A 45,930-nucleotide genomic window follows, 5' to 3' on the forward strand; every position below is an offset into this window, starting at 1 on the left:
TATAGAGATTAAGCACCTGATCGAAGCCTGCATCCAAGATTCCGCCAACTCGGAATATAAACATAATCGCGATCGTCGGCAATAAACAAGGAAGTGTGATGTGAAGCGTCTGCTTCCAGCGATTGGCTCCATCCATAATGGCGGCTTCGTATAGTTGTGTATCAATGCTTACAAGTGCGGCCAAATAAATGATCGTTCCCCAACCAATTTCTTTCCAGATCGCAGAAATAACCAATGTAAATCGAAAATAGTTTTGGTCACCTAAGAAGTAAATAGGCTCGAGGCCGAATGCTGCCATAACATAATTCACGACTCCCGTGGTAGGAGACAGAATGATGAACATTATGCCTGAAAGAACGACCCAAGATAGAAAGTGCGGCAAATAGGTAAGCGCTTGAGCAATTCTTTTGAAAAGGTCATATCTGATTTCATTGAACAAAATAGCCAGTATGATTGGTGCCGGAAAACCAAATACGATATGATACAGGCTTAAGAGAACCGTATTTTTCATGACCAACCAGAAATCTGGAGATTGAAAAAACAAATACTTAAAGTTTTCCATTCCCACCCAAGGACTTCCATTAATTCCATCGAGAATATGAAATTCTTTGAAGGCAAGCTGTATCCCATAAATGGGTCCGTATGCGAAGATGGCATACCAGATTATTACGGGTAGTAACATAACGAATAAATAACGAGATTTAACGTATTCCCTCCAAACCGAGTGCGTTTTTTTAGTTTTCGCAGCAACGGATGGCAGGGGATCAGACAGTGTTGAAACTGTTACTGAGTGAACATGTTTTTTTGTCATTTTCTCTTCCCCCTCGCTTCCTTGTCTAAATACTACGGGTTTGAAAGCGCTTTTACTATTGCAAACTCATTGAATTAATTTCATTTTCATTCAAAAATGGATTATAAAATCATTGAAAATATTTAAAATCATTGGTTTATATCCATTGATTAGCTTCGCAATGAAGAAGCCCGTTAATTGGCTTTAGAGCCATTAACGGGCATTTTTGATACATCTTTATTGGCAACACCACGAAGAATGTATATCTACACGTAACCAAACCCAAGAAAAAAGAGGCTTCCCATAAGTTCAGTGAACTCATGAGAAACCTCTAATTTTAACTACTGATGTTACCCTTTAGTTACCCTCGCGACATCCCCATACCTCAAACCCCTTATAAATCAAGGGAATTGGGCACTTCTTACATCATGCCGCCCATTCCACCCATGCCGCCCATATCAGGCATGCCTGGTTTGTCTTTTTCTGGTTTGTCAGCGATAACCGCTTCAGTTGTCAAGAACATAGCTGCTACGGATGCTGCGTTTTGCAGTGCGGAACGAGTTACTTTAGCAGGGTCAACGATACCTGCTTCGAACATGTTCACCCATTGGCCAGTTGCTGCGTTGTAGCCGATGCCTACTTTTTCGTTCTTCAGGCGCTCAACGATAACGGAGCCTTCTTGACCAGCGTTAGCTGCGATTGTGCGAACTGGCTCTTCTAGGGAGCGCAGGATGATGTTAACGCCTGTTTGCTCGTCGCCAACAGCTACTACTTTAGCTACTGCGTTGTATACGTTAACGAGGGCAGTACCACCACCGGAAACGATACCTTCTTCAACAGCTGCACGAGTTGCGTTCAGAGCATCTTCGATGCGAAGTTTGCGCTCTTTCAGCTCAGTTTCAGTTGCTGCGCCAACTTTGATAACAGCTACGCCGCCAGAAAGTTTAGCCAAACGCTCCTGCAGTTTTTCTTTATCGAAATCGGAAGTTGTTTCTTCCAATTGTGCGCGAATTTGAGTAACACGTGCGCCGATGTCTTTTTTGTCGCCAGCGCCATCAACGATGATTGTGTTCTCTTTGGTTACGCGGATTTGACGCGCGCTACCCAATTGGTCAGGAGTCGTGGATTTCAGATCCAAACCAAGCTCTTCAGTAATCACTTGACCACCAGTTAGAGCAGCGATATCGCCAAGCATAGCTTTACGACGGTCACCGAAACCAGGAGCTTTAACAGCTACGCAAGTGAATGTTCCACGAAGTCTGTTCACAACAAGCGTTGCTTGTGCTTCGCCTTCAACATCTTCAGCAATGATCAGAAGTTGTTTACCGGATTGAACCACTTTTTCAAGAACAGGCAAGATTTCTTGGATGTTCGAGATTTTTTTGTCAGTGATCAGGATGTATGGGTTGTCAAGGACAGCTTCCATTTTATCCGTATCAGTGATCATGTATGGGGAAGTGTAACCACGGTCGAATTGCATACCTTCTACAACTTCAAGTTCAGTAAGGAATCCTTTGGATTCTTCAACAGTGATAACACCATCTTTACCTACTTTTTCCATAGCTTCAGCGATCAATTCGCCTACTTCTTCGTCAGCAGCAGAGATTGCCGCTACTTGTGCGATGGATTGTTTGCCTTCGATTGGCTTCGCGATAGCTTGAAGCTCTTCTACAGCCGCTTTAACAGCTTTCTCGATACCTTTGCGGATAACCATTGGGTTAGCGCCTGCAGTTACGTTTTTCAGACCTTCACGGATCATAGCTTGTGCTAGAACCGTTGCAGTTGTTGTACCGTCACCAGCAACATCGTTAGTTTTGGTAGCAACTTCTTTAACAAGTTGTGCTCCCATGTTTTCGAAAGCATCTTCAAGCTCGATTTCTTTCGCGATGGTAACACCGTCATTAGTGATCAACGGGCTGCCGAATTTTTTCTCAAGAACAACGTTACGGCCTTTAGGACCGAGGGTTACTTTTACAGCATTAGCTAAAGCATCTACCCCACGAAGCATCGCGCGGCGTGCGTCTTCACTGAACTTAATTTCTTTTGCCATGATAGGAAACCTCCTCTAATTTAGAACCTGTACATAGTAAGTAGTTTTACGGAAAAACTAAGTAAACGCAGTGCCGATCTATATCCTGCTAAATTAGGCTAATACAGCGAGAATGTCGCTTTCGCGCAAGATCAACAGTTCGCGGCCTTCGTATTTCACTTCAGTTCCAGCGTATTTGGAGAAAATGATGCGGTCGCCTTCGCTTACTTCAAGCGGAACACGTACGCCATCTTTCAACGCGCCTGCGCCTACGGCTACAACTTTACCTTCTTGTGGTTTTTCTTTAGCTGTATCTGGCAGCACGATGCCACTTGCTGTAGTCTCCTCTTTCGCAACGGCTTCAATGATTACTCGATCACCTAACGGTCTGATCATGGAAAAATAGCCTCCTTTAGAAAATTGGTAATGGTTTTGTCGATTATTAGCACTCGAATGTGTTTAGTGCTAACAACAATTCTTATGATACTCATTCTGGGAGTAATTTGCAAGTCCTTTTACACATTTTTCATACTTTTGGACACCCCCCTCATTCTACCCAAATGAAAAACAAATATTCCCTTTAAAAAAAGAAAAACAGCCTGCACATTACGCAGACTGTTTTATCATTTAGGACCGAACTCCCGCTCCCACTCAGCGTCCTTCGCCAACTGTTTGCGGTAGATGAACCCCGACATAAATACGCTAAATTCATATAAAACAATAAGCGGCAAAGCCACTAAGATAGCCGATATCGCATCCGGCGGCGTGATAACCGTAGATAGAATAACGAGCAGCATGTAGGCATATCTTCTGAACTTGTGCAGACGCTTAGGATTCAAAAGGCGAATCTTCGTGAGGAACATCACGACAATCGGCATTTCAAACGTAATGGCCAGCGGAAGAATAATATTGAACATGAATGTAAAATATTGCGCCGCGCCATACATCTCCGTGATATCGAGACTCCGGCTAATGGAGGAAGTAAAGTAAAAGGCCATCGGAAAAACAACCCAATACCCAAAGGAAAGACCTACCAAAAAGAGCAAAAACGCATAAGGAATATAAATAATCGAAGCCTTCTGCTCAGCCTCACGCAAGCCAGGCTTAACAAACGCCCATATATGATAAAGAATAACCGGCAGGGTAATCAAAATACCTACGGCCAAACCAAAATTCATATACAAACGCAGGGCATCCCAAGGGGAAAAAACGTTCCAACTGATGCTGTTAGCAGGCGGAATGTTTTTGAGGTAACGAATGATCGGCTTCGCGCTGATTAGTCCGCCTACCATCCCTATGACCAGGACAGCCAGTATCCACATGATTCGTTTGCGCAGCTCACCAAGGTGCTCTACGAGTGACATTTCTTCGTTCGTTGTCATATTTCACCAACCTGATCTAGTGGATCAAACCTGTACGGTTGAAGCACTTGTTATGCTGAAAAGAAAGCGGCTAGTCCGGCAGACGCCGCGTGTTGCTTGGCGGCGCGATAGGCGCTGCCTTGGAGGCAGCTGGTGCGGCCGTCCGAGCGGTTGCCGTCGGCACGATCGACGGTGCTTCTGCAGTGGGCGCTGCTGCTGAAGAGGCAGGTGGTGCTTCTGCAGCGGAGACCGCTGCTGGAGAGGCAGGTGGTGCGCTCGTTCGAGCGGGTGCCGTCGGATTGGCCCACAGATCTTCTACAGCGGGCACTGCTGCCGACGGAACGGATGCTGCTGTTGCAGCAGAAGAGCCCGATTGTGCAGAAGATGCGCCAACCGATGAGTCAAGTGCGGGTGCCGGTATCTTCTCGGTCTGGACGACCGCATGGACAGCTTCAGCAGTGGCGGAAGAGCCTGACTCCGCTGCTTCCGGTGAGGCTGGAACTGATTCGACAGCCGACTTGACTAATGAGGGAGCTGTCGTTATAAACTCCACTGCGGCTCTCTCGGAAGGAGCACCTGCTTCAACAGCGTTTGACGAAGCCGCTTCGACTTGAGTCGAAACCTGAGGAGCAGGTTTGACCTCGGCAGCCGGCTTTGGCGCCGCCTTTTCTTCAGGCTCATCGTTCAGCAGGGCGTGAGCGCCCTTCTTGAAATCCCTGATCGTACGCCCCAGCACGCGCCCAATTTCAGGCAGCTTTTGCGGTCCAAATAGTACAAGAGCAACGACCGCTATTAATAAGAGCTCGGTGAAACCGATATTTTGAAACATGGACTTCATCTCCATTATTTGTTGCGACTTCAACAAAACCATATAAACAAATTGGCAAACACACAAATCAGCAACGAAATCACCTAGTGGGTGGTAACTGCGGTCAATACCATCACTTCAGTCACCACACTTTTGCATTAGCTGCAAAAAGTGCAGTTATTTGGCTACTTTTCACCTCTACGGCCCACTTTACCTGCATTTTGTACATCAAAATCCGCTAAAAACAGCCAATATATCACCTAAGCTCCAAAAGAGATGTACTTTTTGCAGTAAATTGCTAGATACAAAACAAATTCAACCAATTACCTGCACAAAATGCAGCAAAATGTCTGAACGCATTCTCTTTAGCGCTAGCAGTAGCACTAGCTAGCACTGATAAAACCCACCGTACCCCATCTCCGTAATGTCGCTGCGCACGATGGTCTCGCCCGCGCATATCCGCGGGAGCAGCACATCAAAAGACGTGTACGGGTCATGCATCACGCAACCCGGCAAGCCCATGATCGGCACATCGCCCAGATAGGCGATCATCAGCATCGAGCCCGGCAGCATCGGCGTGCCGTAGCTGACCACGCGGGCGCCGGCCTGCCTGATCGCACCCGGTGTGCGATCGTCCGGGTCCACGGACATGCCGCCCGTGACCAAGACCAGATCCACGCCCAGCGCTAGCATCGCGCGGATCTCACCAACAATCGCTTCGCTGTCGTCGAGCGCGAAGCGTTGGTCTACTACCTCGGAGCCGAGCTGCGCGAGCTTCTCCTTCACAACCGGGCCGAATTTATCCTTGATTCGGCCCTTGAAGACCTCGCTGCCCGTCGTAATCACGCCCACGCGCAGCTTGCGAAACGGCTTCACCTCAAGCAAGGTGAAGCCCATCTCACGGCGAGCGGCGGCCAGACGCTCGACCTCCACAACCTTCGCTTCGTCCACAATCAGCGGGATCACCCGCGTGCCGACTAGCGAAGCGCCTGCCTGAACGACCGTGTTGCTGCGAATCGTTGACAACACGACCTCATCGATGGCGTTCACACTGTCGACGAACGCCTTATCGATCTTGACCAAGCCGTGAATCGCCGATTTCACGTTCACTTTGCCCTCATGCGGCTCCGACAGCGTGAGGTGATCTCCAGCTATCGCCTTCGCCATACGCTGCGCAGCTTCATCCTCATGCAGGTAGCCAGGCTGCAGCTCCATCACATAAATATGCTCTTTGCCGATGCTCAGAAGCGCAGGAATATCGGCCTCCGTGACCTGATGGCCTTTGCGAAACAGGCGCCCTTTGAACTCACCAGGCAAAATCTGAGTCAGATCATGCGGCAAAATCATGCCGATAGCATCTTCAACCTTAACCTCGCGCAGCATGGATTCATGTTTATTCATCCTTGATCACCTTCTTGCTTGACCCCAACGCACTTCATAAGCGATAATTCAACACTTGCATCTTCACCTAACAATGCTCTAGAATCGCTCACCCATGGTCACCTTCTTTGCCTGTCAGAATCCCCAGCGCATGCGGAAGCTGATCGATAATCGCCATCAGATTCTCCTGCACGCCCTTCGGGCTGCCCGGCAAATTAATGATCAGCGTGCGCCCGCGGATGCCGGATACCGCTCTGGAAAGCATGGCTTTCCGTGTTTTTTGCATCGAAATCATTCGCATAGCTTCTGCAAAACCAGGCGCAACCCGGTCAATCACATTGAGCGTTGCTTCCGGTGTCACATCTCGGGGGGCTAGCCCCGTTCCGCCAGTCGTTAAAATCAAATCTGCCTGATAATAATCCGTCATTTCTATTAATGAAGCCATGATTTCATCCATCTCATCCGGAACGACCCGGTATTCGATGATCTCGCCTTGAATTTCCTCTTCAATCAGCTCGCGGATTACCTGAGCGCTAGTGTCTTCTCGTTCTCCTCGGTAACCGCGGTCACTGGCTGTCAAAATCGCAACTTTCCAGTGCATCCTTCGTCACCTCTCCCTTGTTAACTGAATGAGATAACCCCACTAACCTGAGTGATCGTCGACTTTCATTTCTATGAAAAAACCTGCTTTATCTGTCTAGTCGCGTCACTGTCAACTATCTTGTCTGTGAAAATCCCCGTTTTTGCCGCCCGTTTTGAGGACAAGCAGCGTGGAGCTGATAATCATATCCTTCTCTACCGCTTTGCACATGTCGTAGACGGTTAACGCGGCGGCGGATACGGCCGTTAAAGCCTCCATCTCAACGCCAGTCGGGCCCGTCGTCCGGACAGTTGCTTCTATGTAAAGTTCATTGTTGCCATTATCAGCAAACTGAATATCAATGCCAGTCAGTGCTATCGGATGGCACATCGGAATCCAGTCTGACGTTTTTTTGGCGGCCATGATGCCAGCCACTTGCGCAACGGCGAGGACGTCGCCTTTTTTCATTTTACCCTGCTTAATTAAATCAAGTGTCTCACTCTTCATAATTAAAGTGGAACGCGCAGTAGCCGTACGCTTCGTCTCTGTTTTATCCGAAATGTCGACCATTCGTGCTCGTCCCTGCTCATTAAAATGGGTTAATGGGGAAAAATCGGGCAAAGCACTCACCTCTATTTTAGGATTCTGTTTTGAAGACCATTTTGCTCTCGGTGACGATCCCGTCAACTCGGAAATCATGCCAGGAAGAAGGAACCGCAGGAATCAATTGATTATCAAAAGCGGCCGCAACCGCAAATGGTCTCTTAAGCCCGCGCGCAGCAAATAGCTGCATGAAGCGATCATAAAAACCGCCCCCATAGCCCAGTCTTCCGAAATCCAAATCAAAAGCAAGCCCTGGCACTAAGATCATAGATAGGGTGGACAAATCGTGCTCAATCGACACCTCGCTGCGAGGTTCTCTGATGCCATATGCTCCGCTTTCCACATCTTCATAGCTGCTTATGACATGCAAATTCATTGTCTTCGTATCTGCTACAACCTTCGGCACAAGCACACGAATTCCCTGCTGCCAACACCATTCCATCAGAGGGGCAACATCCGGCTCAGACCGAAAAGGCATATAACTCATGATCGTAGGCGGAGCGGACGTTTCATTCTGTCCATGCCCAAGAAGCCTATCGCTGCATAGCTTTTTTAATCTTTCATTTATGCGCTGCTGCTTTTCTTCACGTTCTTCATTCATGATGGAGGCGCGCAGTCCTTCCATTTCTTTGCGTAATTCTATTTTCCGCTCTCGGATGTTCATACTAGCTTCAGCCCTTCCCTAACGAGGAGTGGTTTCCCCCATTTTAACATAAACAAGGAAAAAAACTATACTCGCACCGAAGACCCCAGTCGAATGAGCGTTATTACGGGAAAATGGTCCGAGAATATCGTCAGAATCGCCCATGAAGATTGGACATTCTTCCTAATTGTAAAGATGTGATCGATCCTTTTTCCATCCAGCCTATATGCTTAGCATGCCTCAAAAGTACCATTTACCCATCCTCCACCGACTCTGATCTATGCAAAATTAAGCATACGATGCCGCCTCGCATGGTGTATACTAATGAATTGATGGGATTTATAAGCGAACGACAGGCAGGCTTGGACGGGTCCTTTCATTAATAAGCAGGAGGTAGCAGCAGATGCTATTACAGGTTTCTAACATTTCCAAAAGCTATGGGGTACGTTCCGTACTCTCCAATATAACGCTTCAGATCGAAAACAGAGAACGGATCGGTTTAGTTGGCGTGAATGGCGCCGGTAAATCGACGCTGCTCCAAATTATTGCCGGCGAAATGTCCTATGACAGCGGCGACTTATTCAAGGCGAAAGAAACGAAAATCGGCTATTTGAAGCAAAATAGCGGTCTGCAAACGGACAAGTCGATCTGGAATGAGCTGCTCAGCGTGTTTAGTTCCTTGTTGGAAACGGAGCGGGAACTTCGTGAACTTGAAGCCTTAATGGCAGATCCTGAACTAATCTCAGACGAAAAAAAGTACGAAACCACGATGAATCGTTATGCTCTGCGCTCCGAATGGTTCCGTGAACATGGCGGCTATGAAATTGAAGCGAAAATCCGCGGCATTTTGCACGGGATGGGCTTCGGCCAGTTTCCTCCGGATACGTTAGTCCAAACGCTCAGCGGCGGTCAGAAAACAAGGCTTGCTCTTGCCAAAATGCTGCTCGAAGAACCTGATCTTCTCATGCTCGATGAGCCTACGAACCATCTGGACATTCCGACGCTAACTTGGTTGGAAGGGTATTTACGCGGCTATCCAGGCGCTATTCTGGTCGTATCACATGACCGGTTCTTCCTGGATGCTTTGGTGACTTCTATTTATGAGATTGAGCGAAATGCTTCCAAGCGATATACCGGGAATTACTCCCGATTCATAGAGATTAAAGAAGCTAATTATGAGATCGAAATGAAGCAGTTCGAAAAGCAGCAGGATGAAATTGCCAAGCTGGAGGATTTCGTTCAGCGCAATATTGTGCGAGCTTCCACGACGAAGAGAGCGCAAAGCCGCCGCAAACAGCTGGAAAAAATGGATCGACTCGATAAGCCGATGGGGGATTTGAAGCGGGCTTCGTTTTCTTTTGAAATCGAGCAAACTTCCGGCAAGGAAGTGCTGCAGGTTGACCGTTTGGCGCTTTCCTATGATGGAAAGAACCGATTGCTTGATGGCGTCACCTTCCAGCTTCGTCGTTCGGAAACCGCTGCACTCATTGGACCGAACGGTGTAGGTAAATCCACCTTGCTCAAAACATTAATTGGTCAGCACAAACAAGACGCAGGCACCTTCAAGTGGGGCGCTGGCGTCACGATTGGCTACTATGATCAGGAGCAAACCGGACTGACTCCGACCAACAACGTGCTTGAGGAAGTGTGGAATACTTATCCGCATCTGGAGGAAGCACGCATTCGGACGGTGCTTGGAAGCTTTCTTTTTAGCGGCGAAGACGTGTTCAAAAAGGTCGCTGCCTTAAGCGGCGGGGAAAAAGCCCGAGTGGCCTTAGCCAAGCTGATGCTGCAAAAAGCGAATGTTTTGATCCTCGATGAGCCTACCAACCATTTGGATTTGTACAGCAAAGAGGTTTTGGAGTCTGCCTTGATGGATTACGAGGGGACTCTTCTCTTCATCTCCCATGACCGTTACTTCCTGAACAAGATGGCTGAGAGCATGCTGGATCTGCAGAAGGATGGACTTACGAGCTATCTCGGCAATTACGATGATTATGTGGAGAAAAAGGCCGAGCTCGCTGAGATGGAAGCGAAGCGGCTGGCCAAAGAGGCGGAGAAGAAGGCTGCTGGAGGCAGCGGCGCTGGTGCTGGTGCTGGAAAGAGTGACACCGTCAGCGGCGGCGGGTATGAAGCGGATAAGCTGGCAAAGCGCGAAGAACGCAGCCGCCAGCGCAAGCTCGAGCAGCTCGAGCTCGACATCGCTCGGCTGGAAGACGAAGTGTCCGCCCTGGAGGCGGAGCTTGCAGACCCAGCAGTGTACAATGACTACGTGCTCGTTCAGGAGAAGACCGCTGCGGTCGATGAACGGAAGAGCTCGCTCGCTGCTTGTTATGGGGAGTGGGAGATACTCCTCGCGTAGCGATATTTATCGATTCATATAAGACATCACTATATTTTAGCGGAACGTAGATGCCTTATTTAGCTCAAAAACGAGTATTTCATGTTTTCGCGGAACGAGGATCCTCTATTTCCCGCTTTCGAGGTGTAAAAACCGGAAAAACGCCAAATAGCGCACCCACGTTCCGCGTACCGGTCCGGAATCGGCATAATTACCGAAATAGCGGCCCCTCGTTCCCTATGATCCGCAGATTAGCAGCTTATATGTCCGAAGTCACTCCACAGAGCTGAATTCGACCAGCTGTTTATCAGTATTTGAATAAAATACTTTTTTACCTGCCCTCGCACCAAACTTTTCTGCGGATACACTCCGATAACGGAGCACGTCATATGGTTACGGCAGGTCAAACAATTAATGTTCACCCGCCAGTGAACCTATTCTTAATTATCTACCTGCCCTCACACTCAACTTTACCAATAATCGCTCCAGAAAATACCCGAAGACACCAAAAAAAGGAGCTAAGCCTATATAAACGGCTTAACTCCTTTTTTATTGTTAGACAACCTACAGTACTTCAATCAGACATGGTTTAAAAACGATTTATGGAATTCCTCCCTTACACAACCAAACTAAGCAGCAAAACAATGCCAAAAGCAACGAAGGACAAGATAGTTTCCATAGCGGTCCACGTTTTTAGCGTCTGGGCCACCGACATATTAAAGAACTCTTTAATCAACCAGAACCCGGAGTCATTCACATGAGAAAGCATGATAGAACCTGCTCCTACTGCAAGCACTAACAGTTCTGGGCTTGTACCGGGAATTGTTGCAACAAGCGGGGCAACGATACCTGCTGATGTTGTCATAGCGACAGTAGCAGATCCAACCGCTGCTCGGATAATGCCGGCGATGACAAAGGCTAATACAAGAGGCGAGATATGTGCGCCTGTAGCCAGTTTAGCAATCGCTTCACTTACTCCGCTTGAAGTCAATATTTTATTGAAGCCGCCGCCTGCGCCAATAATCAAAATAATAGAAGCGACAGGTCCCAGACTCTCATTCGTAAACTTTAAAAGATCGTTTTTATCAAAGCCGCGGGCAAAGCCAAATGAATAAAAAGCAAATACCAGTGAAATGAGGAGTGCTACGACCGGACTTCCAATAAAATCAACAACGATGCGTAATCCACTAGTAGCAGGAAGCGTAACATCCACGAGAGTAGCAAGCAGCATCAAAATAACTGGAAGTAAAATAGTAAGCAGCGTAATGCCAAAACCAGGCAGCTCCTTTTGCTGAGCCTTCGTGAATTGCTCAACCAGTTCACCCGTTGGTTCTACAATAACTTTCTTAGCAATGTAAGAGCCATAGATCGGGCCCGCTACCGCAGCAGCAGGGATAGCTACTAAAATAGATAACAGGATCGTCTTACCCAAATCTGCGTGAAAAATACCAACCGCCAGCATAGCAGCAGGGTGCGGCGGAACAAGACTGTGAACAACGGCAAGACCGGCAACTAAAGAAAGACCGATTTTGACTAGCGAAGTGCCGGTATGCTTGGCAATCACGAATACAAGCGGAATTAACAAGACAACCCCAACCTGGAAAAATACAGGAATTCCGCAAATGACAGCCACTACCATCATCGCCCAGTGGACATTCTTCTCGCCAAAAGCACGTATAAGCGTTCGGGCGATACGTTCAGCTCCTCCTGACTCGGCCATCATTTTCCCGAGCATCGTTCCGAGTCCGATCACGATGGCAATAAAACCAAGCGTACTAGCTACCCCGTCTTGAAAGGATTTAACAATATCGGGCAGCTTCATTCCCGAAATCAATCCCATAAACAACGCAGCGACAATCAGTGCGATAAATGGGTTTGTTTTAAACTTTGCAATCAATACAATTAAACCTACAATGGAAATCAAAGCAAATAGCAATAAACTTATGTCATGGCTTAATCCAAATATAGAAACCATTCTTTTTGCCCCCTTTTTAGTTGTAAGCGATTACCAATTGAAGCATCTTAGTAAGCAAATAATTTGACGAATTTAGTCATCACAGGCTCCATTGAAGCTTGCATATCTGACATTATGGAAGAAAGATGCGGCATTGATTTGTTATCAGACTGATTTTGCAAATAGCTTACTGCTGCCATCGACACTTCCGTGTTGACATTAATTTTGCATATGCCGCGTTTAATCGTTTGCCTGATCATTTCATCAGGTGTTCCAGATCCCCCATGAAGGACAAGCGGAATATCAACAACATCACGTATTTTCTCCAAAAGCGGAAGGTTAATATTGGGCTCACCTTGATACATACCGTGTACCGTGCCAATCGCGGCTGCCAAGAAATCCACCCCTGTTGCTGCGACGAATTCTTTCGCGGATTGCGGATCTGTCAGAGTTCCATCCCCTTCTTCTTCGTCCGAAAAAGCACCTCTTGCTAATGATCCAATTTCAGCCTCTACCGATACGCCTGCCTGATGAGCAAGGTCTACGATTTCTTTTGTCCGTAAAATATTTTCATTAAGCTCGTATTTGGAGCCGTCATACATCACCGATGTAAAACCATTCTCAATCGCCCGGACGATAGATTCCTTTTCATAAGCGTGATCTAAATGAAGCGAAACAGGTACGCTAGCTTTGGAAGCTAATGCTCGAACCATCGCAGCAAATCCTTCCACATCTACCGTTGGAAAGTAGCGTTCTCCTAAGGCGATAATGACCGGCTGATGTTCATGTTCTGCTACCCTTACAGCCGCTTGAACGGTTTCTAGATTGAATACATTAAAAGCAGCCACAGCATAACTTTTTCTTTGAGCTTCTTTTAATACATCTTTGGTATTCACAAGCATCTTTATTAGCCCCTTCAATTTCAATATGGTTGAATTAGCCTTCGATTTTTAGAACAGTCTCAAGCAGCGTTGTATCGCTTCCTACGTTACCCGGAAACACGATATACGGAATGCCTGAGAATTTGGCCTCTTCACCTGTGAGCCAAACTGGAATACCCGCTGCAGCCTGTCCAATGACTCTCGCTTTGCGAATGCCCAGTCCTTTGGTGGCAACATCGCTTGAGGTGATTCCTCCTTTTGCAATGATGAATTTAGGTACAATATCCAAGGAGCTCACAATTTTAACCAGTGATTCCGATACGGTTTGGCTGATGTTTAAATTTCCATCGGAGGTTTGGACGGCAACTAGTTTGCGGCTGCTGAATACAACCACATTTTGTCCTCTGGCAATGTGTTCATTCACTTGGTTAATAAGCCGCTTCGATTCCTCAGCCTTTTCAGCTGGATTCAAAATTTTATTGACATCCATTTCCAAGGAAATGATGTTAGTGCCTGCAAGCAATTGTTCCAATTGGCGTGTCGTCTTTTGGACATGAGAGCCGACCACCACAAGCCCTCCGTGTGATTCTTGTCCTTTGGCCACTAGCTTTTCTTTCGGCAAAATATCTTGATCTGCGATGCCCCCGTATGATTTTACAAAAGAGGCTGCCGTACGAAAAATAAACTTCTTGCCTTTGTTCTCAGCTTGCAATAGCGCGAAGGATAGGACATCCAGATCTGCGTAGGATAAGCAATCCACAATAACCGGAACATTCCCCTTAACTTGCAGCAGCATTTCTTCCACTGCATCCGGCCCGCGGCGCACCTGTTCAAGCGTAATCACAACGCAATCTTCAGGCTTAATTCGTCCATCCGTTTTTTCTGCAACCCACTGCGTTAAATCACTATGCGCATAGCCAAAGACCTTATCTCTGGCAAACTCCGTCTCGTGAACAGGAAGCAGCGCGTCGCCTTCTTTGAGGTAGTGGGTACCGTGATAAGTCATACGGCCTGCTTCAAAAAAAGCCGGGATAATCAAATGCCCATCATATTCCAGTCCCGTCATTCGGCGAATCTCATCCGTTAGCGTATCGGTTTCCAATGGATAATACCCGCGCAATGTAGAATCGCCTCTGCTGACGAAGACGAAGCCGATTCCTGTTTCACTTGCTACAGCCTGTACATTTTGGGCAATTTCACGATTGATCCGTTCCGCTTCGGCCGCTTGATAAGCGCGTGTGTTGGTTAAAATATAGAAAACTTTTTCCGGATTATTGAAAGCTTCACGCAATAATTCCTTGTCCCACTGCGTCAATACATCGATATCGTGTACGGTTTGTACACCTGTCGGATCATCGTCCAGCACAATAATCTTCTTATTGCGGGATTGATTGATTTGATTGATTTGCCCACGAAGATCGCTGCCTTTCCATTCTGGGGGCAATTGCGATTCGAGGAATGAGACACTTATTGTGCTCGTACTCATTTGTTACGCCCTCCTTACTTCAACTTGTGCAAGTTTTTCATAGTACTGAACAATTCCGCCATGATCATGACTAGCTTTGCCATCGACTTTCAACGCGTGGAAAATTTCAAGCAATTGGCTTGATAGCGGCAGCGGAACTCCGATTGCGTGCGCTGTTTCCATGACATTGGTAATATCCTTAAGGTTAATATCAATTCTTCCTCCGGCAACGAAATTTCTATCGAGGATTAACGGAACTTTTGCATCAAGTACAGCGCTCCCAGCAAGCCCGCCTCTGATCGCCTGATACATTTTATCGATATCAATTCCGGCTTTTGCAGCCAAAACAAGCGCTTCCGACATAGCCGCAATATTGAGATTTACGATAATTTGATTGGCTAATTTAGCCGTAGAGCCGCATCCGTTTCCGCCTACTAAGGTAACAGCGCTTCCCATGCTGAAAAGCACATCTTTCACACTTTCATAAACTTCTTCCTTACCGCCTACCATAATGGCCAAGGTGCCATCTACAGCTTTGGGTTCCCCTCCGCTTACAGGGGCATCTAACATTTCAATCCCTTGTTTAGCTAGCTCATTAGCAATTTCATTGGAAACTACAGGTGAGATGGAACTCATATCAATCACTACCGTACCTTCTTTTGCACTTTTATAAATCCCGTTTTCTCCAAAAATAACACCTTTAACAATGTTCGCATTCGGAAGCATGGTGATAATAACGTCACTAGTCACTGCTACCTCTTGGGGAGATGCAGCAGCAAGGCCACCTGACTTAACTACTTGCTCCACAGCCTCTTTATTTAAATCGGTTACGGTTACATCATATCCGGCTTTCAAAAGATTGATAGCCATTGGTTTTCCCATGATGCCTAAGCCTATAAACCCAATTTTTTTACTCATTTCTATTCCTCCTATTGATTGCGCTTTCACATGTCAGCTGAATAGCCTCTAGCTTCTCATGAATGTTTTGGCAAACATGTGTTTATGATAAAAATCAAAGCTTGAACTCTTTAGCAGAATGCAACGGTTAACCTATTATGCCACACCGAAATGTATTCAATTCGATTTGTTTTTGTATACAATTTCATCAATTTCGGATACGATTATCTTAATATTAATTTTATTAAAGCGCTAGTCTATACTTTCATAAATAAAAGAAGTATAATTATTATTTTAGTTTAGATTTCGGACCTTCGAAGAGGTGGACAATTTGGCCAAGAACAATGAAAAATCTCGTCCTGCTTACAACCAATCCTATGAAATTATTCGTGATATGATCTTACAAGGCGAAATTCCTCGCGGATCCAAAATTGTTGAGGAAAAGCTTGCTTCTGAATTAGGAGTTAGCCGAACCCCGATTCGTGAATCCATACGTAAATTGGAACAAGAAGGACTTATAGCAAATAAAATGGTCATTAATCCTTCTGAGAAGGATTTGAGAAATACGTTTCAAGTACGTATGCTGTTAGAAGGATCCGCTGCTCGAAGTGCTGCAACTTATCTTCCCGAAAGCGAGTTACAGTCTCTTCTTGAGTGTGTGAGGATTGGCCGAACAGGGGCTGTGGAAGATATTATGAAGGCCAACGAGAAATTTCACGAGATCATCGTACAGGCAAGTAACAATCCGTTCATGATCGATATCATCGATCGTATGCAGTCCATCATCTATCTTTTTCGTCGTACCGTTGTTTACTACAACCGGCCCTTCTTAATTGATGAGCATGAGAATATCTATGAGGCCATTAAAGCAAGAGATGGCGACCAAGCAGAAGCTTTGATGAAACAACATCTACAAGCGGATTTAGATTTTTGTTTGCACTTAATTTGCTAGTCAATCATCAAGGATAAACGACTCCGTCGTCCTTCAGGGACGAGCGCGTTTGTCAAGACTGATGACGCGAAGTGTAATAAAACTTATACTTTCTGCCCTGAAAATTAAAAATTTTCATACATCAGTGGTGCCGCAACGCGGCATAGAAGTCTTATCTACTGTAAAAGACCTGAGGCTCTGCCTCAGGTCTTTTTGTCTAACATACTGACACCGCAAAGCGCCGCTTGTTCACCCATGCCAATCCCCTTTCTGCTCTGCTCTGTGCTAACTTCGACTTCTTTTTTCCGAGCAATTGTTAAATAAGAGTCTCTGGAGACTCTTATTGCCCATCATTAGCCTGAAATAGAAGCTTCTGGAGGCTCTTATTTCCACGGAATGCTCCGTATGCGCTGTGCTCGGCATCAAATAAGAGTCTCCGGAGACTCTTATTGCCCATCATTAGCCAGTTTTTGTTGAAATAGAATCTTCTGGAGGCTCTTATTTGCGCGGAATGCTCCATATGCGCTGTGATCGGCATCAAATAAGAGTCTCTGGAGACTCTTATTGTCCATCATTAGTTCGTTTTTGTTGAAATAGAAGCTTTTGGAGGCTCTTATTTCCACGGAAAGCTCTGTATGCGCTGTGTTCGGGATCAAATAAGAGTCTCTGGAGACTCTTATCGCCCATCATTAGCCAGTTTTTGTTGAAATAGAAGCTTCTGGAGGCTCTTATTTCCAAATATGTGAGCCTTACTCCAGCCGATCCAATGGGATTTTCCATGAAGACGTTAAGAAGCTTCCAGCTCCCCCAGTCGCAGCAGCAGCATCGGTACAGCTACGAAGACGATCATCGTAGCCGCTGCCACAATGCCGGAGTCATTAAGCAGCAGCGCTGCGATGGCTCCGATCATGTTGGCCGAGAACCCGTACATCCAGTACGGGTATTTGTGCTGCCACAAGCGAAGATGGCCGCGTGGACGGAGCACAAGAACAGCCATCACAATGAGGCTGGTGATGAGCACTTTGCTCCAAACGGATGCACGAAGCAAATGCACGTTCATCCGCAGCTTGCGCTCGATCAGCTGTCCGATCTGATCGAAGTGCCCGGCGTGCAGCGCGTGAAACGCACGCCCGACATGGCTCTCCCGCGCGAAGGCCGCCGCGGGAGAATCGGCGCTGTTGAGCAGCCACAGCGCCCCAAACCCCAGCGCGAGCAGCGCCGACAGCAGGGCTGCGCCCCTGCCTAGGCGCAGCTCGCGCCAGCCCTCGCCGGCGAAGCAATGCGCGCCGGCTACGCCGAAGGCGACCGCGGCGCTCAGTGCGCCGCCCGCGTTCGCGCCGAGTGACGGTGCCGCTAGGCAGGCCGTCACGAGCAAAAACGCCCCGCACACGAGCGGCGCCGCGGCAGGCGAAGCCCCATGACGGCGATGCATAGCCGCCGTCACGCCTAGAACTAGGGCGCCGATCAAGACGCCCATGTACTCATTCCCGATGCCGTAGTAGCGGGCGCCGATCATCGGATCATAACCCAGAATGGAATACTTCATGGCATGGGCCCCTGTACTGCCATCCAGCGTTATGATCAACGCGTTCCCAAGACCAAGCCAGATCATAGCTGTGGATAGGCGGCATTTTTCCATAACAACAGAAATAAGCAGCGTGCACATTATAAAAACGGCAATCAGCACACGCATCGTTCCTTCTACCCCTATTTTTGTTGTGAGAGGAACAACCAACCAGCCCGTCAACAGCATAACTCCAGGAGCCGTAAGCAACGAGAAGAGCAGCGTGCGCACACTCCTGTGCCAAGGCAAAGCCTTTCCTTCGAGATATTCACGGTCTGCCAGTCTTTTTTTAATCCACAGACCATACATCAAACTCAAGAGCAATATGAGCATTTCATAAGTAACAAAAGGATATAGAAGCAGCGGCCTACTGCGGTAAATCATCTGCATGCTGCTCTGTTCCCTGACCAGTCCAGCAAGAACATCACTTTTCCCCATATAGGATAAAGGAATGCCCATCAGCCCACTCGGCACCGGGATGTTGAACTCTTTTAGCAGCGAACTTGTGAAATCTTGCGCCGTGACCACACCCTGCCTGCGAGTAGATTCCGAAACCAGAATTGCCCCTCTGCTGTCGGTCGTGTAATGAAGGATAGGAGATAAATAGGCTTTTGCTCTAGCCGCCTCATTATTCACCTCCGGAGAGAAGATCCACAAGCTTTCCTCCTCCGTCATCCCTGCCATCACTTGCCCAATCCACTCGTCCATCTCCTTCAAGATTTGTCCTTTCAACTGTGTGAAACGTTCCTCCGTGTAATGCTCTTGATCCGAGTATAGTCTATACAAATCACCTAATTCGATTAGTGCAATGCCGGGCAGCTTCCTTTTTTCCCACAAAGAACGCAATTGTGCATAATTGGTTGTAACACCATAGGGTCTATCCACAACCACAGTTACAACGTCATCTCCGAGGGCACCTTTGTCCACAAAACCATTAGAATCCATCAGCATGAACGGACTGTACCGCCGCAATTTCTTTTCTTCGATGCCTGATCTCTTCCCTAAATCACTGCTTCCCAGCACAGAACGATAAACACCATACTCCTTCAACAGTTCCCCTAGGATGCCTGTTCCATACCCTTGTTTCTCATTAGCCCGCTGCAGCATCGTGATGTCAGGCACCAGCACAGAGTCAGGCTCAATCGGTTTATCTTCCCCATAGCGGCCTATGTAACGATTCATAAGTTCGGAAATTTGAATGCCTTGCCTGGTTTCTTTTGCTGCAAAAGCCTGCACTTCTGCAACTCCTATGGAAGGTGCTCCTGTTCCCAACGAGACATACACATCTCTCATCGTTCGGCTCGATGTGCGAATGTTCATAGCTCCAACTGCACTTAATTCCGTCAACCGCCGTAAATGGGGGAGCTCCACAAGTTGATCTGGTCTGAGCTCCATGAACGATAAACCCGGTATCGAAACCACCGTTACCTGTTTGGACTTTACGCCATTGTGGATGGATGTGCCGATACCAGCTTCTATTCCCTCCGCGCTTGTGGACAACTCCAACCATAAAGTCAAGATGCCCACAATAATGCCTGCTATTTTTAGTTTCAAATGCATTCACCAACTGTTTTTGCTTTTAGCATTTTCATCCAAGTGAAAAGCTATCCACTGCCGGATTGTTCCGATAATTTAAAGTAGAATGATTTTAGGCCCAATACTTATCCACATCGTTATCCACAAAAAAAGAGAGGCAAAATTCGCCTCTCTCTGCGCTATTCCTTCGTTTTCCACAATCTTATCCACATTATCCACAAAAAAATGATAAAAAGTTATTCTTCTCCATCTTCTTTTAAAATCGTTGGTAACCGTGGGTTTGCTCTAGTTATACACATTGTACACAGGGCATGTGAATAACTTTGCACACAAGCTGTGTATATATCTAAGTTTTCTTACAATTTGAGACCGTCTGCTTGTTTATGACGCTGTTGTGGCTTCTGTTGGAGCCGCTATACTATTTTGCATACGAATGGCTTGGTTGCAGGCTGAGATAAAAGCTTTCGCTACCGCCACAAGCACATCCTGGTCAATACCTGTGTTTTTATAAGTTTGGCCGCCCACTGAGATGGTGACTTCCGCTTCTCCAGTTGCCTTTTCACCTGTGGATAACGAGTGAAGCTCCAGATCGGAGAAATCTACAGCCATCGGAATCGCTTGTCTAAGGCACTGCACGATTGCCTCAATTGGGCCTTCACCTGTCCCCGAGTAAACATTTTCAACACCTGTTTGATTGTTCTTGACCGACACAGAGGCGACCCGATTGCGATCACTGCTAGAAACGACTTGCATATGCGTCAGTGTAAATGGCTCCATTTGCCCATTAACGGTAGATCCTACAAGCTCCATGAGTTGGTCGTCTGTCACCATTTTCTGGTCATCCGCTTTTTCCTTGAATCTGGTGTAAAGTGTATCCAGTTCTTCTCCCGTAAGCTCTATGCCAAATTGCCCTACGCGATGTTTCAGCGCATGACGACCCGAATGCTTGCCAAGGATGATCATGGACCGTGGAATGCCCAGCTTTTCCGGATCCATAATTTCGTACGTATTGCGATTTTTCAGCAGCCCATCCTGATGGATACCCGCTTCGTGCTGGAAGGCATTGCGGCCGACAATCGGCTTATTGTAAGCAATGGGGAAGCCCATGATGCGGCTGACCATTTTGGATGTGTTGAAAATTTCACTGGATACGATCCCTGTTTCCACACCCATGATTTGCTTGCGCGTCTCAATCGCCATAACGAGTTCTTCGAGCGAACAGTTGCCAGCGCGTTCCCCTACACCGTTAACGGTTACTTCCACATGAGTGACTCCTGCAGCAATAGCCGCAAGGCTGTTCGCGACAGCAAGACCCAGATCATTATGGCAATGCGCGCTGTACTCCACGGTGTCGCCGCCTCTTACACTTTGACGCACCCTGCGGAACATAGCCCCATATTCCTCTGGAAGCGCGTAGCCTACAGTGTCAGGGATGTTCAGTATAGTTGCTCCCTCTGCAATGACTGCCTCGAGAACTTCAAACAGGAATTCGTCCCCTGTTCGCGTTGCGTCCATCGGCGAGAATTCGATCCGATCCACGAATTGCTTCGTATAGGCAACCATGGAGCGAGCCATCTCTACCACCTGTTGACGGGATTTGCGAAGTTGAAAATCCAGATGGATATCCGATGAGGACAGGAACATGTGAATCCGTCTTGAAGCAGCATCCTGTGTGGCTTTTATCGCCGAGTCAATGTCCGCTTTAACAGCGCGGGCGAAGCCGCAAATCTCTATGTTCTGCAGTTCCCGTGAAATTTGCTGCACCGCCTGAAAATCGCCAGGACTTGAAATCGGGAAGCCCGGCTCGATCGTATCCACGCCCATTTTCGCAAGCTGCCTTGCGATACGGATCTTCTCTTCCGGATAAAGGGAGGCTCCTGGCGCCTGTTCGCCATCTCTAAGTGTCGTATCAAAAATGCGAATACGTCGATTGTTGTTAGTGTTGTTGATTTCCATGGTTATTCCTCCTCAAGGTTGGGCCAGACTTGCTGGCAATTATCTTTTATGGTTTGAATTAGTTTAAAGCTGAAAATAAAACGTGCTACGACTGATTTATGCGTCTCCACGTTACTTTAGTGATGTTTTTCATCTTTACAGAAGCTCACATCGGTGGAAGCAGGTCAGCTGGCTGATTTCAGTCGATTGAGAAGCCACCTCAAAACAACAAAAAGACCCGTCATCTCACATAAGAGACGACGGGTCTTCACCCAGCGCGGTACCACTCTTGTTGGCTCCAAGTCACGGAGTCCACCTCAGACATAGCGCAGCAAGAGCTGGCTATGTCACCCGATCACGGAGGTCATCCGTTCATCCCTAACAGCGTTTAACTGGCTGATCAAGATGACCGCTTCCAAGCGAGTTCGGGGCATTCACGGTCTGCGTCGCATCAACCCGCAGCTTTCTGTACCGTACAAGTGAGCCCTTACTACTCTTGTTCATCGCGTTTTTGTGTATGATTTCCTTACTACTCTTGTCCATCGCGTTTTGTGTATGTTTTCCTTACTTACTTCTCTTGCCCATCTGGTTTGTTATATTCGTATTCCTTCATCGCATTTGTTCATGTTCGCTTCAAGTTCCAGAACAACCAAAAAAGCCTGCCATCTCTATAAAAGAGACGACAGGCTTGAACCTTCCGCGGTACCACTCTAATTGATCCGAGCTGTTACACTCGAAACCACTCATGTACCTGATCACGGGGGTCAACCGTCAAGACCTACTTGGGTGCTGGATCCTTGGCATCCTTATCAGCCTTACCGCTCCCGGGCGAGTTCAGGTACCGTTTCGTCTGTGCTTTCACCAAGCGCACAGCTCTCTGAGCGAAACTGCTGTTCCTTACTAATCCCGTTCGTTGCGTTTGAAAGTATTGATTGTGATTATAATATGCAGTTTTAACAAAGTCAATACAGTTGTCAGAAAATTTATTTTATTGCCCTTACCACTCTTCCAGCTTGAGTTGAGGTTCTGCCTTCAGTTCCATGGAGTCGAATTCCTGCTTGTCCCACTTGAGAAAAGCGGCTGCACCTATCATCGCAGCGTTGTCTGTGCAGAGGCCGAGCGGCGGCACGAGCAGCGGCACATTCAGCTGCTCGCAGCGCTCGGCGAGCTTGCTGCGCAGGCCTTTGTTCGCGGCAACGCCGCCCGCGAGCAGCAGCTGTTTCGCGCCGTATTCACGTACGGCGCGGTCAGCCTTCTCCACAAGCACGTCGATGACGGAGGCTTGGAAGCCCTTGGCAATCTGCGCGACTTGAACGGCCTCGCCGCGCATCTTGCTCTGGTTGACGACGTTCAGCACAGCGGATTTCAATCCGCTGAAGCTGAAGTCGTAAGAGTCTGCCTCGAGCCACGAGCGAGGCATCTTGATCTCGGACTCGGCTTCCTGCGCAAGCCGATCCACATGCGGTCCGCCCGGGTAAGGCAGGCCCATCGCCCGCGCGATTTTGTCGTAGGCCTCGCCAGCCGCATCGTCGCGTGTTCGCCCGATGATACGGAACTGGCCCGGCTCCTCCATCAGAATCAACTCGGTGTGTCCGCCGGACACAACGAGCGAGATCAACGGATACTCGAGCTCATGCACAAGCTGATTCGCATAAATATGTCCCGCAATATGGTGAACACCAATCAGCGGCAGATCCAAGGCACAGGCTAGCGCTTTGCCCGCTACGACGCCAACTAACAGGGCCCCGATTAATCCAGGTCCCTCGGTTACGGCAATCGCGGACAGCTCCTGCAGCGATACGCCCGCTTTCTCTACGGCTTCCTCCAGCATCCATGTGATCGACTCCACATGCTTGCGGGAAGCCACCTCCGGCACCACACCGCCATAGCGTTGGTGGGTTTCGATCTGACTGGAAATCACATTGGAACGAATGATTTTACCATTTTCGACAATGGCTACGGAGGTTTCATCACAGCTCGTTTCGATGGCCAAAATATAAACCGGCTTCGTGACGGTAGCCTCCTTTTGCTGTTGGCCTGTTTTACTTTTTAGCACATCCTTATCTATCTGTTGCCTCGTTCCACTCATTTGCTCTTGACCTGTTTCACTCATCATTTGCTCTTGACCCGTTTCACTCATTTGCTGTTGTCCCGCTTCTCTCTCTAACTCTTGTCCTACTTCTCTAGTCAAATTCGTCACCTATCCGAAAGCCTCAATCCCCGAGACTATCCTTTCTTCTCTTAGGCAAGTCTGCCCACATAATGACAGCATCCTCGCGATTATCCGTGTAATACCCTCTACGTACGCCAACAGAGCGGAATCCGACTTTTTCATACAAATTTTGCGCAACGTAGTTCGAAGCTCGAACCTCAAGTGTCATTCGAATAGCCCCTAGGAAAGCAGCTGTTTTCATCAGCTCCCGAAGCAAACGTTCCCCTAATTTACGTCCTCTATACGTATCCCGAACTGCCACATTCGTGACATGCGCCTCTTCCATGATGAGCCACATGCCGCCATACCCGGCGACCTCACCTTCGATATCCATAATCATATAATGAGCAAATTGATTGTTCGTTAATTCATTCTCGAATGCACCTTTTGTCCAAGGTGTCGTGAACGCTTCTTGCTCGATTTCACAAATAAAAGGGATGTCTTCCATTCGCATGGAACGGAACACCAACGAATTTTCGGTTGTTTGCGGTTGCCGCTGCTCCATCATCAATGATCCCCCTTCTTCGTCTTAATTCCGGCCAGTAAATTGGCTTCAGCTTCCGGTAATCTGGTGTAATTAGGGACAAATGTATGCACATCTGCTTTCTCCCCTTTAGCCAGCCTCGGATAGGCTAGTCTCCCGATATATTCCGCTTCTATCCCATAGGAAAGGACACGAACGACTCCGTCCCAATCTCCGGCGAATTGTGCCAGTTCATCTTTAAACCCCTCGGTTTCACCTACAAACAGAATTGCTTGAGGCCTATGTTCTTGCGCAGATGAAGCTGCTAGCTTAATAATTTGCTCCGTCCAAGATCCAATAACACGAATGCCATCAGGCAGAACTTCTTGCCAATTCGCCCCGAGCTCACCATTAGCTAATATCGGAGTAGCCCCTTCATAGGCGTAGACTGCCGTGAAAGCCTGCTTACGTCTACCATCCATGAGCGGCACCACCCAAGTCGGCCCATTTCCGGTCGCGCTCTGCTCCTTCATAGCGCCACCAAGCGCCATGGCTTCTAAGCTGGACACACCAATAAGGTCCAGACCTAACGACCATGCGAACGTTTTGGCAACAGACACGGCAATACGAACCCCTGTATAGGAACCGGGGCCTTGGCCCACAGCGACCGATTGAAGGTCCTTGGGTTTGAGATGTAAACTCGCAAGCAAATCTTGAATATGGGGAAGAAGCCCGATCGAGTGATTCCGTTCAGCGTAGGAGCTGACCTCGCCAAGCATGTTTCCATTTTCCAAAATAGCAACTGTCATTGCAGATGTTGAGGTATCGATGGCTAAGCATCGTCCTAAATTCATTATCCGTTCTGTCATTGTAAATGTCCGTTCTCCTTCATTTGTACACACCAGCTCTGATACGGGTCTCCGTGCGGAGTCAGGTGAAATACTCTGGTTTGATCATCCTGATGGGCAATCGTGATGGCTAGCCGCTCTGGCGGCAGAAGGTCTTCAATTAAACTTGACCATTCGATCAGCGTAACGCCCGCTCCATAAAAATAATCTTCAAGCCCTAGTTCATCAGCTTCCTCTTGCGAAATGCGGTACATATCCATATGGTAGAAAGGAAGCTCAGCTCCCTCGTATTCTTTGATAATGGTAAATGTAGGCGAATTAACGATTTCTGTAATTCCCATCGCTCTGGCAAAGCCTTGCGAAAACCTCGTTTTTCCCGCACCCAGATCGCCATCTAGTGTAAAGACAGTGCCGGGCTGCAAATAGGCGGCCAGCAATCTTCCCAATTTATCGGTATCTTCCTCATGCCGGGAGTTGTACGTAAATATGGATTGAGGCAAGTAGATCTCATCCCTTTCTTTCCGTTTGCGCGTGCTGCTCCTATTATAGTCCTCGCTAGCAGGCAACATCAACTCTCTAATCTAAATAATCGACTTCGTCGTCCTTTAGGGACGAGCGCGTTTATCAAGATTGATGCGGAGCAAGAGTATAAAACCTAATTTTACTTAATCTACCAAGGATAAACGACTCCGTCGACCTCAGGGACGAGCGCGTTTGTCAAGGTAGATGCGAAGCAAAAGTATAAAGCTTATACTTCTTTATCTACTGAAAAAGCCTGCATAAGTGCAGTCTTTTCAATCGAGTCCAACGATTAGGGAGGAATTCCTGCAAATATACAGTATTATTGCAGCATTTCTGCTTGTATTTACCGAGCTAAATAAGAGGTAGAAAGGATGTATAAATGCAGCCATTCTACAAGAGCTGATTTGCGCTTCGTTGAAGTTCGTGTCGCACGACGTTTTTGCCTGCTGCCCCTTTGACAGCGGAAAACCAACCCTTCGTACAGAGCGACTGGCAAAAGTATAAAAGTTATACTTTTTTTATCTAAGGATAAACGACTCCGTCGTCCTTCAGGGACGAGCGCGTTTGTCAAGGTAGATGCGAAGCAAATGTATAAAACTTATACTTTCTTATCTATTGAAAAAGCCCGCCCCGAAATAACTCGGAGCAGGCTTTGCTGTTCTTTCACATCCACTAATGGACCTCTTCTAACTCCTGAACCGATACTACCCGAGAATCGGCCGGGTTTTCTTCCGCATGGACTTTGGCAATTGCTTTGCCGGTATCCACACTATCGATCCAGACAGGGAGGCCATTTAGCTCGACGTGAATCTTCTCATCAGCGGCTATAATCTCTTGAGCGCGATGAATGTTCATGGCTCATCCAATACGGATTCCGGATGATCCATCGTATCTGTTGTCGAAGATTCGATTAATCCATTGTGCATGGTGACGTTGCCGCCTCCCAAGCCTTCGTTAATCATGCGGTCAATGTCCATAAAATGGTCATCTTGCCCTTGATTAACTGTATCTTGGGATGCATTTGAATCTTGTGCCATCCGTGAATCCCTCCTTAGCATAGATTAGCTTCATGGTGATCAACTTCGCTTTTAAAGTACCCACTCTCGAGGCCATCTATTCTCTTAAATTCCTACCGTATAAAGCCATTAAATCAAGAGAATACTAGTACAATCACGATTACCCAGGAGGAATCACGAGATGCATACAGTTTGGAAAGGCGCTATTAGCTTCGGACTTGTTCATGTGCCTGTGAAAATGTTTTCGGCTACGGAAGATAAGGATATCTCCATGCGTTACATACATAAAACTTGTATTACACCGCTCTCCTATGTGCGTAAATGCCAGACTTGTGAGAAGGAAGTAGAGTGGGAGGAAATTTCCAAGGGATACGAGTATGAACCTGGACGTTTCGTTATTTTTGAGAAGGATGAATTGGAAAATATCTCGGGCGAAGCGAATAAAGAGATCAAGATTCTGGATTTCGTCAACTTGACAGATATTGATCCGGTTTATTTTCAAAAGACTTACTATCTTGGGCCTGGAGATACTGGCTCTGGCGCCTATCATTTGCTGCTGGATTCCATGCGTCAAACCGGCAAAATCGGCATCGCCAAAGTCTCGATCCGTTCCAAAAGCTCACTAGCCGCCATTCGAGTTATCGAAAACTGCCTCGCTATGGAAACTATTTTTTACCCGGATGAGATTCGGCCGATTTCGCAAGTTCCCAACCTCCCCGAGAAAGTCACCGTGAACGAGCGTGAAATGGAAATGGCGAAGATGCTCATCAGCCAGCTATCGACACCTTTTGAACCCGAAAAATATAAAGATGAGTACCGCGGCCGTTTGTTGGAAGCAATCGAGCATAAAGTGGCTGGAGAAGAAGTTCAAGCTGCCCCTACGCTGCAGAAAACGAGCGTTATTGATCTCATGGCCGCGCTGCAAGCGAGCCTTGACGCCACGAAACCGACGGATGGAAAAGTAGCATTAGGTGAGGACGCCAGCGTAACAGAGGTCAAGAAGCCGAAAGCGAAACCGAGAGCCAAAAAAGCGAAAGAACCGGTAACGTGAATGTGAATAAGACACAAAAAAAACTACGACGGACCAATTAACGCACACAGCTAATGATACCAACCGGAAATAGACGTTTAACGGACCTCGATGCCCTTAACTGCCTATTTGGAGCGATGATTCCGAGCTTACGGACTTCAGCGCCGTTATTCGGTTTCAATCTACCTTATTTTCATCATTTGAAGTAGATTAAGGGCTGTCGAGTCCATTAGATTTTCAAATTCAATCTTTTTCGGGGATTAACGTTGCTCCAGTCCTTTAGCTGAGAAAGATGAATCTGAAGTTGATTTTCGCACCCATTTCCTTACTCAACAGCTGTATGTTGATTGGTCAGTCGTAGAAAAAAAGCTGATTCTTGATTTTCAAGGATAAGCTTTTTTTGCATGGTTCTGTTTAATTGACTACATATTCTGTGAAAAGGTGCAATCCGCTAGATCCATTTGAACGAAAGCTTGAATGCTGGGGTGCCTCATCGTTCCGTGGGGAGTCCATTCAAGAAATTGTATTTTCGCCGTTAACTTGGGTTGGATCCAAATGGCTTCTTTGCTCCGTTCAGGCTCGTTTATAAACGGCTTATGTGGTGTCGTCATCGGTTCAACGATCTTCGTCAATTGACGCCAATCTTCCTTACTTAGTTTCCCTGTTCCGGCGTGACCTATATAGATAAAACGGCCGTCTTTATCGTATAACCCCAGCAAAATTGCGTTTACAACTCCCGCCCTGGTCGTTACCCCGCCAATCACAGCAAATAAGTCGCGGAAAATCTTCTTCTTCACCCAACGGCCGTCTTTTCCTCCAATGGCATATGTACTCTTGAGGTCCTTACATACAACCCCCTCCATACCGTGCTCCTTCATGACATCGAAGAGTTTGTTTCCGTCCGCAATGTTTTGTGTAATTTGAAATTGGGGCAATGGGGTAATCACATCTTGGAGTATCTTCTGTCTCTCTGCTAATGGCTTATCCACGACCCACTTGTCATTGTACATGAGGATATCGAAAATCATATATGTAATGGGCGTCTGCGTGACGGCTCGATCTATGCTTTGGCTTTTGCGTAAAGATTCCCTCTTCATAATCTCGTGAAAGGCAGGCTTCTTTTGATCAAAGGCTATGATTTCCCCGTCTAAAATGACAGAAGAGGCTGAACAGTACGTTTTTATTGCTAGCAGCTCGGGGTACTGCTTGGTACGGTCATTACATCGGCGATTCACTAAACGAACGTCATTTCCATCGAAATAGGTTAACATTCTGACGCCGTCCCATTTAATCTGTGCCACCCAATCATCGGATGTTGGAATCGTTTCTGTGCTGATCGGCTCGAAAGGAAATACAGGCTTAAGTTCCATGTAGGTCTCCCCTGTTTGATATGTTCTCTTCATTGTTGCCATTATTAAAAAAGAACAAACCAAAAAACCGCCTTTTCCATAGCTGCAGCTATAAGTAAGACGGCTATTAATGATGAGTTCACCCTGACCCTGTAAAGGACTCAAAATTTATTACCTCCTTATAAGCATAAGCCTATACCCGTGACAAATATCCTTCATACGTTATATGATGCATGACTTATGAACAACATAGATAGTCAGTAACCCATAGGGAGTTGGAGTTATGATCTCAAAAACGGGACTTACGGGGCGTGTGATCTTCAAAGGAGATCCGGGGTATGATGCGGCACGAAAAAATTGGGATCCTCATACGAACAGATTTCCGAAAGTATTTGTGTTTGCTCAAAGAACTAAAGATGTGGCAAATGCTATAAGATGGGCACGTATAAATAATGTCCCCATTCGTCCAAGAAGTGGAAGACATGCATTGGAGACGAATCTGTCACAGGTCAATGGAGGCATTGTTATTGATGTAAGTGAGATGAAGAAAATTCAGCTCAATAGAAAACTCGGAACAGTTGTTGTGGAGTCAGGCAATCGGGTGGGAAGAATAGTAAACACGCTTGCCCGACAAGGTTTTTTGGCTCCCTTTGGTGACAGCCCTTCCGTTGGGATCGGCGGAATCACACTCGGCGGGGGAATTGGGCCACTCCAACGGACGACCGGCCTCATCTGCGATAATCTTCTCGGACTCGAAATGGTTGACGCAAAGGGAAAAGTTATTCGGGCCAATAAGAAAAGCCATAGTGATCTTCTATGGGCTTCCCGCGGGGGTGGCGGTGGAAACTTTGGCGTATATACGAAATACAAATTTAAAGTGCGGCGCGCTCCGCAAAATGCTACTGTTTTTAAAATTACTTGGCCTTGGAATCAGTTTGAAGAGCTAGTCAAAGTATGGCAACGATGGGCTCCTTTTGTAAGTACAAAACTGGGCAGCGAGTTATCGGTTGGGCCCAAAAAAGGCGGCAATGTCAGTATGTTAGGGCTGTATCTTGGATCTAAAAAGGAGGCTCTCCGACTATTAGAACCTATTACGAGCATCGGTACTCCGACAAAAGATATTCGATTGCTTCCCTATACGAAAGTCGTCAAATTTATGCTAGCTCCCGATCCAGTGCTTACCCAAAAGTTCAGCAATCAATTCTCCAGCGGTTTCGGGAGGCGCCCTTTCCCGGACAAAGCGTTTAAAGCGATGCGCGAGTTTTTAGAAAAGGCAGAGGGGAATACGCCTGCTGGGTTCTATTTCCTCAATTGGGGCGGTGCTGTGAGCCGTGTCTCACCTAGAGCTACCGCGTTTTATTGGCGGAAAGCAGATTACTATGTTGAATGGAATAGCTCATGGGTTAAACAATCAAATGCCGCTAAAAACATTGCCTTAGCTCGGGAAACACGCCGGAAGTTACAGCCGTATATTGTAGGTTCCTACATTAACGTACCAGATCAAGGGATTAAAAACTCCGGCTCAGTTTACTATGGCAAGAACTATGAAAGATTACGGAGAGTAAAGGCTAAGTATGACCCTAAGAATGTGTTTAATAATCCGCAAAGTATTCCTCCAGCGAAGTGATTGCTTTAACTAGCAGCAAGCAGTACGCCTCCCATCCATAAACAGTAGCCAAAGTATCCATTGTTCTGAGGTGTCCTGAGAGAGGATGGGTGGCTAACTGACAATAAACAAAAGCCAGTCCAAACACAAACATAATGTGTTAGACTGGCTTTTTATTTGATTACTGCACATAAATAAACATTAGTACAACTTATGAACCATCTAAGATGACAGAAGAAGCCGAACAGTATGTTTTTATTGCTAGCAGCTCGGGGTACTGTTTCGTACGGTCATTACATCGGCGATTCACTAAACGAACGTCGTTTCCATCGAAATAGGTTAACATTCTAACGCCGTCCCATTTAATCTGTGCCACCCAATCATCGGATGCTGGAATCGTTTCTGTGCTGATCGGCTCGAAAGGAAATACGGGCTTAAGTTCCATGTGGGTCTCCCCTGTTTGATATGTTCTCTTCATTGTTGCCATTATTAAAAAAGAACAACCCAAAAAGTCCTCTTCCATCTCTAATTTGCCTTTATAATTCACACACAAATGGATGTATCCCATCGTTTATATGTCCAATCCTCTTGATCATAGATTCATAGAATATCAATATAATGATTAGAGGAGGAACATGAATGGCATGTAAATGCAGCACACCCAAAGCAGCACGTAGAAACAAAATCTTTACTATCAAAAAAATTGATATGGCCACTTTGACTAGAATGAAGGTAACTCGGGTTAATCAAGCAACTCAAACGATTGACGGGTCCGCTCCATGTGGTTCACGGTTTGTCATTGCGAGAGTGAATGGTTCAGTTGCTACAACAATTACACTTATTCAAAATGTTGGAAGCTGTGAGTTTACCGTATTTTGCGTTACTAGGAACGGAACCGTCATTTCGGGTACTGAATTTACTTTCGCACCTCGGACGTTTATCACAAAATATGTGGCACCTGCCGGAACATATAATGTCGTTGTGCAATGCCGAGTCGTATTTGATGCACCAGGTCCTTGTTTAGTTCGTACTTCTTTAACCTAATAAAATAATTCATTAGTATTCAAACCTTCTTAATCACTAAAGTGTGGTGTTGAAGGTTTTTTCTATATTTGAATGAAAATCCTTAACCTGTTTTGGCTTTTGCACATCATATAATTAAGTAATTATATAAGCATTGACAATTGAAATAGAAATTGAGAAAATGACGAAGAAATCTCTTGTACTTTACGCCTTACGAAGGAGCGTGCAGCTTTGGTTGAAATAGATAAAGTCGCGGATGTTTGCAAGCTGTTGGGGGATAAAATGCGGCTCACGATTCTTTCGCTTCTTAAGGAACGCGAGCTTTGCGTGTGCGAAATCGTCGAAATCATGAATACCAGCCAGCCGAATGTGAGCCAACATATGCGGAAATTAAAGGACGGCGGCTTGGTTAAGGAAGCCAAGAAGGGGCAATGGGTATATTACTCGTTAAGTATTGACGATAAGCCTTATTTGCACGAATTATTTCAACACTTGCCTGCACAAAAAGAAAAGGTAGATCTCATGTCTTGCGAGCAGCTCGATTGCTGCGACTAGCAGATGAGCTTATTATTTAGGAGGTTTAAGAAGAACGTATGGTTTATTTAGCAGTTATCATCTTTTTACTTACGCTGACCTTCGTCATTTGGCAGCCAAAAGGGTTGAATATTGGATGGTCCGCATCCGCAGGTGCCATTGTTGCACTGCTCTTTCAGGTTGTATCTTTGAATGATGTTGTCACTGTGACTGGCATTGTGTGGAATGCGACTTTGACTTTTGTCGCCATTATTCTGATTTCCCTCATCTTGGACAACATTGGATTCTTTGAATGGTCTGCCCTTCATATGGCACGAATTGCCAAAGGGAACGGGAAAGTTATGTTCGTCTATGTCATCCTGCTCGGGGCCGCTGTCGCTGCACTATTCTCCAATGATGGCGCCGCGCTAATTCTAACGCCAATTGTTCTAGCGATGGTTCGTGCCTTGAAATTTCCAGATAAAATGATTCTGCCGTTCATTATGGCCAGTGGTTTTATTGCAGATACGACATCCTTTCCTTTCGTTGTGAGCAACTTGGTGAACATCGTATCGGCTGACTTTTTCGGTATTGATTTTGTCACCTATGCTAGCCGAATGTTCGTTACAAGTCTTTTCTCATTAGCTGCAAGTTTGCTGGTGCTGTTCCTTTATTTTAGAAAAGACATTCCTCAAAACTATGATGTCACTCAGCTTAAGCGTCCTTCTGATGCGATTAAGGATATTCAGCTTTTCCGATTATCTTGGGTCATTCTTGGGATCCTTTTAGCTGCTTACCTAATCAGTGGGTTTATTAAAATTCCTGTTTCCATCATAGCCGGGGTCGCTGCACTAAACTTCATTCTGATTGCCCGATCGAGCAAGGTGATCGAAACCAAAAAAATCATCAAAGATGCGCCATGGGCTGTCGTGATTTTTTCAATCGGCATGTACGTAGTTGTTTATGGATTAAAGAATGCTGGCTTAACCAATGCTCTTGGAGAACTAATTGACACCATTTCAAGACAAGGCTTGTTCGCTGCCACCGTAGGGATGGGATTCCTGGCCGCTATCCTTTCCTCGGTTATGAATAACATGCCGACCGTTATGATTGATGCGCTAGCGATCAAGGGCACTCAAACGGAGGGAATCATTCGTGAAGCTCTCATCTATGCCAATGTCATCGGCTCCGATTTAGGGCCCAAAATTACCCCAATCGGCTCGCTGGCAACTTTATTATGGCTCCATGTCCTATCCAAAAAAGGTGTAAAAATCACCTGGGGGTACTATTTTAAAATAGGCATCATCCTTACGATCCCAACATTGTTAATCACGTTAATTGGTCTGTACCTATGGTTAAACGTAGTTTCATAATCAACCTTTAAGGAGATGTTCATTATGGACAAAAAGATCGTATATTTTCTTTGCACAGGAAATTCTTGCCGGAGTCAAATCGCAGATGGTTATTTGAAGGCTTTGGGAAGTGACAAATATGAAGTGAAGAGTGCCGGTCTGGAGGCCCACGGTCTAAACCCCAGAGCGGTTGCCACGATGAAAGACGATGGCATTGATATCTCTACTCATACCTCTGATGTGATTGACCCTGAGATTTTGAGTCAAGCGGATTACATTATTACATTGTGCGGTCATGCGAATGACAACTGTCCTGTTGTACGTAATGATCAAGCCGAAAGATGGCACTGGGGCTTCGATGATCCGGCCAAGGCTACGGGAACAGAAGAAGAAATTACAGCCAAATTCCGCGAGGTTCGCGATGCCATTAAAGCTCGTATCACGCAGTTTGTAAAAGAAGGTAACTAAGATGATCAAAAGAATGCATGTCGCGGTGAATTGTACCGATCTTCACAAGTCGTTAGATTTTTACCGTGCTTTCTTCGGCGCTGAGCCAACGAAAGTCAAAAATAATTATGCGAAATTCGAGCTCGATAGTCCCGCTCTTCACTTCTCTTTGAATGTCAGACCGTTTGAGAAAAACGGTGTACTCAATCATTTGGGATTCCAAGTAGATAACACGGAAGACGTCCTGCAGATGGGTGAGCGTTTGAGACAAAGCGGCCTTCTGCTCACTGACGAAATGAACACGACCTGCTGTTACGCGGTCCAAGATAAGGTTTGGGTATATGATCCCGACGGTAACGCTTGGGAAATCTTTTATACCAAGGAAGATTCCGAATTTGAATCCGCGGGGGAGCCGTTAGATGCCTCATTATGCTGCGCACCACCGTCCGTACCTGTAAAGGCAACCATTGCATTTACGCCATTTAAGAAAAAATAAGGAGGCGCATCCATGCCCAAAAATTATCAAGCCTTAATCGAAGATAAAATCTTCTTTGGCGGTGCTTCTGACGTTGAAGACATGGTCAAGAACGAGAACGTTGAAGTGATTGTTGATCTACGTGGAGAAGCCGCCGAGTGTGCTTTCCCAGCTGGTAACGTCGAATGGATTCAAGTTCCCCTTGGAGACAACGCAGAGGGACCACAGGATCAGCTTTTCCAGCAAGCAATTGATCATGTTGTAGAGGCTTATAACAGTGGCAAAAAGGTTGGTTTTCACTGTGGCGGCGGCAAAGGCCGCACCGGTGCTGTGGCTATTGGGACTTTGATCACATTAGGCAAAAGCCAGACCATCGAAGAAGCGGAGAAACTCGCTCAAAGCATTCGACCTGTTGTGAATGTTAGAGCCCCTCAACGCGAGGCTCTTGAGAAATTATTTAAAAGATAAACTACAAAAACTAGCCCCTTGAGCAATGATTAATTGCTTAGGGGGCTAGTTTTTGTTATTTCTTAACGCTGTTCATTCATTCAGACCTCTCACTACTGGTACGACTCCAAAAGGTGATACGAGTCGATCATCAGTTTTATAAAGGGTTATGAGTTTTATAGATTAGCAATGTTGTATTTCCTACAACAATTCGCACACCATAAGGCTATTTTTCAACTTGAAGTTGCATTTCGTACAACATTTTGAGCCCATTGCTGCAAAATCGGCTATATCGGGCCTAATTGTTGTACAACGATGCAACAACGTAGGGTTAGTGGCGGTTTCTAGGCAGCAATTGTGCACTTTTATACTAAAATAACAAACGTAAGAGCACATTATCTTCATTCTTGGGGGGGGGGCGACGTAGGCGTTACGTTTGTTTTTACAACATACGTCAACTAAGGAGCACATCTCCATCTCATGGCCCAATCAGGCAAGCTGCACCCATAGTTCTTCCATCCGTTTCCCAAAATTCAACCTGTAACTGGCATCACTAGATTTTAGCGGAACGTAGAAGCCTTATTTTGCGCAAAAACGCGTATTTCACGTTTTCGCGGAACGTGGAGCCTCTATTTCCCGCTTTCGAGGTGTAAAAACCGAAAAAACGCCAAAATAGTGCTCCCACGTTCCGCGTACCGGTCCGGAATCGGCATAATCAACGAAATAGCGGCTCCTCGTTCCCTATGATCCGATCCATTCATTTATTTATTCATTTATTCATTTATTCATTTATTCAATCATCACCCGGCAACCTCAAGTGTGCAAGATGACAATGGAATCCAAATTAAAACACCTCGATATTAAACAAGATTGGATGAATGAATCAACATTCTATCTTTCAATAATTTGCTCGCGTTTCGGTCCTATGGAGACCCATCGAATAGGTACACCAATCAGTTTCTCAATGTGAAGCACATAATTTCGAGCTTCAATTGGAAGATCGTTAAACATACGAATATGTGAGATATCACACTTCCAACCCGGCAGTTTTTCATAGACTGGCTCTGCTTGCTGTAATTGTGAAGTATGCGGGAAATCCATGCTGATCTCATTTTGAATACGATAAGCGTTACATATTGGAATCTCCTCCAGATAGCCCAGCACATCTAGATTAGTTAGGGCAACCTCGGTTGCGCCCTGCAGCCCACAGCCATACTTGGTCGCAACGGCATCGAACCATCCTACGCGCCTTGGCCTGCCGGTTGTTGCCCCGAATTCTCCCGCATCCCCGCCACGCGTGCGTAGCTCATGGGCAACCTCGGCATGAATTTCGGATACAAATGGCCCTTCGCCGACACAGCTAGAATAAGCCTTCGTTACAGCAACAACTTTCTTGATGGCATAGGGAGGAACTCCTGCCCCAACAGCAGCGTATCCAGCCAAAGTGGATGAAGATGTCGTATAAGGATAAATACCGTGGTCAGGATCTCGTAACGCTCCCAACTGTCCCTCAACTAATACCGATTGTCCTTTTGCTAATGCTTCTTGCAGTAATGTTGTCGTATTGCACACAAATGGCTGAATGAATGCCGCTTGCTGCTGCACTTCATCTACAAGCTGATCTACATCCAGAGGAGCCTTTTTATATAAATGAGTGAGGAGAATATTTTTGGACTCCAATGCCCTAGTTAACTTTGATCTTAAATGACTTTCATCAAATAATTCGGATACTTGAATGCCAAGCTTCACATATTTATCCGCATAGAATGGCGAAATCCCTTGCTTGGTGGACCCAAACTTCTTATCCCCCAAACGTTCCTCCTCCAACTCATCGAATAGAATGTGATAAGGAAGCACGACTTGCGCGCGTTCAGAAATACATAGCTTAGGCTCTGGTACGCCTCGCTTCACTAATTCCTGAAATTCACTTTGGAGCTTACTCATATTTAAGGCAACACCAGGCCCTATAACATTCGTGGTTCCAGGATAAAACACTCCAGAGGGAAGCATATGCAGTGCAAATTTGCCATAGTCGTTAATAATCGTATGCCCTGCATTGCTCCCACCTTGGTACCTAACTACAAACTGGGAATGAACGGCAAGCACATCTGTTAATTTCCCCTTGCCCTCGTCGCCCCAATTCGCTCCCACAATAGCTGTAATCGTCATCTTAAAATCAACCTCCCATTGATATAACTCCATACAACTAAGTATAATGACAATATTCTTATTAAAAAAATTAATATTACTAATACTTAATATTAACAGTATTGATATTAGGGAGATGAACGAACGATGATTCACAATATGGAGCTATATCAAGTCTTCTATATCACGGCAATAGCGGGAAGTCTATCCAAGGCAGCTGATGAACTATTTGTTACACAACCAGCTGTTACGCATTCGATTAAACAATTAGAGGCAAAACTGGGTGGGCAATTATTTTTCCGCACATCTAGAGGAGTAACATTAACAACGGAGGGGCGTGAGCTTTTCACCTATATTGAGCAGGCTTATCACTTTATTCTTAATGGTGAAAGAAAGATTACGGAGATGCAACAACTTACACATGGGGAGGTGAAAATTGGAGCCGGTGATACGCTCTGTAAACATTTTCTTTTGCCGCATCTTAAGCAATTTCACGAAGCGTTCCCCAAAGTAAAGATACAAGTAACGAACAGAACCACAACGGAGACGATTACTCTGCTAAAAGAGGGGAAAATTGACCTGGGTATCGTCAATCTCCCTATTATTGACCCTCAGATCGAAATTCAAGAAAGCATCGTCATTCATGACTGTTTCTTAACAGGAGAAGCGTATAAGCATCTTACAAAGGCCCCCATTTCTCTCCAGAAGTTGCTCGAGCATCCGATTATCCTGCTTGAGAAAGGGAGCAGCACCCGCGCCTACTTAGATCATTTTGCTGAAGGGCAAGGGTTGTCCATGAAGCCAGAGATTGAGCTTGGAAGTGTTGATTTACTTATCGAATTTGCAAGAAATGGGTTCGGTATTGCTTGCGGAATTAAAGAGTTTGTCAATCAAGAGCTATTGGACGAAACGTTGTATGAATTCAGTTTAACAACACCTATCCCTGCCAGAAAAGTTGGTATTATTAAATTAAAGAGCATACCTCTTTCTGCCGCTGCCACTCATGTGTATGATACTTTAACACAAACAATATAGCCGCTTGCTCCGGAAATGAATTTCCGGAGCAAGCGGCGTATACTTCACGACCTGATAATGGATGATTTACTTTATGTGAAGCAAAATTACAATAGGATTTCTTGAAAGAAGCACTACCTTGAGCACTAGCTTGCTGCGGCTGACGGATCTGCCGACCTTGCGCACAATTTTTGTGCGCTAGCACCCGGTGGCGACGGATCTGCCGACCTTGCGCACAATTTTTGTGCGCTAGCACCCGGTGACGGCGGATCCGACGACCTTGCGCACAATTTTTGTGCGCTAGCACCCGGTGACGGCGGATCCGACGACCTTGCGCACAATTTTTGTGCGCTAGCACCCGGTGGCGACGGATCTGCCGACCTTGCGCACAATTTTTGTGCGCTAGCACCCGGTGGCGACGGATCTGCCGTCCTTGCGCACAATTTTTGTGCGCTAGCACCCGGTGGCGACGGATCTGCCGACCTTGCGCACAATTTTTGTGCGCTAGCGCCCGGTGGCGACGGATCCGACGACCTTGCCCAAGGAAATTTCTACTTATTTTAGAAACACATCCCGAAGTCCTTCGTCGATCGTTAAGATGACATGCCTATGATTGACCTGAAAGACTTCCGCTGCTAATACACGACTCCATTCAGGGGGGTACCCTCAAGCTCTACCTCGAAACTTATACTTTCTTATTTTGCAAGGCTAAACGACTCCGTCGTCCTTTAGGGACGAGCGCGTTTGTCAAGATAGATGCGAAGCAAAAGTATAAAACTTATACTTGCTTATCTAATGTAAAGAAGTGCTAACTGCAACCAGTTAGCACTTCTTTTATTTCACCACAGCTGTCTGAACTCCCGACAAATAGCTTTTCACAGCCTCTACAGCTTCTTTCCTATTTCCAACCCTGATATCGACTCGGTCTTGTTCATATTGCTTCATCGCATGCTCATAGCGCGGGTCGTAATAATGCATCAGAAGCAGCCTAACGGCATTCTCATAGTGCTGAGCTTGAAGACTGGTCTCAATTTCTTTGGCTATTGGGGTATGGATGCGGTCTTTAATATGCTTAAACGCGTGTAAAATATCCGCCTGATGTTCGAAAGGTTTATAATCCTCAATAATATGTTGAACACGTTCTTCGATTGGCATTTCGATAAAAATCTGCTTGGCAGCTTCCTTTTTTTGAACGAGAAACTCGGGAAGAACGACTTTGCCTATGCGCTTGCTTTCACCCTCTATTAAAATGTAAGGCCTATCTTCAAGCTTCAGCAGTTGTCCGACCAGAAGGGACTCAAATGTCTTTTGGTTATGCGATTTCAGGCCAATCTCTCCAAAAATGGAGCCTCTATGACCTGCCAACCCTTCTAAATCCAAGACAGGATAGCCCTCTTCCTGAAGACTGCGCAAAATAGCTGTTTTCCCGGTTCCCGTGTTTCCAAGAATAACGTGTGCAGGAGGCTTAAAATCTCCAAGCTGCTCAAGTGTACTTATAACCCATTTCCGATAGGCCCGAATACCTCCGGTCAACCGGTAAACCCGAATGCCCATCAGCGACAAAACGGTTGCTGTTGTTTTACTTCTCATCCCGCCGCGCCAGCAGAAAACGACCTTCGGTTCCTTGATTTGCTCGAAAGTCTTCACAAAAGCGGGCAGCTTCGCAGAAACGATCTCCAGCCCTCTATCCTTAGCAGCTTGCACACTCACTTGCTTATAAATGGTACCTATCTCGGCACGCTCTGCATCCTCAAATATGGGAATATTCAGGCTGCCGGGGAACGTGCCATCCTCAAATTCCGATGAGGAACGGACATCGATCGGAACGATCTCTTTTTTATTTTGCAGGGTTAGCAATTCTTCGATGGTAATGTCTTGAAACAATGGATTTTCGCTCCTTTAACTTACAACAATGCGTCCGGGATGTTCTGCCGTTATTTCGCCAATCAAGCTCGCTTCTACGCCGGCATCCTTCAGTTTACTCAGCAATTCATCCGCCTGCTCCCCATCAACCGAGATGAGGAGACCGCCTGAGGTGACCGCGTCACATAGAATCCATTGGCTAATTTGATCCAACGATTCAGCAAAGGTGATCGATTCCTGTACATGAGCGAAGTTGTTTTTGGTGCCCCCAGGAACGAATCCCTCTTCGGCCAGCTCTCGCACCCGCGGCAATACGGGTACATCATGCGCAGTAATGCGAATACCCACGCCGCCCCCTTTGGCCATTTCTAGAGAATGTCCCATTAAACCAAAGCCTGTCACATCTGTGCAGGCATGAACGTTATAAGGCTCCATCGTTTCCGCCGCCGTCTTATTCAGCGTTGCCATAACTTGTGTGACTCGCTGAATTTCTTCTTCACTTAGTCGATCTTTTTTGATCGAGGTTGTCAGGATACCTACGCCAATCGGCTTCGTTAAGATCAATTTATCCCCGGGCTTAGCTCCTGCATTGGTGCGAATTTTCCCTGGATGCACCAATCCCGTGACAGCGAGTCCAAACTTCGGCTCGTTATCATCGATGGAATGACCACCTACTAGTGTAATCCCTGCCTCCAGCATTTTATCCCCAGCGCCACGTAAAATATCGGCAAGCACTTGCTTGTCCAGCGTTTTAATTGGAAAAGCAACAATGTTTAATGCCGTTAATGGCTTACCGCCCATCGCATAAATATCACTGATGGCATTCGCTGCCGCTACTTGTCCGAATGAATAGGGATCGTCAACGATCGGAGTGAAGAAATCTACGGTTTGAACGAGCGCAAGCTCTTCACTTAATTTATATACCCCTGCATCATCACTGGTATCTATCCCGACGAGAAGATTGGGGTTTGCAACTGTAGGCGGCAAAGATTTTATCACTTGAGAAAGATCTCCCGGACCGATTTTGCATCCGCATCCACCTTTCGTGGAGTAAGAGGTTAGTTTGATTTTATCCCCTGTTGTCATCTGGCATCTATCCCTTCATCATTTTCAAGCTATGTATATATCTATCATAACCGATTTAACGCTAATCTTAAAATAAAAACGAACATCTCTTATCCGTGAGTGAATCACAGAGCAGAATGTTCGTTTTTGATATCAACGTTTCGTATGCAGCGACTTCAAGTTTGCTTCAATGGACACACGCTGGTTCTCTAAGAATGGCGGGAGAGAAAGCGATTCGCCTAGCGTCTCAAGGGGTTCATCCGTAGCAAAACCCGGACCGTCGGTAGCTAATTCAAAGAGAATGCCATTCGGCTCGCGGAAGTACAAGGAACGGAAATAAAATCGGTCTACGAAACCTGAGTTAGGTAATCCTGCTTTGTTAAGAACTTCAACCCAAGCCATCAGTTCTTCCTTATCTTCAATACGGAAAGCAACATGATGAACGCCACCGCCGCCTTGGCTTGATACCGGGAGATCGCTGCGCGGCTCGACTTGGACTTCGGCCCCTGACCCACCTTCGCCTACTTGCATGACAATGATATCCTCTTGTCCTTTAGCCAACGCTGGAATACGCTCTTTCTCCGTGAAGCCAAGTAAACGCAGCGCAGCCAGTGTGGATTCCGGCTTCCGTACGGTAAGCTTTACAGGGCCTAGTCCGGTTATGCCGTACGAGACGGGAACCGAGCTTTTTTCCCACGGCTTCCCGCCTTTAACACCTGTATTATTTTCATCTGAAACAATGGCTAGCTGCTGACCTTCCGGATCCTCGAAAAAAATGACTTTACGTCCCGCCAAATCCTCCACAGGGGAGTACTTTACGCCATGTTCCTTGAACCGCTCTGCCCAAAATGAAAGAGCCTCGTCATTAGCTACACGAAGAGATGTACCCGAAATACTGCTTACCCCTGCAACATTAGGCCCCACCCCGGGAAAATCAAAAAAGGTGAGCTCAGTTCCCGGATTCCCCTTTTCATCTCCATAAAACAAATGATAAGCCGTTGTGTCATCTTGATTGACCGTCTTTTTGACAAGACGCATGCCAAGCACTTCGGTGTAGAACTGGAAATTCGCTGCCGCATCCCCTGTCATCGCGGTTACATGATGAATACCTTTTACGTTCAAATCTATCCGTCCTCTCTATAAATGCTCAGGCCTCTGATCAAACACAACTGGTAGTTTAACCTTAACCTATTCGGAGTATGAGCTACGAAGTGCCCAGTATCTTCTTCCCGCGCGGCTGCAAACCATTCGGATCCGGTTCTAACGTTACGCCGAAGGAGTCAATTTGAAAATCCTTCACCTTCACAGGGATGCTGTATGTCAGCACACCAGTGCCCTTCTCGTCTACACGGAGCGTCCCGCAATTGTATCGCTTCCCGCTTCGGTTATACCAAACCTGATAAGCCCAATCTCCTTGCGTCTCTTTGAGACCTTGCAGATTAATGACCACATTGTGGACATCGCCATTTTGCAGCACCCAAGCCGTACCAGAGGCTGTTGGCATCGTACTTTCAAAGGATTTTAATTGAAACGTATGCACGATTTCTGCAGGTTGATTTAAGATAGGGTTGGCTGAAAAGTTTTTTGGTTGTTGATTATTCCACCACGCGCCTACAACGAGGCCTAAGATAATGGCAGCAGCTCCGCCATACACCCATTTGAACGAACGTCTCTTCTTCTCTTTCTTCTTGATCGCTTTAAGTTGGGTCGGGACAATAGATTGCATAACTTGTTGCTTCAAATCCGCAGGGACTTCAACTTCCTCCATCTCAAAAGGAAGCGCCTGCCAGACCTCTTGCAGCTCGCTTAATTCTTCCCGGCATGTGACACAAGTTCGCAGATGCCGTTCGAAAGCAGCACGTTCCCACTCCGTGCAGTCGCCTGTCAAATAATTGACAAGATAACTGCATTCCACAGTCTCCTGTTCTTTCATTACGTCATCCCTCCCTCAGTGATGTCAGATGCTTCCGAAGTATTTTCAACCCTTGATGCAGACGGCTTTTTATCGTTCCAAGCGGCTCATTCGTATGAGTCGCTATTTCGCTTAGAGAATAGCCCTGCCAGTACATCATATCGATCAATTGAATTTGACTATCCGACAAATGCACATAAGCCTCTTGAATTTGCTCTCCTATCCATTTACGTGACATAACCGATTCTGGATCAGGATCACTCGAAATAAGCGCATGCTCCCATTCTCTGGGTTCAAATTGGATCACTTGATCGAGTCTGCGCTTCTTGCGCAAGCTATCAATGGTGATATTACGGGTAACCGTAATCACCCAATTGACGAAAGCACCTTTGCTTGCGTCATAGCCTTTTTCCGTGGTCCAAAGACGTGTGAAAACAAGCTGGACAATTTCTCTGGCCGCTTGCTCTTCCTTCATGGATTTCAGCGCAAATGAATACACCAGCTTCGCATAGCGATCGTAAAGCTCTTCCAAGGCAGGATGGTGCTTAGCCATCACCAGCTTCATGAGCTCACCATCTGTTCGATTTCGCATAATTCGGTACACCCCGAGTCGAAATGAAGTTTATTATCTTTCTACCTTATCGCCAGCTAGACTTCTTGGCAATAGCTTTATAGAAAAATAGCGCCCCAACGCCGCTGCATCTACCAGCATGTTGGAGCGCAATAAACCTACAGAGTCGAATAGGAAGTTATCTTGCTGTAGTTTGAGCTGGATCTAAGACGAACCAGACTTTTCCTACATTTTGTCCGGTTGTTTCACCGGGGTTGTGATCTTTGATCCAGTAGTAAAGCGGCCAGCCTTTATACGTGCTTTGTTTCGTGCCATCGTTTCGAGTAAGGGTACCGAAATCGCTGCTAGTCAGATCCGAGGAAACCGTAAGGTTCGCATCATAGAAGATCGGCCAGTTAACCAAACATTGGCCAACGCAGGAGTTAGGATCCGCTTTATCTTTTGTGAACAAGTACAAAGCCATGCCATTCTGATCCACCAAATACGTGCCAAGAGCATCGGATTTACTTGTTTTTACGGATGTGTTCGCAGCTTTGGTGCCATTGAATTTCGCAGGATCAATCACGTACCACACTTTACCAACATCCTGGCCTAAAGTATCTCCCATTTTCTTATCATCTACCCAATAGTACAGAGGGAAACCTTTGTATGTGGTTTGCATTTTGCCATCTGCGCGAACGAGTGTACCGAAATCTGCTGAATTGACTCCCGTTGGAGGCGCAATATTCGGTGCGTAGAATAATGGCCATTTCTCCAAACATTTGCCGGAGCAATTGCTGACGCCCTTCGTATCTTTATCAAAGTAGTAAAGCGCCATGCCGTTTGCATCTGTTAAATAATTGCCTAGATCGGCTTTGGTGCCTAGCGCCACGCCGCCGTTCGAAGGTTTAATAACGAACCAGACCTTACCAACGTTATCTCCTGTTGTATCTCCGGCTTTTTGATCCTTAACGAAGTAATATAAAGGCCAGCCCTTATAGGTCAGTTGTTCTTTGCCGTCAGCACGCACGAACACTTTGAAATCCGCTGCGCTAAACTCCGCAGGAACCGTGAAATTATTGCCGTTAAAGATCGGCCAGTTGGCCAAACATTGACCCACACAGGAATTCACATCTGCTGCGTCCTTGGTAAAATAGTAAAGCGTCATTCCTTTAGAGTCCGTTAGATAACTACCCAACGTATCGCTTTGCTTCAAGCTGAGTTCTGCGTTCTTCAGCACATCGAGCTTAGTCGCACTGATTTTGCCTTTATCCGTCAAATCGGCGGCTAACGTTTTCATAGTACCTTTGATCGGCACCTTCAACGCCTCGATGGTCGCAGTAGCGATATGTAAGTTTTTGAATGACTTCACATTAGCAATCTTGGATAAGCCATTTTTCGAGGCAAAAATAAATACGTCCGCATACTCGAAATCCGAACCTTGTGTGTAACCCAATGATTCTAACAGAACCTTATAATACTGCTGCGCTGTAATTCCGGAGAGCGGTTCAAACTTATCGTCGCCGGTTCCCTGCCAGCCTAGGCTCGGGTTCGCTTTCAAATAACCTAGAATCGCTTGGTTCTCTTTGGAAACGCTGCTAGCATCCTTGAAGCTAGTAGTTCCGGTGTAAGCTAACGCTTCGGCTTCCAAACCTTTTAATCTTAGGGACATCACCGCGGCTTGCAGCCTAGTTGTTGGCTTGTTTAAGTATTCAGCCGTCAGCCCATTGCCCTCTCCTTGGAGGATACCCAGATCCCCTGCTATATCCGTTTCGGATTTGACCTTCAGAGGCTCAGCCGCAGCTGCTGATAGAGCCGTAATTCCCGCCATAAGACCTAGTAACACTAGGGATGATACGAATACTTTTTTAAAATTACCCATGCTCGATTATTCCTCCTTAAATTTTTCTATTTAAGGTAACGACGTGGAGATGCAAGCGGTTTTATCATTTGTGTGTTAAGTTGGACAATTTTTATTTTTTTAGCGACTATGCGCTATGGCAAGCCAACGCGCTGCTTGTGAAAGCTCGGTTTTCGATCTTGTCTTCGCCACGTATCAGCGAAAGCTCAATTTCCGCGCTTATTCACCTACACCAAACACTTCCTACCTTTTGCTGAGAGAGCCGAAATCCACTTCTCACCGTCGGAAAAGTAACAAAGTGTTGCTAAGAAGTCCGAAAAGGACTTCTTGAAGCCAGAATGATGCTTGTTAACCAAAAATGTATGCTGAGAGAGCCGAAATCCACTTCTCATCGCCGGAAAAGTARCAAAGTGTTGCYGAGAAGTCCGAAAACGACTTCTCGAAGCTAGAAGGATGCTTTTTACCCACAAATGTATGCTGAAAGGGCCGAAATGGACTTCTCACCGTCGATAAAGT

The 45,930-nt window shown here is 46.4% G+C and carries 40 protein-coding genes, 1 pseudogene and 2 other annotated features (1 of these 43 cut by a window edge); of the genes and pseudogenes, 11 read left to right on the forward strand and 30 right to left on the reverse strand.

What is annotated here, in order from left to right:
- From ASG93_RS08860 to ASG93_RS08900, 9 genes are all read right to left on the reverse strand, one after another.
- Positions 1-811, reverse strand: partial view of an ABC transporter permease gene (locus ASG93_RS08860; RefSeq protein ID WP_082614800.1) — the 5' portion only. It extends 179 nt beyond the left edge of the window; only the first 811 of its 990 coding nucleotides appear in the window; its start codon is at positions 809-811; its stop codon lies beyond the left edge, outside the window.
- 400 nt (positions 812-1,211) lie between these two features.
- Positions 1,212-2,840 (reverse strand): chaperonin GroEL, encoded by a 1,629-nt coding sequence (gene groL / locus ASG93_RS08865; protein WP_056830967.1) that lies wholly within the window; start codon positions 2,838-2,840, stop codon positions 1,212-1,214.
- Between the two features lie 93 nt (positions 2,841-2,933).
- Complete coding sequence (groES, locus tag ASG93_RS08870) at positions 2,934-3,215, reverse strand: co-chaperone GroES (protein ID WP_028553854.1); 282 nt, start codon at positions 3,213-3,215, stop codon at positions 2,934-2,936.
- A gap of 227 nt (positions 3,216-3,442) precedes the next feature.
- Positions 3,443-4,201, reverse strand: coding sequence for a twin-arginine translocase subunit TatC (gene tatC, locus ASG93_RS08875; RefSeq protein WP_056830969.1), 759 nt, complete (start codon positions 4,199-4,201; stop codon positions 3,443-3,445).
- 70 nt (positions 4,202-4,271) lie between these two features.
- Entirely contained in the window at positions 4,272-5,009 is a 738-nt protein-coding gene (tatA, locus tag ASG93_RS36945) for a twin-arginine translocase TatA/TatE family subunit (RefSeq protein WP_063891823.1), read from the reverse strand.
- 366 nt (positions 5,010-5,375) lie between these two features.
- On the reverse strand, positions 5,376-6,389 hold the full coding sequence (locus ASG93_RS08885) for a molybdopterin-binding protein (protein ID WP_056830972.1): 1,014 nt from the start codon (positions 6,387-6,389) through the stop codon (positions 5,376-5,378).
- Positions 6,390-6,477: 88 nt separating this feature from the next.
- Complete coding sequence (locus ASG93_RS08890; protein ID WP_029197035.1) at positions 6,478-6,969, reverse strand: molybdenum cofactor biosynthesis protein B; 492 nt, start codon at positions 6,967-6,969, stop codon at positions 6,478-6,480.
- A gap of 111 nt (positions 6,970-7,080) precedes the next feature.
- Positions 7,081-7,569 (reverse strand): cyclic pyranopterin monophosphate synthase MoaC, encoded by a 489-nt coding sequence (moaC, locus tag ASG93_RS08895; protein WP_268796000.1) that lies wholly within the window; start codon positions 7,567-7,569, stop codon positions 7,081-7,083.
- A gap of 16 nt (positions 7,570-7,585) precedes the next feature.
- Positions 7,586-8,215: a 5-formyltetrahydrofolate cyclo-ligase gene (locus ASG93_RS08900; RefSeq protein WP_056830976.1), complete on the reverse strand. Its 630-nt coding sequence runs from the start codon at positions 8,213-8,215 to the stop codon at positions 7,586-7,588.
- Between the two features lie 382 nt (positions 8,216-8,597).
- Here ASG93_RS08900 and ASG93_RS08905 point away from each other — a divergent pair, with 382 nt between their 5' ends.
- A complete protein-coding gene (locus ASG93_RS08905) occupies positions 8,598-10,556 on the forward strand; it encodes an ABC-F family ATP-binding cassette domain-containing protein (RefSeq protein WP_056830979.1) in 1,959 nt (652 codons plus the stop codon).
- Positions 10,557-11,151: 595 nt separating this feature from the next.
- On the opposite strand, the gene ASG93_RS08910 is transcribed toward ASG93_RS08905, so the two are convergent.
- The 4 genes from ASG93_RS08910 to garR are packed head-to-tail and all read right to left on the reverse strand — an operon-like array spanning position 11,152 to position 15,753.
- Positions 11,152-12,510, reverse strand: coding sequence for a GntP family permease (locus ASG93_RS08910; protein ID WP_056830980.1), 1,359 nt, complete (start codon positions 12,508-12,510; stop codon positions 11,152-11,154).
- Between the two features lie 47 nt (positions 12,511-12,557).
- Positions 12,558-13,391 (reverse strand): class II fructose-bisphosphate aldolase, encoded by an 834-nt coding sequence (locus ASG93_RS08915; protein ID WP_056830982.1) that lies wholly within the window; start codon positions 13,389-13,391, stop codon positions 12,558-12,560.
- A gap of 34 nt (positions 13,392-13,425) precedes the next feature.
- Positions 13,426-14,856: a four-carbon acid sugar kinase family protein gene (locus ASG93_RS08920; RefSeq protein WP_056830984.1), complete on the reverse strand. Its 1,431-nt coding sequence runs from the start codon at positions 14,854-14,856 to the stop codon at positions 13,426-13,428.
- A 3-nt stretch (positions 14,857-14,859) separates the two neighbouring features.
- Complete coding sequence (gene garR / locus ASG93_RS08925; RefSeq protein WP_056830987.1) at positions 14,860-15,753, reverse strand: 2-hydroxy-3-oxopropionate reductase; 894 nt, start codon at positions 15,751-15,753, stop codon at positions 14,860-14,862.
- Between the two features lie 310 nt (positions 15,754-16,063).
- On the opposite strand from garR, the gene ASG93_RS08930 reads away from it, so the two are divergent.
- On the forward strand, positions 16,064-16,684 hold the full coding sequence (locus ASG93_RS08930; RefSeq protein ID WP_156410852.1) for a GntR family transcriptional regulator: 621 nt from the start codon (positions 16,064-16,066) through the stop codon (positions 16,682-16,684).
- A gap of 766 nt (positions 16,685-17,450) precedes the next feature.
- Here the strand turns inward: ASG93_RS08930 and ASG93_RS08940 are convergent.
- The 8 genes from ASG93_RS08940 to ASG93_RS08975 all read right to left on the reverse strand — a co-directional run bounded on the left by ASG93_RS08940 (position 17,451) and on the right by ASG93_RS08975 (position 26,780).
- On the reverse strand, positions 17,451-19,781 hold the full coding sequence (locus ASG93_RS08940; protein WP_056830992.1) for a hypothetical protein: 2,331 nt from the start codon (positions 19,779-19,781) through the stop codon (positions 17,451-17,453).
- 363 nt (positions 19,782-20,144) lie between these two features.
- Positions 20,145-21,719 (reverse strand): 2-isopropylmalate synthase, encoded by a 1,575-nt coding sequence (locus ASG93_RS08945; protein ID WP_056830993.1) that lies wholly within the window; start codon positions 21,717-21,719, stop codon positions 20,145-20,147.
- Between the two features lie 229 nt (positions 21,720-21,948).
- Positions 21,949-22,211, reverse strand: a binding site (T-box leader).
- 159 nt (positions 22,212-22,370) lie between these two features.
- Positions 22,371-22,621 (reverse strand) — a binding site (T-box leader).
- Positions 22,622-22,695: 74 nt separating this feature from the next.
- Positions 22,696-23,787, reverse strand: a complete 1,092-nt coding sequence (tsaD, locus tag ASG93_RS08950) for a tRNA (adenosine(37)-N6)-threonylcarbamoyltransferase complex transferase subunit TsaD (protein ID WP_082614814.1) — start codon at positions 23,785-23,787, stop codon at positions 22,696-22,698.
- Positions 23,788-23,911: 124 nt separating this feature from the next.
- Positions 23,912-24,418: a ribosomal protein S18-alanine N-acetyltransferase gene (rimI, locus tag ASG93_RS08955; protein WP_200984466.1), complete on the reverse strand. Its 507-nt coding sequence runs from the start codon at positions 24,416-24,418 to the stop codon at positions 23,912-23,914.
- A complete protein-coding gene (tsaB, locus tag ASG93_RS08960) occupies positions 24,418-25,242 on the reverse strand; it encodes a tRNA (adenosine(37)-N6)-threonylcarbamoyltransferase complex dimerization subunit type 1 TsaB (protein ID WP_056830995.1) in 825 nt (274 codons plus the stop codon). Before tsaB ends, rimI begins: the two co-directional genes overlap by 1 nt.
- Positions 25,239-25,721, reverse strand: coding sequence for a tRNA (adenosine(37)-N6)-threonylcarbamoyltransferase complex ATPase subunit type 1 TsaE (gene tsaE / locus ASG93_RS08965; RefSeq protein WP_056831165.1), 483 nt, complete (start codon positions 25,719-25,721; stop codon positions 25,239-25,241). Before tsaE ends, tsaB begins: the two co-directional genes overlap by 4 nt.
- Positions 25,722-26,415: 694 nt before the next feature.
- On the reverse strand, positions 26,416-26,598 hold the full coding sequence (locus tag ASG93_RS08970) for an H-type small acid-soluble spore protein (protein WP_056830997.1): 183 nt from the start codon (positions 26,596-26,598) through the stop codon (positions 26,416-26,418).
- Complete coding sequence (locus tag ASG93_RS08975; protein WP_056830999.1) at positions 26,595-26,780, reverse strand: hypothetical protein; 186 nt, start codon at positions 26,778-26,780, stop codon at positions 26,595-26,597. The genes ASG93_RS08970 and ASG93_RS08975 overlap by 4 nt, the downstream gene beginning before the upstream one ends.
- A 160-nt stretch (positions 26,781-26,940) precedes the next feature.
- Here ASG93_RS08975 and ASG93_RS08980 point away from each other — a divergent pair, with 160 nt between their 5' ends.
- Entirely contained in the window at positions 26,941-27,810 is an 870-nt protein-coding gene (locus ASG93_RS08980) for a Ku protein (protein WP_056831000.1), read from the forward strand.
- 401 nt (positions 27,811-28,211) lie between these two features.
- On the opposite strand, the gene ASG93_RS08985 is transcribed toward ASG93_RS08980, so the two are convergent.
- Positions 28,212-29,159 carry an RNA ligase family protein gene (locus tag ASG93_RS08985; RefSeq protein ID WP_056831172.1) on the reverse strand — a complete coding sequence of 316 codons (948 nt, stop codon included), beginning with the start codon at positions 29,157-29,159 and terminating at the stop codon, positions 28,212-28,214.
- 262 nt (positions 29,160-29,421) lie between these two features.
- On the opposite strand from ASG93_RS08985, the gene ASG93_RS08990 reads away from it, so the two are divergent.
- On the forward strand, positions 29,422-30,765 hold the full coding sequence (locus ASG93_RS08990) for an FAD-binding oxidoreductase (RefSeq protein ID WP_056831002.1): 1,344 nt from the start codon (positions 29,422-29,424) through the stop codon (positions 30,763-30,765).
- A gap of 196 nt (positions 30,766-30,961) precedes the next feature.
- On the opposite strand, the pseudogene ASG93_RS08995 reads toward ASG93_RS08990, so the two are convergent.
- Positions 30,962-31,189: pseudogene (locus ASG93_RS08995) on the reverse strand (DNA ligase); the annotation flags it as partial.
- Between the two features lie 194 nt (positions 31,190-31,383).
- Here ASG93_RS08995 and ASG93_RS09000 point away from each other — a divergent pair.
- The 6 genes from ASG93_RS09000 (at position 31,384) to ASG93_RS09025 (ending at position 35,022) form a co-directional block, all read left to right on the forward strand.
- Positions 31,384-31,788: a hypothetical protein gene (locus ASG93_RS09000; RefSeq protein WP_056831006.1), complete on the forward strand. Its 405-nt coding sequence runs from the start codon at positions 31,384-31,386 to the stop codon at positions 31,786-31,788.
- A gap of 261 nt (positions 31,789-32,049) precedes the next feature.
- Positions 32,050-32,322 (forward strand): ArsR/SmtB family transcription factor, encoded by a 273-nt coding sequence (locus ASG93_RS09005; protein ID WP_056831174.1) that lies wholly within the window; start codon positions 32,050-32,052, stop codon positions 32,320-32,322.
- A 38-nt stretch (positions 32,323-32,360) separates the two neighbouring features.
- Positions 32,361-33,653, forward strand: a complete 1,293-nt coding sequence (locus tag ASG93_RS09010) for an arsenic transporter (protein WP_056831008.1) — start codon at positions 32,361-32,363, stop codon at positions 33,651-33,653.
- 24 nt (positions 33,654-33,677) lie between these two features.
- Positions 33,678-34,100, forward strand: coding sequence for an arsenate reductase (thioredoxin) (arsC, locus tag ASG93_RS09015; protein ID WP_056831010.1), 423 nt, complete (start codon positions 33,678-33,680; stop codon positions 34,098-34,100).
- Between the two features lies 1 nt (position 34,101).
- On the forward strand, positions 34,102-34,575 hold the full coding sequence (locus ASG93_RS09020; protein ID WP_056831012.1) for an ArsI/CadI family heavy metal resistance metalloenzyme: 474 nt from the start codon (positions 34,102-34,104) through the stop codon (positions 34,573-34,575).
- 12 nt (positions 34,576-34,587) lie between these two features.
- A complete protein-coding gene (locus tag ASG93_RS09025; RefSeq protein WP_056831014.1) occupies positions 34,588-35,022 on the forward strand; it encodes a dual specificity protein phosphatase family protein in 435 nt (144 codons plus the stop codon).
- 870 nt (positions 35,023-35,892) lie between these two features.
- On the opposite strand, the gene ASG93_RS09030 is transcribed toward ASG93_RS09025, so the two are convergent.
- A complete protein-coding gene (locus tag ASG93_RS09030) occupies positions 35,893-37,170 on the reverse strand; it encodes an adenylosuccinate synthase (RefSeq protein ID WP_056831016.1) in 1,278 nt (425 codons plus the stop codon).
- A gap of 126 nt (positions 37,171-37,296) precedes the next feature.
- On the opposite strand from ASG93_RS09030, the gene ASG93_RS09035 reads away from it, so the two are divergent.
- On the forward strand, positions 37,297-38,184 hold the full coding sequence (locus tag ASG93_RS09035) for a LysR family transcriptional regulator (RefSeq protein ID WP_056831018.1): 888 nt from the start codon (positions 37,297-37,299) through the stop codon (positions 38,182-38,184).
- Positions 38,185-38,997: 813 nt separating this feature from the next.
- Here the strand turns inward: ASG93_RS09035 and mnmH are convergent.
- From mnmH to ASG93_RS09065, 6 genes are all read right to left on the reverse strand, one after another.
- Entirely contained in the window at positions 38,998-40,047 is a 1,050-nt protein-coding gene (gene mnmH / locus ASG93_RS09040) for a tRNA 2-selenouridine(34) synthase MnmH (protein ID WP_056831020.1), read from the reverse strand.
- A 15-nt stretch (positions 40,048-40,062) separates the two neighbouring features.
- Positions 40,063-41,112, reverse strand: a complete 1,050-nt coding sequence (selD, locus tag ASG93_RS09045; RefSeq protein WP_056831022.1) for a selenide, water dikinase SelD — start codon at positions 41,110-41,112, stop codon at positions 40,063-40,065.
- Between the two features lie 132 nt (positions 41,113-41,244).
- A complete protein-coding gene (locus ASG93_RS09050; RefSeq protein ID WP_056831024.1) occupies positions 41,245-42,213 on the reverse strand; it encodes a ring-cleaving dioxygenase in 969 nt (322 codons plus the stop codon).
- Positions 42,214-42,295: 82 nt separating this feature from the next.
- Complete coding sequence (locus ASG93_RS09055) at positions 42,296-43,024, reverse strand: anti-sigma factor (RefSeq protein ID WP_056831026.1); 729 nt, start codon at positions 43,022-43,024, stop codon at positions 42,296-42,298.
- 4 nt (positions 43,025-43,028) lie between these two features.
- On the reverse strand, positions 43,029-43,595 hold the full coding sequence (locus ASG93_RS09060; RefSeq protein WP_056831029.1) for a sigma-70 family RNA polymerase sigma factor: 567 nt from the start codon (positions 43,593-43,595) through the stop codon (positions 43,029-43,031).
- A 157-nt stretch (positions 43,596-43,752) separates the two neighbouring features.
- On the reverse strand, positions 43,753-45,435 hold the full coding sequence (locus tag ASG93_RS09065; RefSeq protein WP_056831031.1) for a hypothetical protein: 1,683 nt from the start codon (positions 45,433-45,435) through the stop codon (positions 43,753-43,755).
- Between the last annotated feature and the right edge of the window lie 495 nt (positions 45,436-45,930).

The sequence above is a fragment of the Paenibacillus sp. Soil787 genome (genome assembly GCF_001429545.1).
Taxonomy (GTDB): domain Bacteria; phylum Bacillota; class Bacilli; order Paenibacillales; family NBRC-103111; genus Paenibacillus_E.

Bases quoted from the DNA above. Each gene is read 5' to 3' on its own strand.
- groES (WP_028553854.1), bottom strand. From the start codon at position 3,215: ATGATCAGACCGTTAGGTGATCGAGTAATCATTGAAGCCGTTGCGAAA.
- ASG93_RS09020 (WP_056831012.1), top strand. From the start codon at position 34,102: ATGATCAAAAGAATGCATGTCGCGGTGAATTGTACCGATCTTCACAAG.
- tsaD (WP_082614814.1), bottom strand. From the start codon at position 23,787: ATGAGTGGAACGAGGCAACAGATAGATAAGGATGTGCTAAAAAGTAAA.
- arsC (WP_056831010.1), top strand. From the start codon at position 33,678: ATGGACAAAAAGATCGTATATTTTCTTTGCACAGGAAATTCTTGCCGG.
- ASG93_RS09025 (WP_056831014.1), top strand. From the start codon at position 34,588: ATGCCCAAAAATTATCAAGCCTTAATCGAAGATAAAATCTTCTTTGGC.
- rimI (WP_200984466.1), bottom strand. From the start codon at position 24,418: ATGATGGAGCAGCGGCAACCGCAAACAACCGAAAATTCGTTGGTGTTC.
- tsaB (WP_056830995.1), bottom strand. From the start codon at position 25,242: ATGACAGAACGGATAATGAATTTAGGACGATGCTTAGCCATCGATACC.
- ASG93_RS09035 (WP_056831018.1), top strand. From the start codon at position 37,297: ATGATTCACAATATGGAGCTATATCAAGTCTTCTATATCACGGCAATA.
- ASG93_RS08915 (WP_056830982.1), bottom strand. From the start codon at position 13,391: ATGCTTGTGAATACCAAAGATGTATTAAAAGAAGCTCAAAGAAAAAGT.
- ASG93_RS08945 (WP_056830993.1), bottom strand. From the start codon at position 21,719: ATGGAAATCAACAACACTAACAACAATCGACGTATTCGCATTTTTGAT.
- ASG93_RS09060 (WP_056831029.1), bottom strand. From the start codon at position 43,595: ATGCGAAATCGAACAGATGGTGAGCTCATGAAGCTGGTGATGGCTAAG.
- tatA (WP_063891823.1), bottom strand. From the start codon at position 5,009: ATGTTTCAAAATATCGGTTTCACCGAGCTCTTATTAATAGCGGTCGTT.
- ASG93_RS08990 (WP_056831002.1), top strand. From the start codon at position 29,422: ATGATCTCAAAAACGGGACTTACGGGGCGTGTGATCTTCAAAGGAGAT.
- ASG93_RS09065 (WP_056831031.1), bottom strand. From the start codon at position 45,435: ATGGGTAATTTTAAAAAAGTATTCGTATCATCCCTAGTGTTACTAGGT.
- ASG93_RS08910 (WP_056830980.1), bottom strand. From the start codon at position 12,510: ATGGTTTCTATATTTGGATTAAGCCATGACATAAGTTTATTGCTATTT.
- groL (WP_056830967.1), bottom strand. From the start codon at position 2,840: ATGGCAAAAGAAATTAAGTTCAGTGAAGACGCACGCCGCGCGATGCTT.
- garR (WP_056830987.1), bottom strand. From the start codon at position 15,753: ATGAGTAAAAAAATTGGGTTTATAGGCTTAGGCATCATGGGAAAACCA.
- ASG93_RS08980 (WP_056831000.1), top strand. From the start codon at position 26,941: ATGCATACAGTTTGGAAAGGCGCTATTAGCTTCGGACTTGTTCATGTG.
- ASG93_RS09005 (WP_056831174.1), top strand. From the start codon at position 32,050: ATGCGGCTCACGATTCTTTCGCTTCTTAAGGAACGCGAGCTTTGCGTG.
- ASG93_RS08885 (WP_056830972.1), bottom strand. From the start codon at position 6,389: ATGAATAAACATGAATCCATGCTGCGCGAGGTTAAGGTTGAAGATGCT.
- ASG93_RS09010 (WP_056831008.1), top strand. From the start codon at position 32,361: ATGGTTTATTTAGCAGTTATCATCTTTTTACTTACGCTGACCTTCGTC.
- ASG93_RS08920 (WP_056830984.1), bottom strand. From the start codon at position 14,856: ATGAGTACGAGCACAATAAGTGTCTCATTCCTCGAATCGCAATTGCCC.
- selD (WP_056831022.1), bottom strand. From the start codon at position 41,112: ATGACAACAGGGGATAAAATCAAACTAACCTCTTACTCCACGAAAGGT.
- tatC (WP_056830969.1), bottom strand. From the start codon at position 4,201: ATGACAACGAACGAAGAAATGTCACTCGTAGAGCACCTTGGTGAGCTG.
- ASG93_RS08970 (WP_056830997.1), bottom strand. From the start codon at position 26,598: ATGAACATTCATCGCGCTCAAGAGATTATAGCCGCTGATGAGAAGATT.
- ASG93_RS08900 (WP_056830976.1), bottom strand. From the start codon at position 8,215: ATGAACATCCGAGAGCGGAAAATAGAATTACGCAAAGAAATGGAAGGA.
- ASG93_RS08985 (WP_056831172.1), bottom strand. From the start codon at position 29,159: ATGGAACTTAAGCCTGTATTTCCTTTCGAGCCGATCAGCACAGAAACG.
- ASG93_RS09000 (WP_056831006.1), top strand. From the start codon at position 31,384: ATGGCATGTAAATGCAGCACACCCAAAGCAGCACGTAGAAACAAAATC.
- ASG93_RS09030 (WP_056831016.1), bottom strand. From the start codon at position 37,170: ATGACGATTACAGCTATTGTGGGAGCGAATTGGGGCGACGAGGGCAAG.
- ASG93_RS09055 (WP_056831026.1), bottom strand. From the start codon at position 43,024: ATGAAAGAACAGGAGACTGTGGAATGCAGTTATCTTGTCAATTATTTG.
- ASG93_RS08890 (WP_029197035.1), bottom strand. From the start codon at position 6,969: ATGCACTGGAAAGTTGCGATTTTGACAGCCAGTGACCGCGGTTACCGA.
- ASG93_RS08905 (WP_056830979.1), top strand. From the start codon at position 8,598: ATGCTATTACAGGTTTCTAACATTTCCAAAAGCTATGGGGTACGTTCC.
- ASG93_RS08975 (WP_056830999.1), bottom strand. From the start codon at position 26,780: ATGGCACAAGATTCAAATGCATCCCAAGATACAGTTAATCAAGGGCAA.